At 70.4% G+C, this 57671-nt stretch carries 45 protein-coding genes and 1 pseudogene (1 of these 46 running past the window's edge); 23 read left to right on the top strand and 23 right to left on the bottom strand.

All coding sequences use genetic code 11. The features are described 5' to 3' along the window. The 3 genes in view from QSK32_RS43920 to QSK32_RS43910 are tightly spaced (each overlapping or abutting the next) and all read right to left on the bottom strand, a layout consistent with a single transcriptional unit that may run on beyond the window. On the bottom strand, window positions 1–585 hold the 5' portion of the coding sequence (locus tag QSK32_RS43920) for a carbohydrate ABC transporter permease (protein ID WP_285475387.1). 267 nt of this gene lie to the left of the window's left edge; 585 of the gene's 852 nt are visible here — the first part of the coding sequence; its start codon is at window positions 583–585; the stop codon falls past the left edge of the window. Next, window positions 582–1550 (bottom strand): carbohydrate ABC transporter permease, encoded by a 969-nt coding sequence (locus QSK32_RS43915; protein ID WP_285475386.1) that lies wholly within the window; start codon window positions 1548–1550, stop codon window positions 582–584. Before QSK32_RS43915 ends, QSK32_RS43920 begins: the two co-directional genes overlap by 4 nt. After that, window positions 1534–2847 (bottom strand): ABC transporter substrate-binding protein, encoded by a 1314-nt coding sequence (locus tag QSK32_RS43910; protein WP_285475385.1) that lies wholly within the window; start codon window positions 2845–2847, stop codon window positions 1534–1536. The genes QSK32_RS43915 and QSK32_RS43910 overlap by 17 nt, the downstream gene beginning before the upstream one ends. Window positions 2848–3056: 209 nt before the next feature. Here QSK32_RS43910 and QSK32_RS43905 point away from each other — a divergent pair, with 209 nt between their 5' ends. The 12 genes and pseudogenes from QSK32_RS43905 to QSK32_RS43850 all read left to right on the top strand — a co-directional run. Then, window positions 3057–4577, top strand: a complete 1521-nt coding sequence (locus QSK32_RS43905) for a glycoside hydrolase family 43 protein (RefSeq protein ID WP_285475384.1) — start codon at window positions 3057–3059, stop codon at window positions 4575–4577. A gap of 8 nt (window positions 4578–4585) precedes the next feature. Further along, a complete protein-coding gene (locus QSK32_RS43900) occupies window positions 4586–5215 on the top strand; it encodes a ThuA domain-containing protein (protein WP_285475401.1) in 630 nt (209 codons plus the stop codon). A gap of 127 nt (window positions 5216–5342) precedes the next feature. Further along, on the top strand, window positions 5343–6278 hold the full coding sequence (locus QSK32_RS43895) for a family 43 glycosylhydrolase (RefSeq protein WP_285475383.1): 936 nt from the start codon (window positions 5343–5345) through the stop codon (window positions 6276–6278). Next, a complete protein-coding gene (locus tag QSK32_RS43890; protein ID WP_285475382.1) occupies window positions 6275–8389 on the top strand; it encodes an alpha-galactosidase in 2115 nt (704 codons plus the stop codon). The genes QSK32_RS43895 and QSK32_RS43890 overlap by 4 nt, the downstream gene beginning before the upstream one ends. Further along, window positions 8386–9906, top strand: a complete 1521-nt coding sequence (locus tag QSK32_RS43885) for an alpha-N-arabinofuranosidase (RefSeq protein ID WP_285475381.1) — start codon at window positions 8386–8388, stop codon at window positions 9904–9906. The genes QSK32_RS43890 and QSK32_RS43885 overlap by 4 nt, the downstream gene beginning before the upstream one ends. Before the next feature lie 5 nt (window positions 9907–9911). Beyond that, a complete protein-coding gene (locus tag QSK32_RS43880; protein WP_285475380.1) occupies window positions 9912–12047 on the top strand; it encodes an alpha-L-arabinofuranosidase family protein in 2136 nt (711 codons plus the stop codon). Window positions 12048–12092: 45 nt separating this feature from the next. Next, window positions 12093–16268, top strand: coding sequence for a discoidin domain-containing protein (locus QSK32_RS43875; RefSeq protein WP_285475379.1), 4176 nt, complete (start codon window positions 12093–12095; stop codon window positions 16266–16268). Between the two features lie 92 nt (window positions 16269–16360). Further along, window positions 16361–17854 carry an alginate lyase family protein gene (locus QSK32_RS43870; RefSeq protein WP_285475378.1) on the top strand — a complete coding sequence of 498 codons (1494 nt, stop codon included), beginning with the start codon at window positions 16361–16363 and terminating at the stop codon, window positions 17852–17854. Window positions 17855–18054: 200 nt separating this feature from the next. Further along, window positions 18055–18810: an RNA polymerase sigma factor gene (locus QSK32_RS43865; RefSeq protein WP_285475377.1), complete on the top strand. Its 756-nt coding sequence runs from the start codon at window positions 18055–18057 to the stop codon at window positions 18808–18810. A 454-nt stretch (window positions 18811–19264) separates the two neighbouring features. Next, window positions 19265–20593: a TolB family protein gene (locus QSK32_RS43860; RefSeq protein WP_285475376.1), complete on the top strand. Its 1329-nt coding sequence runs from the start codon at window positions 19265–19267 to the stop codon at window positions 20591–20593. Between the two features lie 519 nt (window positions 20594–21112). Beyond that, complete coding sequence (locus QSK32_RS43855; protein WP_285475375.1) at window positions 21113–22813, top strand: RNA polymerase sigma factor; 1701 nt, start codon at window positions 21113–21115, stop codon at window positions 22811–22813. Window positions 22814–22842: 29 nt separating this feature from the next. Continuing rightward, window positions 22843–23986: pseudogene (locus tag QSK32_RS43850) on the top strand (ISL3 family transposase); the annotation flags it as partial. A 62-nt stretch (window positions 23987–24048) separates the two neighbouring features. Here the strand turns inward: QSK32_RS43850 and QSK32_RS43845 are convergent. Then, on the bottom strand, window positions 24049–24435 hold the full coding sequence (locus QSK32_RS43845) for a hypothetical protein (RefSeq protein ID WP_285475374.1): 387 nt from the start codon (window positions 24433–24435) through the stop codon (window positions 24049–24051). Window positions 24436–24506: 71 nt separating this feature from the next. On the opposite strand from QSK32_RS43845, the gene QSK32_RS43840 reads away from it, so the two are divergent. Beyond that, the gene (locus QSK32_RS43840) at window positions 24507–25580 is read left to right on the top strand and encodes an IS630 family transposase (RefSeq protein WP_285475373.1); all 1074 of its coding nucleotides are present in this window, start codon (window positions 24507–24509) and stop codon (window positions 25578–25580) included. Window positions 25581–25606: 26 nt separating this feature from the next. Here the strand turns inward: QSK32_RS43840 and QSK32_RS43835 are convergent, their stop codons facing one another. The 6 genes from QSK32_RS43835 to QSK32_RS43815 form a co-directional block, all read right to left on the bottom strand. Continuing rightward, window positions 25607–25993: a YdcF family protein gene (locus tag QSK32_RS43835; RefSeq protein WP_285475372.1), complete on the bottom strand. Its 387-nt coding sequence runs from the start codon at window positions 25991–25993 to the stop codon at window positions 25607–25609. A gap of 326 nt (window positions 25994–26319) precedes the next feature. Then, on the bottom strand, window positions 26320–26712 hold the full coding sequence (locus QSK32_RS43830; RefSeq protein WP_353051020.1) for a MazG-like family protein: 393 nt from the start codon (window positions 26710–26712) through the stop codon (window positions 26320–26322). Further along, window positions 26709–27074 carry a class I SAM-dependent methyltransferase gene (locus QSK32_RS43825; protein WP_285475371.1) on the bottom strand — a complete coding sequence of 122 codons (366 nt, stop codon included), beginning with the start codon at window positions 27072–27074 and terminating at the stop codon, window positions 26709–26711. Before QSK32_RS43825 ends, QSK32_RS43830 begins: the two co-directional genes overlap by 4 nt. Beyond that, on the bottom strand, window positions 27043–27834 hold the full coding sequence (locus QSK32_RS43820; RefSeq protein WP_285475370.1) for a methyltransferase domain-containing protein: 792 nt from the start codon (window positions 27832–27834) through the stop codon (window positions 27043–27045). Before QSK32_RS43820 ends, QSK32_RS43825 begins: the two co-directional genes overlap by 32 nt. Next, window positions 27752–28246, bottom strand: a complete 495-nt coding sequence (locus QSK32_RS45645; RefSeq protein WP_169792518.1) for a MarR family transcriptional regulator — start codon at window positions 28244–28246, stop codon at window positions 27752–27754. Before QSK32_RS45645 ends, QSK32_RS43820 begins: the two co-directional genes overlap by 83 nt. Before the next feature lie 81 nt (window positions 28247–28327). After that, on the bottom strand, window positions 28328–28684 hold the full coding sequence (locus QSK32_RS43815; RefSeq protein WP_045746105.1) for a hypothetical protein: 357 nt from the start codon (window positions 28682–28684) through the stop codon (window positions 28328–28330). A gap of 414 nt (window positions 28685–29098) precedes the next feature. On the opposite strand from QSK32_RS43815, the gene QSK32_RS43810 reads away from it, so the two are divergent. Next, window positions 29099–29587 (top strand): hypothetical protein, encoded by a 489-nt coding sequence (locus tag QSK32_RS43810; RefSeq protein ID WP_425394680.1) that lies wholly within the window; start codon window positions 29099–29101, stop codon window positions 29585–29587. A gap of 684 nt (window positions 29588–30271) precedes the next feature. Next, window positions 30272–30541: a hypothetical protein gene (locus QSK32_RS43805; protein WP_045746104.1), complete on the top strand. Its 270-nt coding sequence runs from the start codon at window positions 30272–30274 to the stop codon at window positions 30539–30541. A 343-nt stretch (window positions 30542–30884) separates the two neighbouring features. Here QSK32_RS43805 and QSK32_RS43800 read toward each other — a convergent pair whose 3' ends face one another. Next, complete coding sequence (locus tag QSK32_RS43800; RefSeq protein ID WP_285475369.1) at window positions 30885–31466, bottom strand: TetR/AcrR family transcriptional regulator; 582 nt, start codon at window positions 31464–31466, stop codon at window positions 30885–30887. A 78-nt stretch (window positions 31467–31544) separates the two neighbouring features. Between QSK32_RS43800 and QSK32_RS43795 the strand changes: the two genes are divergently transcribed. Further along, complete coding sequence (locus QSK32_RS43795) at window positions 31545–33032, top strand: FAD-dependent monooxygenase (protein WP_285475368.1); 1488 nt, start codon at window positions 31545–31547, stop codon at window positions 33030–33032. Here the strand turns inward: QSK32_RS43795 and QSK32_RS43790 are convergent. Together QSK32_RS43790 and QSK32_RS43785 are read right to left on the bottom strand one after the other, a co-directional pair. Next, a complete protein-coding gene (locus QSK32_RS43790) occupies window positions 33029–34294 on the bottom strand; it encodes a PA0049 family protein (RefSeq protein ID WP_052720989.1) in 1266 nt (421 codons plus the stop codon). The genes QSK32_RS43795 and QSK32_RS43790 overlap by 4 nt on opposite strands. Window positions 34295–34856: 562 nt before the next feature. Beyond that, window positions 34857–35204, bottom strand: a complete 348-nt coding sequence (locus QSK32_RS43785) for a histone-like nucleoid-structuring protein Lsr2 (RefSeq protein ID WP_045746101.1) — start codon at window positions 35202–35204, stop codon at window positions 34857–34859. A 781-nt stretch (window positions 35205–35985) separates the two neighbouring features. Here QSK32_RS43785 and QSK32_RS43780 point away from each other — a divergent pair. Next, entirely contained in the window at window positions 35986–36396 is a 411-nt protein-coding gene (locus QSK32_RS43780; RefSeq protein ID WP_285475367.1) for an ankyrin repeat domain-containing protein, read from the top strand. A gap of 58 nt (window positions 36397–36454) precedes the next feature. Here QSK32_RS43780 and QSK32_RS43775 read toward each other — a convergent pair whose 3' ends face one another. The 3 genes from QSK32_RS43775 to QSK32_RS43765 form a co-directional block, all read right to left on the bottom strand. Beyond that, window positions 36455–38410 carry an exonuclease domain-containing protein gene (locus QSK32_RS43775; protein WP_285475366.1) on the bottom strand — a complete coding sequence of 652 codons (1956 nt, stop codon included), beginning with the start codon at window positions 38408–38410 and terminating at the stop codon, window positions 36455–36457. A 100-nt stretch (window positions 38411–38510) separates the two neighbouring features. Beyond that, window positions 38511–40424: an ABC transporter ATP-binding protein gene (locus QSK32_RS43770; RefSeq protein ID WP_285475365.1), complete on the bottom strand. Its 1914-nt coding sequence runs from the start codon at window positions 40422–40424 to the stop codon at window positions 38511–38513. Between the two features lie 70 nt (window positions 40425–40494). Further along, a complete protein-coding gene (locus tag QSK32_RS43765) occupies window positions 40495–41103 on the bottom strand; it encodes an NAD(P)-dependent oxidoreductase (RefSeq protein ID WP_285475364.1) in 609 nt (202 codons plus the stop codon). A gap of 100 nt (window positions 41104–41203) precedes the next feature. Here QSK32_RS43765 and QSK32_RS43760 point away from each other — a divergent pair, with 100 nt between their 5' ends. Together QSK32_RS43760 and QSK32_RS43755 are read left to right on the top strand one after the other, a co-directional pair. Further along, window positions 41204–41560 (top strand): winged helix-turn-helix transcriptional regulator, encoded by a 357-nt coding sequence (locus QSK32_RS43760; protein WP_045746098.1) that lies wholly within the window; start codon window positions 41204–41206, stop codon window positions 41558–41560. 43 nt (window positions 41561–41603) lie between these two features. Further along, the gene (locus QSK32_RS43755) at window positions 41604–42116 is read left to right on the top strand and encodes a SatS C-terminal domain-containing protein (RefSeq protein WP_285475363.1); all 513 of its coding nucleotides are present in this window, start codon (window positions 41604–41606) and stop codon (window positions 42114–42116) included. 99 nt (window positions 42117–42215) lie between these two features. Here QSK32_RS43755 and QSK32_RS43750 read toward each other — a convergent pair whose 3' ends face one another. The 5 genes from QSK32_RS43750 to QSK32_RS43730 form a co-directional block, all read right to left on the bottom strand. Next, window positions 42216–43895, bottom strand: coding sequence for a DEAD/DEAH box helicase (locus tag QSK32_RS43750; RefSeq protein WP_045746118.1), 1680 nt, complete (start codon window positions 43893–43895; stop codon window positions 42216–42218). A gap of 223 nt (window positions 43896–44118) precedes the next feature. Next, the gene (locus QSK32_RS43745) at window positions 44119–44943 is read right to left on the bottom strand and encodes a TIGR03620 family F420-dependent LLM class oxidoreductase (protein ID WP_285475362.1); all 825 of its coding nucleotides are present in this window, start codon (window positions 44941–44943) and stop codon (window positions 44119–44121) included. A gap of 196 nt (window positions 44944–45139) precedes the next feature. Next, a complete protein-coding gene (locus QSK32_RS43740) occupies window positions 45140–46951 on the bottom strand; it encodes an AfsR/SARP family transcriptional regulator (RefSeq protein ID WP_285475361.1) in 1812 nt (603 codons plus the stop codon). Beyond that, window positions 46948–49737 (bottom strand): helix-turn-helix transcriptional regulator, encoded by a 2790-nt coding sequence (locus QSK32_RS43735; protein ID WP_285475360.1) that lies wholly within the window; start codon window positions 49735–49737, stop codon window positions 46948–46950. Before QSK32_RS43735 ends, QSK32_RS43740 begins: the two co-directional genes overlap by 4 nt. A gap of 2 nt (window positions 49738–49739) precedes the next feature. Beyond that, window positions 49740–52487, bottom strand: a complete 2748-nt coding sequence (locus tag QSK32_RS43730) for a helix-turn-helix transcriptional regulator (protein WP_285475359.1) — start codon at window positions 52485–52487, stop codon at window positions 49740–49742. Window positions 52488–52670: 183 nt separating this feature from the next. Between QSK32_RS43730 and QSK32_RS43725 the strand changes: the two genes are divergently transcribed. Both QSK32_RS43725 and QSK32_RS43720 read left to right on the top strand, forming a co-directional pair. Continuing rightward, on the top strand, window positions 52671–53177 hold the full coding sequence (locus QSK32_RS43725; protein ID WP_285475358.1) for a hypothetical protein: 507 nt from the start codon (window positions 52671–52673) through the stop codon (window positions 53175–53177). A gap of 440 nt (window positions 53178–53617) precedes the next feature. Further along, on the top strand, window positions 53618–54409 hold the full coding sequence (locus tag QSK32_RS43720; protein WP_285475357.1) for an aminotransferase class IV: 792 nt from the start codon (window positions 53618–53620) through the stop codon (window positions 54407–54409). A 111-nt stretch (window positions 54410–54520) separates the two neighbouring features. On the opposite strand, the gene QSK32_RS43715 is transcribed toward QSK32_RS43720, so the two are convergent. Beyond that, window positions 54521–54721, bottom strand: a complete 201-nt coding sequence (locus QSK32_RS43715) for a hypothetical protein (protein WP_285475356.1) — start codon at window positions 54719–54721, stop codon at window positions 54521–54523. Window positions 54722–54934: 213 nt separating this feature from the next. On the opposite strand from QSK32_RS43715, the gene QSK32_RS43710 reads away from it, so the two are divergent. Next, the gene (locus QSK32_RS43710) at window positions 54935–55240 is read left to right on the top strand and encodes a hypothetical protein (protein ID WP_285475355.1); all 306 of its coding nucleotides are present in this window, start codon (window positions 54935–54937) and stop codon (window positions 55238–55240) included. Window positions 55241–55259: 19 nt separating this feature from the next. Here the strand turns inward: QSK32_RS43710 and QSK32_RS43705 are convergent, their stop codons facing one another. Beyond that, complete coding sequence (locus tag QSK32_RS43705; RefSeq protein ID WP_157411374.1) at window positions 55260–56090, bottom strand: hypothetical protein; 831 nt, start codon at window positions 56088–56090, stop codon at window positions 55260–55262. Window positions 56091–56299: 209 nt separating this feature from the next. Here QSK32_RS43705 and QSK32_RS43700 point away from each other — a divergent pair. Further along, window positions 56300–57671 (top strand): Clp protease N-terminal domain-containing protein (locus QSK32_RS43700; protein WP_285475399.1); only part of this gene is annotated, 1372 nt, incomplete at its 3' end.

Raw genomic sequence — 57671 nt, 5'->3', positions numbered from 1 at the left:
CATCAGCCGCACGCCGATCTGGAAAAAGATCCGGTACTCGCCGGCGCCGTCGATACGGGCGGCTTCCAGCAGCTCCGGTGGGATGGCGCCCTCGGCGTACACCTTGGCCAGGTAGACCGAGAGTGGGGCGAAGAAGCCCGGCAGGATCACCGCCCACGGGGTGTCGACCAGGCCGAGGTCGGTGAAGAGCAGAAACGACGGGATGGTCAGCAGCGCGCCGGGGACCAGGAACGATCCGATGACACAGGCCATCAGCACACCGCGGCCGGGGAACCGGTACATGGCGAGGCCGTAACCGCAGGCGATGCAGATGATCGTCATTCCGACGGTGCTGGCCACGCCGTACCAGATGCTATTGGCCATCCACCGCAGGAAGATGCCGTCGTTGTAGGTGAACAGCATCTTCAGGTTCTCCCACAACCGAAAGTCGGCGAACCACAAGCCGTTGGTGTTGTAGAGGTCGTGCTGGGACTTCGTCGACGACACCAGCAGGAACCACATCGGCGCCAGCGAGTAGACGGTGAACAGCGTGAGCCCGGTCAGCACCAGGATCCTGGGCGTCCGGCGACGGGCGTTCTCGGTCATGTCGGTTTCCTGTTGGTGAGTTTGTAGAAGACCGCTGAGGCGATGCCGACGACGGCGGCCAGGATGATCGACAGGGCGGAGGCGTAGCTCAAGTCACCGACCGCGAACGCCTGGTCGTAGATCATCATGATCGGCGTGAAGTTGCGGTCCACGGTCTCCGGCGTCATCGACCGGAACAGCAACGGGTCACTGAAGATCTGCAGGGTTGCGATGATCGCCAGGACCGAGGTCAGGACCAGCGAGGTACGCACGAACGGGACCTTGATCGACCAGGCGATCCGCAACGTCGACGCGCCGTCCACCCGGGCACTGTCGAAGATCTCCCGAGGAATGTTCTGCAGAGCGCCGTAGACGACCAGGATGTTGAAGCCGATGCTGCTCCACGCCATGATGTTGCCGATGGACACCCAGATCAGGGCGCCGCTGTAGAAGTCGGCGTCGATGCCGAACAGGCTGAAGAACGGCGTGATCGGGCCGACCGCCGGGCTGTAGAGGTAGATCCAGATGAGGATCGCCACGATGCCGGGGACCATGTGCGGGATCAGCAGCGCCACCCGGAAACGGCCCGCGGCGCGCCTGCCGAGTTCGTCGAGCAGCAGGGCGGCCGCCAGACTGGCGATCTGGATGATCGGGATGACGACCAGGGCGAAGAGCGTGACCCGCAGCATCCCGCCCCAGAATGCCTCGTCGTTCAACCCCCGGGTGAAGTTGTCGAGGCCGCTGAAGGTGACGCTCTGCCCGCCGAAGCCGAGGCCTGAGGACTTCTTGGTGTAGAGGCTCTCGCTGAGGCCGACGATCACCGGAACGACGATGAACAGGGCGAACCCGAGGAAGTACGGCACGGTGAAGGACGCGCCCTGCCATGCCGTGCGGCGGCGGACCCTGGCGGACGGCTTTGCGGTGGTGGGTGGTGCGGCCGGCGGGGTCGCCGCCGGCCGCGCCAGCCGGTCAGTTGCCGGCGACATTGATTCCCTTGGTCTTCAGGTCTTCGACGGTGTAGGTCTGCATGTGCTCCAGCAGCTGCTGGAGCGAGATCTTCTTCGTGACCGCGAGGGCCCACTGGTCCTGCAGTTCCTTGAAGACGCCGGTGTAATTGGGGCCGACCACCCACGGGTCGATGCCGGCCTTGGTGGCTTTGAGGATGACCGGGACGGCCTCGGCACGCCGATCACCGAAGAGGTTCTTGGGGACCACCGACTCGACCCACGGCGACGGGTCGGGAATCGCGCCGGGCCAGGCGTAGGCTCCGGTGTCCGGCAGGTAGGAGGCGTCGATGGCGTCCTTGCTGCTGTTGAGCCAGACCGCGACCTCAGTGGCTTCGGCGAGGTGCGGGCAGCCCTTGGGGATCAAGGTCGCGGCACCGTGCGCCGGAGTGACGAAGGTGGCGGCGTCGGCGTACTGCGGCAGGTCGATGGGCTGCCAGTCGCCGAGGGACTTCTTGAAGTTGGTCTCGTAGTTGGACAGCTGCCAGGTCGCGGTGGGCAGGGAGACCATCTTGCCCTGGTCGAAGTACGAGATCAGGGCCGGCCGGTCGGTGTAGGTCTGGTTCGCGACGACGCCGTTGTCGACGAGCTGCTGCACGACCGCGGCGGCCTTCTGCGACTCCGGGGACAGGAAGCCGACCTTCCAGGCGTTGTCCTGCACCGAGTACCAGCTGCCGCCGGCCTGCTGGGTCAGGTTGACCAGGGTGCTGGGGTCCTCGCCGGCGAGGTTCATCACTTGGATGCCGTGCGGCTTGAGCTTGATCCCGGCGGCGATGATGTCGTCCCAGGTCTTGGGGACGGCGATACCGTGCTGGTCGTAGACAGCGCGGTTGATCATCATGAAGCTGGGGGCCGCGCCGGCCGGGACGCTGTAGTACTTGCCCTCGACGGTGACGGCCTTGACCGCGGTGTCAGTGAAGATCTTCTTCTCGATGTACGGAGTGAGCTGCTCGGTGACGTCGGCGAGCAGTCCTTCGGCCAGCAGGGACGGCACTTCGCCGAAGCTCTGCACGACACAGGGCACGTTCTGTCCGGCGGCGACGGCGTTGCGCAGGCCGCCGGCTGCGGTCGGGTTGTCGGCCTGCTTCACAAACTTGATCTTTGTGTCGGTGTGGGTCTCGTTGAACTTGGCGACCACCGGCTCGATGTTGGGCGACCAGGCCCAGTACTCCACCTCGACCGGGCCCGAGGCGGTCTCGTCCTCGCCGCACGCGGCGAGCGTGAAGGTCATGCCCACCGCCAGCGCGGCGGCCAGCCACCGCCTGCTCCTGCCGTCCATCCGTGTGCCTCCAAAAAGTGGCGAGCTGTAGAAATCGCTTTCTACGGAAAGTAGGCTTCCGGCTCAGTGTCGTCAATAGCTCATTTCCGCGAGGTTACCGGCGTAGAACGCCCCAGCTCGGAGAGTCCTGCCGCCTCCCAGCGCATCGACGGGACCGGGCAAGCATAGAGACCGTTACCAGGATTTCGGCACGAGGAGCACTCCCCTACATGATCATTAATCCGATTCTCCCAGGTTTCCACTCCGACCCGTCCGCCATCCGCGCCGACGGCCGATACGTCGTCGCGACCAGCACCTTCGAGTGGTTTCCGGGCGTCAGCCTGCACACGTCGGCAGACCTGCGCACGTGGCAGCCGATCGGCGCGGCATTGGACCGGCCGGAGCAACTCGACCTGCGCGGCGTACCCGACTCGGGAGGGGTCTGGGCACCCGCGCTCAGCTATCACGACGGCCTCTACTGGTTGGTGTACTCCATCGTTCGCACCATGACCGGCGCCTACAAGGATCTCGACAACTACCTGGTCACCGCCACGGATCCGGCCGGGCCGTGGAGCGACCCGGTCCACCTCAACTGCTCCGGTTTCGACCCGTCGCTGTTCCATGCCGCCGACGGGCGCCGCTACCTGGTCAACCTGAACTGGGACCACCGCGCGGACCGGTTCTCGTTCGGCGGCATCCTGCTACAGGAATACGACCACGAACGCCGTGAGCTGGTCGGTAACCCGGACCTGATCTATACCAGCGAGGAATTGATGGAGGGCTCGCACCTGTTCGAGCACGACGGCTGGTTCTACCTGATGCTGGCCGAAGGCGGGACCGGCTACCACCATGGGATCCGGCTGGCCCGATCCCGGAACCTGCACGGACCTTACGAAACCGACCCGAGTCCGTTGCTCACCTCACGCGACGATCCGAGAGCGGTGATCCACAAGGCCGGGCACGGACAGTTGGTCACCACTGCGGACGGCGAGCACTACCTCGTGCACCTGGGAGCGCGACCGGTGATGGGCCGGACGGGCCTGCGGTCGCCGCTCGGGCGCGAGACGTTCCTGCAGCGCGTGATCTGGGACGACGACGGCTGGCTGCGGCTGGCCGACGGCGGCCATCACCCGTACGCCGACGTGCCCGCACCCCGCGCCGCGCCGCAACCGGCGCCGCAGCCGCGGGATCAGGCCTTCCGTGGACCAGAATGGGTGAGCTTGCGCGGCCCGGCACAGGCGGACCTGAGCAGCCGGCCGGGGTGGCTGCGGCTGCGGGGCCGGGAGAGCCTCGACTCACTGTTCCACCAGTCGCTGCTGGCGTGCCGCCTGACCAGCCTGACCTGCATGGCCGAGGTGACCGTCGACGCGGATCCGCAGCGGTTCACCGAGATGGCCGGGCTGGTCGTCTACTACAACACCACCGGCTACCACTACCTCGCCGTCACCCACCACGAGGATCGAGGCCGTGTCGTCGGGGTGATCAGCAAGTCCCCCGCCGGCACCATCGAACACGTATGGCGACCGGCCGGCGCGGGGCCGTTACGACTGCACGCCGAAGTCGACGGATTGCGGCTGGTACTCAGCGTCGATGACGACCGGTGGGAGGTCGACCTCGACGCGCTGTCCGACGAGATCGGGCCACCGCTGCGCTTCACCGGCACCATGATCGGCGTCTGCGTGCAGGACCTGGCCCGCCGCCGGTTCACGGCGGACTTCACCGGTTTCTCGCTGACGGGCGCGCCACGATGAGGGCCTTGATGGTTCGCGGGGGCTGGACGGGCCACGAGCCGATCGCCTGCACCGAGCTGTTCCGCGACTTTCTGGAGGAACACGGCTTCGAGGTGCGCACCGCCGAGAACCTCGACGTCTACACCGACACCAGCCTGCTCGCCGGCATCGATCTGATCATTCAAAGCTGGAGCGGCGGCCGGCTCACACCGGAACAGGAGGACGGGCTGGTCACACGGATCCGCTCGGGCGCCGGGTTCGCCGGATGGCACGGCGGGGTGGTCGCCACCGGCTACGAAGCGCCGCGCTACCAGTTCATGGTCGGCGGCCGGTTCCTCTGCCATCCGGGCGGATTCGTCGAGCACACCGTCGACATCACCGGCGCCCACCCGATCACCGCCGGCCTGAGCAGCTTCGACGTCCGCACCGAGCAGTACCACTGCCATGTCGACCCCGCCCTGGAGGTGCTGGCCACCACCACGTTCGCCGGCCATCCGGAAGCACCCGAGACAGCCGGCACCGTCATGCCAGTGGTCTGGACCCGCCGCTTCGGCGCCGGCCGGGTGTTCGTCTCCACACTCGGGCACTCCCCCGCAGACCTGCTGATACCCCAGACCCGGACGCTGACCGAACGCGGCCTGCTCTGGGCCGCAGGCTGAGAACGCACCCGCAGCACTGATCGCCCACAGCGCGGATAACGATTTCTATGATCATCGGCTTTCAACTCCTTTTCACCACGGAAACACGTTGATAACGTTCTCTTCGCGTTCGTTCCAAGGAGGACACGTGTCCACGCTCGCGCCACCGGGAAAGATCGCCCCGGGATCCCTGTTCACCGACCAGGCCGGCCGTATCGCTCAACTGCACGGCATCGGCATCCAACACCTCGACGGCCTCTTCTGGGCCTGGGGAGAGGACAAGTCGGCCGGCCCCACCTTCGGCGGGGTGGCCTGCTACTCCTCACCCGACCTGGCCACCTGGACCTTCCACGGCCACGCCCTCACCCCCGACCCACACGTGCCCGACCTGGCACCCGGCCGGATCGTCGAACGCCCCAAGGTCCTGCGCCGGCCCGACGGCGCCTACGTGATGTTCCTGCACCTGGACTCCCCCGACTATCGCGACGCCCGGGTCGGCTGGGCGATCGCCGACCGACCCGAAGGCCCCTACCGCTACCTGTACGGCACCCGCCCACTCGGTCATGAGAGCCGCGACATCGGCGTGTTCACCGACACCAGCGGCGCCGGCTACCTGCTGTCCGAGGACCGCCGCAACGGCCTGCACATCTACCGCCTCAGCGCCGATCTACTGTCGGTCGAGGCCCTGGTGTCGACCACACTGACCCCGGCCGGCACCCACGGGTACGAGTCCCCGGCCCTGGTCGAGGCCGACGGCCTCTTCTACCTGTTCGGCTCGGACCTCACCGGCTGGTCCACCAATGACAACAAGTACGCCACCGCCACCAGCCTCGCCGGGCCGTGGAGCGCCTGGGCCGACTTCGCGCCGCCCGGCACCGCCACCCACGACTCGCAGACCTCCGTGATTGTCACCGTTCACGGCACACAGCGGACCAGCCACGTCTATGTCGGCGATCGCTGGCGCAAGGACGACCTGTTCCATTCGGCGCCGGTCTGGCTGCCCCTCGAGATCGGCGGCGGCACCGCTCAGGTCCGGTGGCGCGACCTGTGGACGATCGACCCGGTCACCGGGGTGATCTCGTGACGGTCACCCTGCCCGGCCTCGTCGATGGCGCCGAACAGCGACTCGCCTGGGGCAACGACGTGCTGCGCCTGGTCGTCGCGCACGGCCCGGACACCACTCCCCGGCTGGTCGCGCTGTGGCACACCGCCGAAACCCGCCCTGATCTGGCCGCGCTGCGCTGCTCCGCGCTGCCGGTGCTGGAGGTCGCGCTGGCCGGTGAGGGCCGGTCCGGCACGGCCGGTAAACGGCACGTCGACGGTGCCGCCGCGCAGCGGATGCGTCTGACCGGCACCGACGCGCAACGCCGCGACGGTATCGGTCGGCTACGGCTGCACCTGGCCGACGAGCAGTCGGGGCTACGCGCGACCGTGCACTACGAGGTCGCCGACGGCATTCCGGTGCTGCGCTCGTGGGCGGAACTGAGTGCGGAGAACGACCTGCAGGTCGAGCACGTGACCACCGCCGCCGTCGCCGGCCTCGGCCACGGCGGCCGCTGGGAGGACGAGCTGATGCTCTGGACGGCGGCGAACCCGTGGAGCGGTGAGTTCCGCTGGTCACGAGCCGCCCTCGCCGAGCGGGGCCTCTACGACGTCGGTATGACCCGCTTCCACCAGGTCGGCTCCAAGAACCGGATCAGTCTCACCTCCACCGGCGCCTGGTCCACCTCCGAGCACCTGGCGATGGGCATCGTCGAGGACCGTCGCAGCGGCCGGATGCTGGCCTGGCAGGTGGCGTCCAACACCACCTGGCACGCCGAGCTCGGCGACCGGTACGGCGACGTCTACCTGGCGGTGTTCGGCCCCACCCTGCTGGAACACCAGTGGACCGGCCGGCTCGGCAAGGACTACTCCCTGCGTACCCCAGCGATTGATCTCGCGGTGGTGCCCGGACCCGCGCATGGCGCGCTCGAAGCGGTTGGTGCCGCCCTGGCCGCGCACCGGCGCCGGATCCGGCGCCCGCACCCGGACCACCGAGCGCTGCCGGTCGTCTACAACGACTTCCTGAACGCGCTGATGTCGGACCCGACGACCGAGCGGGAGATCCCGCTGATCGAGGCCGCCGCGGACTTGGGCGTGGAGACGTTCGTGATCGACGCCGGCTGGTACGACGACGAGGGCGGCGGCTGGTGGGACTCGGTCGGCGCCTGGGAGCCGTCGATCACCCGGTTCCCCGACGGCGGCCTCGACGCGGTGATCGACCGCATCAAGGCCGCTGGGATGACACCCGGGCTGTGGTTGGAACCCGAGGTCGTCGGGGTGCGCAGCCCGATCGCCGGGCAACTGCCGCCGGAGGCGTTCTTCCAGCGCGACGGCGTGCGGATCGCCGAGTGGGGCCGCTATCAGCTCGATCTGCGGCACCCCGCCGCCCGCGCCCACCTCGACACCGTGGTCGACCGGCTGGTCACCCGGTTCGGGCTGGGATATCTCAAGCTGGACTACAACGTCGACACCGGGCCCGGCACCGACGGCGGCACCGGCGAACCGGCTGGCGCCGGGCTGGCCGGGCACGGACAGGCGCTGCTCGACTGGGTCACCGCGATCATGGACCGCCATCCCGGCCTGGTCGTGGAAGGCTGCGCCGCTGGGGGCTCGCGCACCGACCCGGCCAGCGGCGCGGTGTTCCCGATCCAGTCACTGACCGACCAGCAGGACTTCCGGGCGATGCCGCCGATCGCCGCCTCAGCGCCGCTGGCGATCCTGCCGGAACAGGCCGGGGTATGGGCCTCGACAGACGGTTCGATGAGCCGCGACGACCTGGCGTTCTCCCTGATCACCGCAATGCTGGGCCGGGTGCACCTGGCCGGGCGCATCGACACCCTGGACACCCGGCAACGCGGAACCGTCCGCGAGGCCCTGGCTGTGCACCGCCGCGTCCGGGCCGCGGTCGCCCGGTCGACGCCGGTGTGGCCGCTCGGGCTGCCCGGCTGGCGCGATCCGTGGATCGTCGCCGGAGCCCGTGACGGTGACGACCTCTATCTGGCCGTCTGGCGGCGCGACGGTGGCGACGACGTGCTGGACCTCGGAGTCGAGGGCGAGGTCCTCTTCCCGCCGTGGGCGCCGGCACGTGTCGGCCCGCAGATCCGCCTCGCCCCGCACTGCGCCCTGCTCCTGCACGTGAAAGGCACATCGTGACCATCGAAGCCATCCTCAACCTCGACATCGGCGGGCCGCGGATCAACCGGCACGTCTACGGGCACTTCGCCGAGCACCTAGGCCGGTGCATCTACGGCGGTTTCTACGTCGGTGCGGATTCCGATATCCCGAACGAGGGCGGCATCCGCCTCGACGTCGTCGACGCCTTGCGCGCCCTCGGCATCCCCAACCTGCGCTGGCCCGGTGGTTGCTTCGCCGACGAGTACCACTGGCGCGACGGCATCGGCCCCCAGGATCAGCGCCCGGTCATGGTCAACACGCATTGGGGTGGTGTCGAGGAGAACAACCACTTCGGCACCCACGAGTTCATGGCGCTGTGCGAACTGCTCGGCGCCGAGCCGTACATCAGCGGCAACGTCGGCTCCGGCACGGTCCGGGAGATGAGCGACTGGGTGGAGTACCTGACCCGCGACGGCGACTCCCCGATGGCCCGGCTGCGCAAGGCCAACGGCCGCGACCAGCCGTGGAACGTCCGGTTCTGGGGCCTGGGTAACGAGGCGTGGGGCTGCGGCGGCAACATGACCGCGCAGCATTACGCGCAGGAGGCTCGTCGTTACGGCACCTACTGCCGCGACTATGGCGACAACAAGCTCTACAAGATCGCCGCCGGTGCCAACGCCGAGGACTACGCCTGGACCGAGACCCTGATGAAACAGCTCGGGCACCTCGGCTGCCAGCACATCCGTAACACCGCCTACCACGCCCTGTCCCTGCACTACTACACGATTCCCGGCACCACCTGGACCAACAAGGGTTCGGCCACGCTGTTCGACACCGGCGAGTACTACACGACGATGGCCGAAGCAGCCCGCATCGAGCAGCTGATCGCCGGGCACGCCGCGGTGATGGACTGCTACGACCCGGCCAAGAGCGTCGGTCTCGTGCTGGACGAGTGGGGCACCTGGTTCGATGTGGAGCCCGGCACCAACCCCGGTTTCCTGTACCAGCAGAACACCTTGCGCGACGCCCTGGTCGCGAGCCTGCATTTCGACGTCTTCCACCGGCACGCCGATCGCCTCGTGATGGCGAACATCGCCCAGACCGTCAACGTGCTGCAGGCGATGATCCTCACCGACCCGGACTCCAAGGCCCTGGTCCTCACCCCCACCTATCACGTCTTCCAGATGAACCAGGGCCATCAGGACGCGACGTCGCTGCGCGTCGACTTCCGCGGTGAGCTACCGTCGCGCCCGGTCGGTGACGCGACGCTGACGACGGTGTCGGTCTCGGCGAGCCGTAAGGACGGCCGGCTGCTCGTGTCCCTGTCCAACCTCGACGCCACCGACGCCGCCGACATCACCATCGATTTGCGGGGCGGCGCGGTTCGGACCGTCGAAGCGCTGATCCTGACCTCGCAGGCGTTGCAGGACCACAACACCCCGCAGTCGCCGACAGCGGTGGTGCCGCGCGCCCACGAGGGTGTGTCACTGTCCGGCGGCACGCTGCGGGTCCACCTGCCCGCCCACTCGTTCGTCACCGTCAGCGGTGCACTGTGATCACCGTGCACATCGGGGACGCGGTCACCGAGACGGCGCCCGACCTGTGGGGGCTCTTCCTCGAAGACCTCAATGACGCATTCGACGGTGGCCTGAACGCCGAGCAGGTCCGCAACGGCGACTTCGAGTTCACCCCCTCCCACCTCTCCGGCTGGAGCTTCACGGGCACGGCCACGATCCGCACCGACCTGCCGATCCACGCCGCCAACCCCCATTTCGTACGGGTGACCGGCCCGGCCGTACTCGTCAACGAAGGCTGGGACGGCTTGCACGGCTCACGACTGCGGTTCACCTGCTTCGCCCGCACCCTGACCGGCCCGTCCCTTATCCATGTCGCCGGTGTGCCGGTGACGATCGACTCGCCCGGCTGGCAGCAGAACAGCGCCGACCTGTCCCTCGATACCCGCGGGCCGCTGCGCATCGAGGTGCCGTCGGGCAGTGTCGTCGACCTGGACTGCGTGTCGGTGCGGCCGACCGGACCCGGCGGCGAGCCGCTGACCTTCCGCCCCGACCTGCTGCAGGCGCTGCAGGACCTGTCACCGAGCTTCATCCGCTTCCCCGGCGGATGCCTCGCCCACGGGTTCGGGCTGGACAACATCTACCACTGGAAACAGACCATCGGCGCCCGCCACGGACGGGCGCAGGCACCCAACATCTGGGGCTACCACCAGTCCCGGCAGCTCGGCTACCTCGAGTTCTTTCAGCTGTGTGAGGCGACCGGCGCCACCGCCGTGCCGGTGGTCGCGGCCGGGGTCTGCTGCCCCAACTCCCCCGGCGGCGCCGAGGCGATCCCGGTCGGCGACATGGACGACTATGTGCAGGACGTCCTGGACCTGATCGAGTTCGCCAACGGCGCCGCCACCACGCCGTGGGGCGCGCGACGCTCCGAGCTCGGCCACCCCGCCCCCTTCGGGCTGCGCTACCTCGGAGTCGGCAACGAGGACCAGATCACCGACGACTTCCGTGACCGGTACGCGCGCATCGAGGACGCCGTCCGCGAACATCATCCGGAGATCACCGTGATCGGGACCTCCGGCCCGCAGACCCACGGCCCGGACTATGAGGCCGGGTGGGAGTACGCCCGCAAACGCGGCATCGCCATGGTCGACGAACACGGCTACCAGAGCCCGCGCTGGCTGCACCAGAACGTCGACCGTTACGCCGGCTACGACCCGGCCGGGCCCAAGGTCTACCTCGGCGAATGGGCCGGCAGCACCAGCCGGGTCCGGTCCGCGCTCGCCGAGGCGGCGTACATGATCGGTCTCGAGCGCAGTCCCGGTGTGGTGCGGATGGCCTCCTACGCGCCGCTGCTCGCCCGAGCCGGGCACACCCAGTGGACACCGGACCTGATCTACTTCACCGCCGACGAGGTCCGGCCGAGCGCCTCCTACTACGTGCAGCAGGCCTTCGCCGCCGAACGCGGCAGGCACGTCCACCCGGTCACCCTCGACGGTGTCCCGGACCGGCCGGACACGTCACCTCGCACCGGCACCGCCCGGCTCAGCGTGCGCGGAGAATCCATCGTGGCCTTCACCGGCCGGCTGCCACCGTTGATCGACACGGTCGACGCGGACCTGGAGTTCACCGCCGTCGCCCAGCGCGGCACCGACGGCTTCGAGCTTCGGCTCGGCCCCGACGCCCCGCATCGGTTCCTGCGAATCGTGTTCCGCGACGACGCCACGGTGATCATCCGCAGTGACGACGGCATCGACAACGTCGACCAGGGCCCTCTGCCGTGGGCCGGCCCGCGCATCGGCGAGCGGGTCCACGTCCGGGTCCGCCTTGACGGGCCCCGGGTGCGGGTGTGGGTCGACGGCGAGCTACGCCATGACCATCTGCAGGACATGCGGCCCGAACAGCGGATCGTCGCCGGGGCGGTGTCGCGTCCCGGTCCCGGCGGCCGGCCGCAGTACATCGTCCGGCTGGTCAACGCCCTACCGGACGCGCGAACCGCGCGCCTGATACTGCCCGGCGTCCCCGGTCCGTTCGCCGCGGATGTCACGGTGCTCGCCGGCGCCGGCCCGGACCAGGGCGCCTTCCACCAGGCGTCCCCGGTCACCCCGGTCCGTACCACGGTGACCGGCACCGACCTGCACCTGCCGCCATGGTCGCTGACCACGGCGGTCGTCACACCCCTCTGATCCGGCTGCTCCCTGGTTCGGCCGCTCCTTCCCGAAAGGACTCTGATGAGACAAGCCGGGCGCATCGCCGCCCTGATCACCGCTCTCTGCACCGGGCTCGCCGTGGTCGCCGCGCCGCAGCCCGTGTCGGCGGCCGTCCCCGCCGACCTGATCACCGGCAACGTCATCACCATCACCGAGACCGTCAGCGACGCCGGGTTCGTCCACCCCGGCATCGGCCTGTCCGCCACCGACCTGCGTAACGCCCAAGCCCAGGTCCGCGCCGGCCGGCAACCCTGGGCCTCCTACTTCGACGCGATGGCCGCCACCAGCTTCGCCGCCACCACCTACCGGGCCTCCAACTCCAAGTCCGCCGCCGAACCCGACGTTCCACTCGACCCCGCCTTCGTCCAGGTCGGCATGCGCAACCGGGAGACCAACGACTCCTTCGGGGCGCTCACCCAGTCCCTGATGTGGATTATCACCGGCAACGAGGTCTACCGCCGCAACGCCATCCAGGCCTTGCGGACCTGGGCCGGCATGAACCCGCAGAAGTACACGTACTTCCCGGACGCGCACATTCACACCGGGCATCCCCTGCACCAGTTCCTGATGGCCGCGGAGATCATCCGCGCCACCGAGCCGCTGGCCGACGACACCCCCGGAACCTACGACGGTTACAACGTCGTCTGGACCGCCACCGACGACCAGAAGCTGCTGACCAACTTCGCCAACCCGGTCGTCACCACGTTCCTGCACTCCAACACCCGCTGGATGAACCAGCACAACTTCGGGCTCTTCGGCCGCCTCTCGACGGCGATCTACGCCGACGACGCCGCCGGCTACGCCAAGGGCGTCGAGTGGTTCACCGTCAACTCGACCTACACCGGCTACGACAACGGCGCCATCGCCCCGCAGATCCCTCTCATCGAAGCCGGCAACCCCGCCAATCCGTACGGCTACGACTTCGTCCAGGTCCGGGAGATGGGCCGTGACCAGGCCCACGGTGAATGCAACATCGACAACTTCACCGGACTCGCCCGGATCCTCGACGTCCAGGGCACCAAGGTCGACCCGGTCGCCGGTACCGTCTCGACCGGCGCGAACGCGGTCAGCAGCTATGACTTCCTCGGCCGGCGGCTACTCGCCGGCGCGAACGCCTTCTACGGCTTCATGCTCGGCGCCTGGGTGCCGTGGGCCGACGAACGCGGTGAAGGCTGGGACGGCACCGTCTCCCAGGCCTACCGTGGGCGGCTGTTCAACCCGGTCAACGAGCTCTACTACGAGTACGCGCAACGCGGCGTCGATGTCGCCGCCGAGGCCCCATGGCTCGCGGAACTCTCCGAACGCCGCGACGGCCCCTACTTCTACAACGGCACCGGGGTGTCCAACTTCTGGTCGCCCGGTGACAAGAACCCCGAGTACTGGGTGGCGTTCCCGAACGCGCTGGCCGGCACCACCCCGCCCGCCCGGCCCGCGACCTCCGACCTCGCGTTCGCGCCGTGGAGCCTGCCCCTCGACGACCGCACCGAGATCGTCGACGGTGTCGCCCGCGCCCACGTCACCCCGCAGGGAACCACCAGTGTTCTGACCCGCGTCATGCACGACAACAACGGCAGCAACGGCCTGCTGGTCCGCGCCGACGGCCCGGCCACCCTTGAGGTGCTGAACAAGGAACCGGCCTCCCTCCTGAACCCGGACGAGATCTCACCCAAGGTGCTCGCCACGGTGTCCATCCCGGCAACCGGCGGCCGGTGGCGTTACGTCACCTATCCGGAAGCCGGAAGCAACGCCCACTACTACCGCCTCACCGGCCCCGCCGGCACCACCGTCGACCTCGATCACCTACGGCTGCAGGCACAGACGACCCTCACCCCGCCACAGTTCACGCAGTCCGGTGACAACGTCTATCTGACCGCCGGCGAGACGTCGGCGCTCTCGTTCGCCGCCACCGACAGCGGGGGATCGGTCACCTACACCGCGGCCGGGCTACCTGCCGGAGCCACCTTCGACGCCGGCACCGGCGTGCTGACCTGGAAACCCGGGCGGCATGACATCGGTCGTCACCGCGTGAGCATCGTCGCCGACGACGGGCAGAGCATCGCCACCCGCACCTTCGAACTGGTCGTCTCCAAGGACCGGAACAAGACCATCGACGCCGCGGTGGCCGACGGCACCGATCGCCGGGCGGTCTACACCACAGCCACCCGGGAGCCGTACGAGGCAGCGCTGAAAGCCGCCCGCAAGGCCACCCCGCAACAATTCGACGCCGCGTTCACCACCCTGCTGACCAGCATCAGGGCCCTGCGACTACTCAACCCGACGCTGGCCGACGGCACCCTGAACTACCTCGACGGCGTGGTCACCGCGACGGTCCTCGACGCCACCGGCATGCGCAACCTCACCGACGACGACTACGGCAGCGGCATCGCGGACCTGCGCGTCGCATCCTTCGTCTTCGACTTCGGGCCCCGCTACCGGATCACCCCGAGATCCTTCGCCCTGCAAGCCCGTTTCACCTTCGGCAACCGGCTTCAAGGCACCAACGTCTACGGCTCACCCGACGGCATCACCTGGGAACTGCTGACCGCACGCGAGACCGTCAACAGCAACGCGTGGCAGCACCTCCCCGTCACCACCGCGAAAAAGTACCGCTACCTCAAGTTCCAGGTGGACCACCCCGGGGTCGCCACCGACCCGGCCTACCCCGGCCTCTGGTCGTTCGCCGAACTCCGCATCAGCGGCCAGCGCACCGAGGTTCCCGGCACCGTCGACACCGTCACGGTCACCTCACCGGCCGCCCTCGCCGGCCGCGTCACCGCCGGTGACACCGTCAACGTCGCCTTCACCAGCCCCACCCCGATCAGCCGGGTCAAGGTCAAGGCCGGCGGGCACACGCTTCCCGCATCCAGCCCCGACGGGAAGACCTGGACCGCCACCGGCACGCTCGGCGGCCTGACCGGCAGCGGCCCGCTCGCCGTCACCATCGACCACACCACCGACCGCGGCGTACGGGCCGCGACAGTCCACGACGCCACCTCCCTGCACGGATCCGACGAACGCGATCTGATCGACCTGCGTACCGTCCAGGCGGCCCCGGCCGCCCACGCCGCGCTGATGCTCGACGCGAACCCCGCCACCTTCAGCGACGCCGAGAAGACCGTCACCTTCGACATCGGCGAAGGATCCGCATTCCGGCTCGACCGTATCGAGCTGCTCGCCCGACGCGACAACACCGGCATGGTCCGCATACCCGACCTGGTCTTCCAAGGCTCCACCGACGCCACCACTTGGACCACGCTCACCGGGCCTGCGTCCAAGACGCTCTCCTGGCAGACCCTGCCATCGCGCACCCGTACCGAGTTCCGGTACCTGCGCGCCGCCAACAGCACCTACATCAACATCGCCGAACTACGGATCCACGGCGACCTGCGCCTGGACCTCGACCCGGTCCTGGCCCGCGCCGACGCCGTCGACCTCGGCGGCTACACCCGCGCCTCGCGGATCCTGTTCCCCCGCGAGGTCCAGGCCGTCCGGAACGCGGCCACCCAGCCGGGCGCCGACGAGACCACGCTGGCCCGGCGGCTGCTCAAAGCCTGGGACCTGCTCGTGCCGGCGGCCGCCGCCGCACCCGCCGCCCTCGACAAGTCCTGGGTCACGATCGCCCCGGACGGCGCCGACGGATGGCTGATGTTCGACGGCGACACCGCCACCTACCCCAACACCACCACGAAGGCGTGCACCACCACCATCGCCCCGGCCAACGGCTCCGCCTTCACCGTACGATCTGTCCGATACCATCCCCGGCCGAACGCCGTCTCCCGCGCCACCGGCATGAACCTGCAAGGGTCGAACGACGGCGGCACGACCTGGACCACGTTCGCCACCACCGGCGCCCCGGTGGCGGGCTGGAACACGGTCGCCCTGACCACCCCGGTCCACTACCGGCAACTGCGGATCACCGGCGGTAACGGCTACTGCAACGTCGCCGAACTGCAGTTCATCGTCGACACCCTCGACACGAGCGCACTCCACCTCCAGCTGACCGAATCCGGCGCCCTGACCGAAGCCGCCTGGACGCCGGCATCCTGGTCGGCCCTCGTGACGGCTCGCACCGCCGCCCGGACGGTCGCCGACGACAAAGCCGCTACCCAGGACCAGGTGGACGCGGCGGCCGGCGCCCTCGCCACGGCGATCACTGCGTTGGTCGCGCCCGAGAAATCAGCGGGAATGGTTCTGTAATCCCGTCACGGTCGCCCGGGTCTCCGAGCTGTAAGCAAGATCCGGGCGAAAGTGAGAAGAGCATGATGGTCAGCCGACGCACCCTTCTCGGTATGACAGGGCTGGCGGTGGCCGCCACCGCCAGCCCCGCCGGGGCAGCACACGCGGCAGCCCCGCTGACGCATCCGGGAATGCTGCACACCGAGGCCGACTTCACCCGCATCCGCACCCGGCTCGCGGCCGACGATCCAGTGGTGACCGCCGGCTGGAAACGGCTGACCGACAACCCACGGTCGAACAGCACCTGGAAGCCGGCGCCGACCGCGACCGTGGTGCGCGGCGGCACCGGGCAGAACTACGTGTCGTTCTACCGCGACGTCCACGCCGCCTACCAGAACGCGCTGCGCTGGCGGATCAGCGGCGCCACCACGCACGGCGACACCGCCCGGGACATCCTCAACACCTGGTCACGAACACTGACCGAGGTCACCGGCAACGCCGACCGGTTCCTGGCCGCGGGCATCTACGGCCACCAGTTCGCCAACGCCGCCGAGCTGATGCGCGGCTACGACGGATTCGACCTCGCCGCGGCACGGACCATGCTGCGCCGCGCGTTCCTGCCCAGCAACGAACAGTTCCTGAACGGCCACAACGGGGCCTGCATCACCAATTACTGGGCCAACTGGGACCTGTGCACGCTCGCATCGGTCCTCGCCATCGGCATCCTCTGCGACGACCGGACGATCGTGAACCGGGCCGTCACCTACGCCAAGAACGGCGCCGGCAACGGTGCGATCCGCAACGCCGTCCCCTTCCTGCACGGCGACCTCGGGCAGTGGCAGGAGAGCGGCCGCGACCAGGCGCACTCGCTGATGGGCGTCGGCCTGATGGCGACCATCTGCGAAATGGCCTGGAACCAGGGCATCGACCTGTACGGCTACGACGACAACCGGTTCCTCAAAGGCGCCGAATACGTCGCCCGCTACAACCTGGGCCACCAGGTGCCGTACACGACCTACCGGTGGGGCCACCACACCACCTGCGCGCCCCGGGAGCAGACGGTCATCTCCGATGCCGGACGCGGCCAGATGCGGCCGGTGTGGGAGATGGTGCTGCACCACTACGTGTCCCGGCAAGGGCTGGCGGCGCCGAACGTCGCCGCGATCGCCGCGCGGGGCCGGGTCGAAGGTGGCGGCGGCGATTACGGGCCTAACAGCGGCGGGTATGACGCGCTCGGTTTCGGCACCCTGCTCTACACCCGGCAACGCGCGGTCACACGCACCGAGGCGGCATCGTCGGGCCAGTCGCCGCAACCCCCGGCGCCGGCACCAGCCGCCCCGGCTCCCGTCTCGTCCTCAAGCACACCCTCCCAAGGACCCACGGAGACGGCTGCCGCGCCGGCGCCCACAGCGACGGCCAACGCCCTGGATCTGACCGCGCAAACCACTGGAGACAGCAGCGCCGGATCCGTTCACCCGGCCGGAACCGCCTGGGCCGCAACCGCTGCCGTGACCGCCGCCCTTGCAAGCGGGATGGCGCTGCTGCGCCGACGGCAACGACCGTCGCGCCACGCGCCGGGAAGCCGCCGCTACGACGACCAGCGATGAACCCGATCCTCCACGAACCGGACAGAGACGGGCCGACCATCGTGTGCGGACCACACATGGGTCGGGACATGCGACCAGACCAGCGAGGCACCGCCGGGATGGGGCCGTACCGAGCAGATACAGCTGGGCGGTCTTGTTATCTCGCGCCGCCCGTTCGGGTCTCCCACACGGATCGGGCCCCGGAACGAAGCGAGATGGTCATGGTCGGACTCGACCGAGAGCAGCTCGAGGCGAAGGTGCTCGCCGCCCGGACCGGTGACCGTCAGGCGCTGGGTGACATCGTGTCGGCGCATCTTCCGATGCTGTACACCGTGGTGGGGCGGTCGGTCGGCACACCGGCCGACATCGACGACGTGGTGCAGGAGACCCTCACGCGCGTTCTGCGATATCTGCCCGGCCTGCGCGAGCCCGCCCGGTTCTCCGGGTGGCTCCTCGCCATCGCCGGTCGCCAGGCCGCCGGGTTTCTCAAGGACCAGGCCGTTGCCCGCCGCCGATCACATCCGTTGTCGGCAGCCCTGGACATCGCCGACCCGGATGCCGATGTCGCCGATCTCGCCATCTCCCGACTGCACCACGCAGCGCGGCACCGCCGGGACACGGCTGCCGCCCGCTGGCTCGATCCGCGTGATCGGCGCGTGCTGGCGCTGTGGTGGCTGGAGACGGAAGGTGTGATCTCGCGTGGCGTTCTCGCCGAGACGCTCGCCATCACCACCGGCGGCGCCGCGGTGCGCGTCCAGCGGGCGCGCTCCCGGTTCGGCGCCGCGCGGGAGTGCCTGATAGCCCTGGAGGCCCGCCCGCGGTGTCCGGGTCTGGCCGACATGGTCCGGACCTGGAACGGCCGGCCCGACGGCGTCTGGCGGAAACGGATCGGACGCCATGTCCGCGGTTGCCCACGATGCGCGGTGTCGTCCCGCAACACGGAAACCGACGGAAACAGCCGCTCAGACGCCGCCTGATTCGCGCGGTCTTCCTCATCCAGGTACTCAGGCGAAAGGTGACATGAGCCGCATAGCTTCACCTGGCACACGAGCGCCTCTCCTACCAAGACATCGCGAGCGCGCCACCGATATCACAAATCCATGTAACGCTTTCTCCTTGTCACACCGCAGAAACCGAAAACGAGTGACACCATCGAATTACCTCGATAACTATCGAGGCTGGCCTGAAGATTCGCCGAAAAGACCTCCACCCGAAGCCCTCCACGCCAGCCGCAAATGTTTCATACGAAGGCGTTTGACGAGCGATCGGGCCATCCATACGGTGAAAGAGCGGGCCGTGATCAAGCCATTACCGGACCGCCATTCTTCAAGGCGTGACCCGGCGACGATGCCGTAACGCCGACCGCATTCGCACTGGAGCCTCCGAAGTCCGTCAGGCGCTTCGCGACGCTCCAGGAAACGGAGAAGCGCCATGCGCACCCCCGCATTCCTCCCGCCCCGCCGGTCATTCACCGTCGTCGCGGCACTGACCACACTGCTGGCGATCCCGGCACTCTCACCGCCGGCCTATGCCAGCGGCGCCGAGATCAGCAAGGTGAGCACGCCGGTCACCGGCACGTCCACCGACGGCGACAGCACCACACCCGTCGTCAGTGACGACGGCAGGTACGTCGCCTTCGCCTCCGGTGCCACCAATCTGGTGAACGGTGACACCAACAACTCCTACGACATCTTCCTGACCGACCGCCGCGACGGCACAACCCGCCGTTTGAGCATCGCCGCGAACGGCGCACAAGCCGACTCCGCAAGCTACGGGCCGTCCATCACGGCCGACGGCCACTTCATACTCTTCTACTCCTACGCGGCCAACCTGGTGCCCGGCGACACCAACGGCGTCAACGACCTCTTCCTCTACGACACCCGGCTGCAATCGCTACGCCGTATCGACGCCCTCGCCGGGGACGGAACCAACCCCTTCCACGACCTGTCCAGCGCCCGGATCAGCGCCGACGGCAGCACCGTCGTCCTCAGCCCGACAGCCGCTCTCGTTCCGGGCGACACCAACGGCAGCAATGACGTCTACGCGCACGATCTCGCGACCAGCCGCACCGATCTGATCAGCCACACCGCGGCAGGTACCACGGGCAACGGTGCGAGCTTTGCGGCGGCGGTCAGTGCTGGCGGCCGTTACGTCGCGTTCCTGTCGTACGCCACCGATCTGGTGGCCGGCGACACCAACGCGACCGCAGACGTATTCCTGCGTGACCGCAGCACCGGCACCGTCACCCGGGTGAATCTCACTCATGACGGGCGCCAGTTCACCCGCTCCACGGACATGAGTCTGGCCGTGAGCGCCGACGGCCGCTACGTCACCTTCGCCTCGGCCGAACCCACAGCGGTTCCCGGCGACACCAACGCGAACACCGACGTCTTCGTCCGTGATGTGACGGCGGGCCGCACGAGCGTGGTGAGCGCGATCCCGGGCGGGACACCGGGCAGTACTTACTCCGCCGACCCGGTCATCTCTGCGAACGGCCGGTACATCGCCTTCCGGTCGCTGGCCGCGAATCTCGTTCCCGGCGACACCAATGGTGACTACGACGTGTTCGTCCGGGATCTGCGGACGCAGCGGACGACGCTGGTGAGCCTGTCCGCCAGTGGGCAGCAGGGCAACGGTTCCAGCTATCAGGTACAGATCAGCGCCAACGGGCGGCGCCTGGCGTTCGTCTCCTCCGCGACGAACCTCGTGCCCGGCGACGCCGAGGACGACACCCAGGACGTCTTCGTGCGTAACCGCTGACCGCTGCACGGTGGCCGGGCAGTCGCACAAACCGACCGCCCGGCCACCATCGCCTCATCCTGAGGTCTCCCGCTGAGACATCAGTCAGGAGATACGGGCCGTTCTGTTATCCGGCCAACCCCTCCGAGGTCTCCGCTCACGTAACGGTTTCCCGGTGGAGCGGAGCACGGTGATAACAGATGTGAGCCGACGGGGTTTCCTGACGGCAACAGGTCTGGCCGGGCCGACGGCGAGTGCCTCGGCGGCGGCCCGACACCCCCGAATGTTGCACACCGAGGCGCATCTCGTCCGGATCAGGAGTCACCCTCTCGCGGCACAGCCGTCCGCCACCGGCGGCGCCGTTGCCACCGGGCTGACCGGGACCGCCACGCCGGCGTTCGCCCGGGGCAACGGATCGATCCCGCGCCGGGCACGACGCCGGGACGGGCAACAGCGATGATCCGGCCGGAATACCCGATCACGGGCGGGCCGGTCGGTCCCCCGCCGAGAATCAGGGCAGAACGCGACGAGGGACGGGGCATGCGGCGTGACGAGGCGGACACGGAGCTGGTCGTCGCCGCCTGCACCGGCGACCAGCGTGCCCTCGACGAGCTGATCGGCGCGTACCTGCCGCTGGTTTACAACGTCGTCGGCCGGGCGCTGTCCGGGCACGCCGACGTCGACGACGTCGTCCAAGAGACGATGATCCGGATGGTCCGGGGGCTGCCGGGACTGCGCGATCCGCACCGGTTCCGGTCGTGGCTGATCGCGATCGCGGTCCGCGAGGTCCGCGACGCCGCCTCAGCCCGGCAGACCGCCGCCAGCCGGGCCGCACCACTGGACGACGCACGGGACGCCGCCGATCCGGGCGCGGACTTCGCCGATCTGACCATTCTGCGGCTCGGCCTGTCCGGGGAGCGGCGCCGGGTGGCCGAGGCGACGCGCTGGCTGGACCAGGGCGACCGCGAACTGCTGGCCCTGTGGTGGCTGGAAGCCGCCGGCGAGATCGACCGCGCCGAACTGGCGGCGGCGGTCGACCTGTCGCCAGCGCACACCGCGGTACGGGTGCAGCGGATGCGCGCGCAACTGGACGCCGCCCGGGCGGTGGTTGGTGCCCTGGACGCGCAGCCACGCTGCCCCGACCTGGCGCAGGAGATCCGGGATTGGGACGGGATCCCGGCCGGCCGGTGGCGCAAGCGGATCGCCCGGCACACCCGCGATTGTGTACGGTGCAACGGTTCCTGGGCGGGGCTGGTGCCCGCCGAGCGGTTGCTGGCCGGACTGGCTCTGGTGCCGGCCCCGCATCTGCTCGGCGCCGGGCTGTCCACCGCAGCGGTGGCCGGTGCCGGATCGGCGATCGGTGGCCTCGCGGCCGCGGCCGGCACATCCACGGTGGTCAAGGTGCTCGCGGGCGCCACGGCAGCAGTTGCTGTCGCGGCGGGCGGATTCGCCGCCGTACAGTCGGCGCAGCCCCGAGCCCAAGCCCCCGCCCCGGCCGTGACCGGCACCGTGCCGGTCACCGCAACGGCCGCCGCCTCCCCGGGCCCGGGTCCGAGCCAGGCCGGTCCGGCTCCCGCGACGTCATCGCCGGTGGCCGGGTACGGGCAGGTCGTGGACACCGTCGACACCGCCCCGCCGAAGAACCGCCGACCCGCCGCGCTGCCCCGGCGGCCGGAGGGAACCCTGACTATCGCCGACAGCACCGACAACGATCCCCGCCCGGAAGTGGTCAGCCTGATCCACCGCGGCGAACGGGTCACCCTGACCGGCCGCGGATACATACATCTGGGCTGGCAGGTGCCGTTCCACGTGCGGGCCGGCGGAATCGTGCCACCGGCCTGGAGCGGGCTGCGCGGCAAACTGTTCCACGTCGCGTCCGGCGGCGGGCACCGCATGGACGACCGGATCCCCGGCGAAGCCGCCGACCACACCTTCCTCGGCAACCCGGGGCAGGGTGTGTCCTCGCTGCCGGACGGCGTTCAGCAGATGTGGGCGAGCGAATACTTCCACCTCGACGGCGAGGTGACCCTCACCCAGCGAGAGTCCGGCGGCGACTACAACATCTACCTGCATCTCGTCGACTGGCAGACGGCCCGCGACGACATCACCACCGCCCCGGCCGACGGCGGCCCGGTGCGGTACGGGCTGACCCGCGACACCGGCACCGACAGCTGCCCGGTCCCGCAATACCTGACCCGCAGCGACGACCCCGCTGACGCCCGGCAGCAATCCCAGGTCTGACCGTACCTCGGGAGTGTGCGGATTCTCCTCGGACTGCCCCGCCGGTCCGGCCGGTTCCCCGGGTGCTGGGTGTGGACGACTTCGCGCTGCGCCGTAGTCGTCAGTACGCGACGGTTCTGATCGATGCCGAGACACATGAACGCGTCGATGTTCTGCTCGATCGGCGGGCCGATACCCTGGAGACGTGGCTGCGCGAGCATCCCGGCGTGCAGATCATCTGCCGGGACTTCTCGGCCACCTACGCCATTATTTAGAGGCGATCCGCCGCGCCCTTCCCGATGCGGTCCAGGTCGCCGACCGCCGGCGCCTGTGGAACAACCCCGCCGAAAGCCATCGGCAAAGAGGTCGCCGCCCACAGCCTCTGCTGGGCCCAGACTGGCACGCTATTAGCAGACGGGATCCGAGCTACCACCACCCGCGACCGCTGGCACCAAGTCCACGCCCTACTCGACAAGGGTGTCGGCCTGCTCGAATGCGCTCGCCGGCTCAGCCTGTCACCGAACACGATCAAACGCTACGCACGAGTCACCGAACCCGACAGACTGATCCGGGCGCCGAAATACCGGCCCATCCTCGTCGACCCCTACCGCGATCACCTACGCGCGCGTCGCGAGCAGAACCCCGCCACCCCGGCCCTGCTCCTGCTCCTGCTCCTGCTCCTGCTCCTGCTCCTGCTCCTGCTCCTGCTCCTGCTCCTGCTCCTGCTCCAGGAGATCAAAAACCTGGGCTACACCGACAGCCTCAACCTGCTGCACAAATACATCAACCAAGGCCGCGTCGAAGCCGACCGTCCCGCCGTCTCACCCCGCCGCCCGGTCGGCTATCTGCTGACCCATCCCGATCACCACAGCCAGCGGCAACAGGAGATGTTCGAATCCCTCACGATAGAGATGACCACTCTCACCAGCCTCGTGCACTCCTTCGCCGTCCTGCTGACACTCGCCGACAACAACACCGACCAGTTCTCACAGTGGATCACCGCCGCATGTCAGGAAAGACCTGCCCCACCTGCACGCCTTCGCCCGGGGGCTCGATCGGGACCGCGCCGCCGTCACCCTGCCCCACCACAACGGAAAGACCGAAGGCGTCAAAACCAAAACTAAGCTGCTCAAACGACAGATGTGCGGACGCGCAGGCCTCGCTCTACTCCGCCACCGCATCCTGCTCGGCTGACACCTCACCCAACTAGTGCAGCGCCGCATAAGTCCTTGATGGTTGTACGGGTGGGTGGGTTCTCAGTCGTCTTCGTCGTCGAGGGGTTTGTCGGCGATGCCGGTGAGGTGTAGCCGTACAGCGCAGTCGAGGGCGTCCTGTGGGCTGCCTTCGGGGTGCCCGTCGGGTAGCAGGGTGTCGGTGTAGGTGTCGGTGGCGGGGTCGTAGAGCGCGAAGCCCCAGACGTCGTGGAAGCCGAGGTATTCCAGGCGGCAGACGGGTACGCCGTCGTCTTCGCTGGTCCAGGCGGTGACGTGGCCGTAGCCGCCGCGCCAGCGGATGGTGACTTCTTCCAGGCCGGGCCAGACCTGTGAGGCGTGGTGGTCGAGGTCGGCGGCGAGGTCGTCCTTGACGCTTTTAGCGGGTACGGGCACGGCGTTCAGTGTGATCAGGTCCGGGTGTGTCGTCACGTGCCGACACACCCGCGGACCGGCATCTTCGGTGATCGTCACCATCGTCGATCGTGGAAGGGGTCACGGCCGTGCCCGCACAGCCTGTCAGTACCGATCGGGTCCGGCTGACCCGGCGCCGCCGCAAGACCCTGACCCGGATCAGCCGGCAGACCAGTGGACAGTTCCGGCAGGTCCAACGGGCCAGGATCCTGCTCGCCGCCGCCCAGCGGATCCCCAGTGTGCAGATCGCCCGGCAGGTCGGCTGCACTGCGGCCACGGTGCGTAAGACCCGCCGCGACTACCGTGCCCGCGGGATGCGGGCGCTGACCGACCGGCCCCGCCCGGGACGCCCACCGGTCTACGACATCGACGTGCATCTGCTGATCATCGCGACCGCGACCAGCGAACCACCCGAGACCGACGCCCAGTGGACCCACACCCTGATCGCCGGACACCTGCGCCGGCACCACGCCATCGGGATATCGCCGAGCCAGATCGGGCGGATCCTCGCCGCCGTGGACATCAGACCCCACCGGGTGAAGGGCTGGCTCAACCGCCCCGACAACCCCGATTTCTTCCACCGCGCCGAACAGATCTGCGCCCTCTACCAGCGGATTCCCGCCGGTACGGTCCTGCTCAGCGTGGACGAGAAGACCGGGATCCAGGCGAGATCCCGTAAACACCGGACCCGCCGGGCCGGGCACCGCCGTCCGGAACGCCGCGAGTTCGAGTACCGCCGGCACGGCACCGTCTCCCTGATGGCCGCCCTCGACGTCGCCGACGGCACCGTCCGCCCGGCGATCATCGGCCGTAACACCTCGCAGACCTTCCAGACATTCCTGACCGAGATCGACCTGGAGACCCCTGCCCACCTGAACATTCACCTGATCCTGGACAACGGGGCGAGTCACACCGCGAAAGCCACCCGGGCCTGGCTCGCCGCGCATCCCCGGTTCAGCGTGACCTACACCCCGAAACACGCGTCCTGGCTGAACATGATCGAACTGGTCTTCTCGATCCTGACCCGCCGACTGCTGCGCCGCGGGGAATTCACCTCCCGCGAACACCTCGCCAACAAGATCCTCAAGTTCTTCACCCACTACAACCGGACCGCGAAACCCTTCCGCTGGACCTACGACGGCCACCCACTCAAGGCAGCCTGACCATCAAGGACTTATGCGGCGCTGCACTAGGGCACGGATGAACACAAACACTTGACAGGGAAGGTGACGGCAATGATCGTCCGGATGGGGCCGAGGCGTTCTTCGAGGAGCGGGCGGGCGAACTGGACGTTCTCCCGTGAGGTCTGGGACTCCCGCTCGATGAGGAGCTTGTCCGGGGTGATGCCGTGCGCTTGCAGCAGCCGGGCGTGCGCGTCGCTCTCGACGTGAGCAGGGTTGCGGCGGTTGGGGCCGCCGGTCAGGACGATCAGAGGGGCGAGCCCTGATCGGAACACCTGCACCGCCGGCTGGACGGCATCCGGCAGGGTAGAGCCGAACACGAAGATCACGTCGGCGGGCCCGAGCCCGAGAGCGGACGCGTCGACGAAGTCCGCGATGTCGTCAGTCACCGGCATGTCGAACACCGTGGCCTCGCGCCGGCTGGCGGCCGTCTGGCCGTGAGGTCTCCCGCCCGTGCACCGCTCTGCATGATCATCGCGGTGCCATATTGTCGGCACCTGCCTGATCTCGCGGCCCGGTCGGTGACCACCAGCTGGTCCACCCGCATACGATCTCCATGCTGGTGCTGGCGCCCACGCGTTTGTGGGGCCGGGTCGCGGTGAAGCCGGTCAACGTGATCTCCCAGATGGTGAGGGCCGGCGGGGTGGCGAGCTGGACGGGTGGATGGGGATGAACCCGGCCTGCCTGGTGGTTGCAGGCGGCGTGGGTGGGGTTGTGCCGCTCACGGCCCCTGGATGGTGTCGGCCTCGGCCGGGTCGAGCCGGCTGGCGACCTTGGCCGCGACGTCGGCCAGCACCTTTCGGGGATCTGCCCCGAGGCTGGCCGCGGCGACCAGGGCGGTGAAGGCGACATCACCGAGCTCGGCAACCACGTCCTGCTGCGTGTGCGTGATGCCCTTGCGGGGATTCTGGCCGGTGGAGCCGACCCAGGCCGCAGCCACTTCGCCGTACTCTTCGGCGATCTTGACGATCCGCATCGACATCTCGGCCCGGTCGGTGCCGTTGGCGTCGTCGAGCCAGCGCCTGGCGCGGTCGATCGTCTCCCAGATCTCGGCGCCAGCGCGGGTGCCGTTGGCCGGATCCCTCGGGTGCTTGCCGTTCGGTGTGCTGGTCACTGCGGGTCCTTGCTGTCGTGGATGGGGGCGGGCCACGTGATGGCGATGGTGGTGTGCCGGCGGGGAACGAGCAGCTGGGGCCGGTCGGTGGCGGGTACGGGTGTGCCGGTGGGGTGCACTGTGATCGCCGGACCGGGTCCATGCCGGTAGTCACGATCCCAGGTGAGGATGAGGTCGGTGAGTTCGGCGACGAGGCGGTCGGCATCAGGGCCGAACCCGTGGTCGCCGAACTCGTACACGCCGCGCCGGGGTTGGCGCAGGGTCAGGTGTGCGAAGCTGTCGGGCCCGAGCAGGGTCGGGCAGGTGAACTTGTTGTCGGGGTCGAGCAGATCACCGACCTTGTGGCGGTCGACGGTGAGCACCCCCGTACCGGCGGGGCTGGGAGGCGAGCCACAGGTGGATGGACTCGAAGACGCCATGCTCGTCGACGGTGGCGGTGATCTGCGTCCATGCCTCGACGCGCGGCCCGTCGAGGGCAGCCGCCAGTCGTTCGGGATCGGCGCGGGTGGTGGGGTCGTCGAGGGCCAGGACGATGTCGTCGCCGTGCAGCCGGATCCGGGTGACCGGGTCGGCGCCCTCGCCCTGCATCGCCACGAAGCCGCACTGCACGGCGGCGGTTGCGGTCAGGTGGTCGCCGTCGTGCCGGAGGGTCAGGCAGCGGGTGTTGCCGCGCATCCGCAGCGGGACGATCAGCCGGCCTGCGGGTGCGAGCTGGTGGCGCCAGGCCGGGGGTACGTCACTGGATTCGACGGTGACCAGGATGACGTCGAACAACCCCGCGTCGGGGTGGCCGTGGGCGGCGTCGGCCTGCACCACCTGGACGTGCGGGTATCCGGCGCGGTCGAGGGCGGCGCGGGCGTTGGCGGTCACGTCCGGGTCGATGTCGATGCTGACCACCGTGCCGGTCGCTCCGACGAGCTCGGCGATCAGGGCCGCGTTGTAGCCGCCGGATCCCACCTCGAGGACACGGTCACCGGATCGCAGGTCAGCCGCGGCCAGCATTTGAGCCTGGAGCCACGGCGCACTGATACTGGACTGGCTATGACGGTCCGAAATGGCTCCACCAGGACGGCTTGATTTGGACCCACCTTGCTCGCCCCTGACGGCCCCAACTGGCCCCACTTGGCGATCTTCTCGACGACTTGCTGCTGGTGGGAGGCGGGGCCAGTTTCAACCGTCGCGGTGGGGATCTTGGTGAGGGTGGAGCCACTTGAAGCCGCCCTGGTGGGGCCAAATGCAACCGTCGTAGCCACCGCACCAGCCCGCGCCGGCTGAGGGCGTCGGCCACCATGGTGACGGTGGATTTGGAGACACCCGCTATCTCGGCGATCGTGCGGGTATCGATCGGCCGGTGACTCACCGCCAACTGCAGAACGTCGTAACTGCTCCACGTCAGGCCGGCGTCGCGCAGGACAGCGCGCTCCAGATGCCGGCGGATCCTATTGCCCCTCCGGCACAGGACCGCGGTCCGATGCAGCAGATCATCCTCAGTTGCCCGAGCGTCGGGTGTCGATACCGGCTGGTCGGTTTTCATGGTCGGTCTCCGATGAATGTCGGCATACATGGACAGGTCGAGGTAAGGGGGCAGTGACAGGTGAGATGACCACCGCGCCCGTCAGATGGCGGGCGCCGAGCGGTTCCGCCGCGACGGGGCCGCTCTGTCAAGCTCGGGAGTCAGCAGAGCGCCAGCAGCGACCTCGGCGGTGGCGGATTCAAACCATGACAGGGCTGTCGTGATGGCGGATCGGGCCTGCCACAACAGCCACTCTCGGGCCTGCGGATCGTCGGTCGCGTCGGCCTGGCGTTCGAGGTCGGCCGCTTCTTGCGCCGCGAGGTGCGCTTCCTGGAGAAACTCCGCTGCGATCTCGTCGAGCCGAGCCGGCGGTGTCGCGGAGGCCGGGCGCAGTTCGCTCGCCCGCTGGATCGGCCTCTCATCGCGTTCGGCAGCGGAGCTTTCGTGGTCAGGATTCATCTGACTGCTCCCCGCACTGGGGGACGCACCCGCATCGTGTTGCCACGACCGGCGACGGTGGCTTCCCAGGACGCGGTCATCTGTGGGTTCTCATCTGAGTTGGCGGCGTCCTGCGAGTTGACCTGCGCGGGTGGCTGCCGTTTCTCGGCGGAATGGCGGCGTGTCCGTCTCAGCGAGATGGCGCTTTCTCCTGGTGCTTCCCGGGTTCGGTTGGCCAGCGCGGCCCGGCTTGCATGTCGACTGTTCATGGATCGTGTGGCCGAAATGCCAGGTGGGTGTTGTTGCCGTAGCAGGTGAGCAGTGCGCGGACGTGGGGCCGGGATCGTGGTCCCTGGTGCTTGACCCTCGACCTGGTTGAGGGTCGAAGCTCTGTCCTGGGTTGGACGACGTGCGGCTCTGCGCGTCGCGGGACCGCTGACCGGAGGACGAGCCGTGACCGATGTCGTGATGGAAGAGATCCGCAAGGCCCAGGAGCTGAATGTCGCAGGTGACAAGCCCGGTGCCCGTGCTGTCCTGGAACGCCTGTGGGGGACCACTGAGGATTCCCTTCACCGGTGCACCATCGCCCATTACCTCGCTGACCTGCAGGACTCGGTGGAAGATGAGCTGCGGTGGGACGAGCTCGCGCTGGCGGCGTTCCCGGATCTCACCGACGAGCGAACCCGTGCTTTTGACGACTCGTGGCGGGCGCGGGCTTTCCTGCCTTCTTTGCACCTCAATCTGGCCGACGTTCACCGCCGGGCCGGACACGAGAAGGAGGCGCGGCACTTCTTGAGCGAGGCCACCGGTGCGCTCGACGAACTCCCGGCGGATGACTATGGCGCCATGATCCGTGACGCCCTCAACAAGGTCCGCGAGGCAATCGAGGTTGGCTCGACCGCGCCCTTGGTGCCGACGACGTAAGACGCCCGACCGACGATGATCACTTCGCTGTAGGAAGGTAGCCGAGTTCTGAATCGGCAGTCGGTGTGCTTGCTGTTGCATCGCGCCTCCTTTCGTGGAGGTGAGGTCGTTCTTGTTTCGATTGCTCGTCTGCTTCGGTGCCGGGTGGTGCCGGTTCGGCTGGTGCGTAGCGGTCGAGGAGTCTCCGGATGCTTGGCCGGCGGAGCTGATCGAGCAGTCCGGTGACGAACCCGGCAGCAGCCTGGCGAGGCGTGACCCGGCGACCGGCCGGCGAACGAGTCGATGATCAGGTCGATGGTTCGTCGCCATCGGCCAGGCTCTACGCTGTGGCTCTCGGCCACCGCAAGGTTGAATGTTGTGTCCACAACGCACAGACGATCATGCGGTGGCCGTCCTCGTTCCCGCGGGATCCGAGGTCACCTCACGAATGGCGGCTGCCGTACTTGAGACCCGTCATCGACGGTTCGGCCGTATCGTCGGCGGGTGCCCGCACATGTCACGGTTCGCGGTTGCCGCCGGTGGACAACAGGCCGCCGAGTACGGTCGCCGGCCCGTGCCGTGCGCCGCCGGGAGCCGGGCCGGCCGCGGCCGATCAGGTCGTGGGCGGCTCCCGTGCCTGGTCGTGGACGTGCGCGGCACTGCTAGGGTGCGGCTCAAGCGAGTGGATGATGTTGAGGTGAGTTCATGGAGTTCCAGTACTGGTACCTGGCAGTGGTCGCCGCCTTCCTCGGCCTGATCGTCTGGGGCCTGGTCGCGGCGCGGCGCAAGAGCATGTTCGGGCTGGCGGCCGCACTGATCGCGATCAGTGGTTTCCTGCTCTGGACGCTGGTCCTCGAGGAGACGAACATCGAGTACGACATGAACAGCATCATCGACACCGTGGCGATGGTCGGCATCCCGGCTGTTCTGGGCATCGGCCTCGGCGTGTTCGCCCTGAAGTCTCGCCGGGTCTAATCCACACCCCGGACGGCAGGCGGTTGGTCAGCGCTCGAATCCCACGACAGCCGAGGTCGTGGACCTCCGCACGTAACCGTAGGAGAGTTCCTCCGGACGCGCGGGCAGCACGGCAGGCGCTCACACGATTACCGCCGCCGCTCCGGCAACGCGCCTGAACCCGCGCGGACCATCCCGCGCTCCTTCCCGGAGAGCACTTCCCGGAGAGCACTTCCCGCCACGATCTCGAAACGGGCGCCCGAGACGTCGGCTGGGACACGTGGACCGACCAGTCCCGATCGCTTCGTGAGCAGCGGAGACGCGGAAACACGGAAACATGGAGACGCGGACCGAGCGGTCCCGGTCACCTCGTGAGCAGCGGCAGCCAGGCCTCGTCGACGATCGCGACGAGCTTCTCGTCGGGGATCACCCGCATCGTCATGATCAGGTCGTGGCGGAGCAGGTCGAACGGCATGGTCACCACGACCGCGGACCGGGGCACGTCCGGGAGTTCGCCGCGTGCGACGGCCCGCGCGACCAGCACCTCGAACGGCTGGGGTTCGTCCGGGCCGATCAGGCTTGCGCGGAGGTCGTTCATGCTGGTCCCGGCGCCCCGGAAGAAGCCCATCAGCTGTACGCCCGCCACCGTCACCATCTGGATGCGGTCCGCGTTGAGGGCCCGCAGCAGGCCCAGCGCATCCTCCCGCAGGCTCCCGGTGTCCGGCACGTCGACGCGGTGCCGTCTCCGGTAGGCCGCGATGGCCGCCACCACCAGGTCGTCGCGTTGTGGCCAGCGCCGGGACAGGACCGGGCGGCTGGTGCCGGCACGGGCGGCGACCGCGTCGTACGTGAAACCGGGGTAGCCGTTGTCGATCAGCACGTCCCAGGCGGCTTCGAGGATCGCGTCCTCCAGTGCCGCCCCACGCCGCCGCGATTTAAGAGTCACTTGCGCATCTTAAAGCATCGACCTACTCTCGCCTCCATAAGATGCAGCACCGCATCTTAAGAGGGAGGATCACTCGACATGATCGATGTCCTGATCGTCGGCGCCGGACCCAACGGGCTGATGCTCGCCGCCGAACTCGCGCTGGCCGGCGTACGCCCACTGGTCGTGGAACGCCTCGCCGGGATCTCGCCGGAACGCAAGGCGAGCGGCATGGTCGGCCAGGTCGTCCGGATGCTCGACCGGCGCGGACTCTACGAACGACTGAGCGGCGACACCATCCCGGAACCCGCCCCGGAGTACGACTTCGGCGCCTTCCCCGTCGACTTCAGCGCGGTGCCGGACAACCCCGTCTACGTGCTGGGCGCCCACCAGCAGAAGATCGAGGAGATGCTCGGCCGGCGGGTGACCGAACTCGGTGTCGAGGTCCGTCGCGGGGTCGAGGTCACCGGCCTGGTCCAGCACGACGACGCGGCGACCGTGACGCTGTCCACCGGGGAGGAGCTGACCGCCCGCTGGGTGGTCGGCGCGGACGGCGGCCACAGCATCGTACGCAAGCTGTCCGGCATCGGGTTCCCGGGCGTCACCAGCGACGACACCGTCGGCCGGATGGCGAGCGTCAGCGTCCCGCCGGAGTCGGTCGACGCGGACGGCGGGCTGATCGTCGACGGTTTCGGCACGCTGCCCGCCAACAGGCATCTGCGGTACGAGAACGGCATGGTCGCCTGGATGAACCAGCCCGGCCGCCCCCACATGATCGGCACGAGCGAGCGGATCGGCGCCCTCGACAACCCGGTCACGCTCGACGAGGTCCTGGAGAGCGTCGCCCGGATCCTGGGGAGGCCGGTGCCGGCCGGACCGCCGCCCGCCGACGGCCCGCGACTGCTGCGCCGGATGGTCTTCGGCAACACCCGGCTGGCCGACCGTTACCGGCAGGGCCGCGTGCTGCTGGTCGGCGACGCCGCGCACGTGCATTCCAGCATGGGCGGTCCGGGGCTCAACCTGGGCCTGCAGGACGCGACGAATCTGGGCTGGAAGCTGGCCACGGTACTGTCCGGCCGGATGCCGGCGAGCCTGCTCGACACGTACGAGAAGGAACGCCGTCCCGTCGCCCAGCGGGTGATGACGTCCACGCAGGCGCAGGCCGTGCTCGCCGGACCCGGCCCGGAGATCACCGCGCTGCGGGTGCTGGTGGGTGAGCTGCTGGCGATGCCGGCCAACGCCCGGCACGTCGCCCGGATGCTGGCCGGTGCCGATGTGCGGTACGACCTCGGCGAAAGCGGCGACGACGCGGTCGGCTGGTTCGCCCCGGACACGATCGGCGGGCGGCGCGTGGCGGAGCTGACCAGGACGGCCCGCCCGCTGCTGTTCGACACCACCGGGACGCTGGCCGACGTCGCGAGCCCGTGGAAGGACCGCGTCGACGCGGTCGCCACCGGCAACGGCGGCGACCACACGGCGGTGCTGCTGCGCCCGGACACCTACGTGGCGTGGGCGTCCCGGGACGAACGACCGGACGAGGAGTCCCTGCGTGCGGCCCTCGCCCGGTGGTTCGGCCCGGCGGACTAACGAACCGCGTCCCCGGCGGCGCCGACCAGCGCCACCGTCTGCTCGATCGTCGCGGCCCGGTCGGCGGCGAACGCCGGATCCAGCAACGCGGTCGGGTCCGCCAGTGCGAGCAGCGCCGAGATGTGCAGGTGGCCGCCCGGAACGTCGGTCGCGCCCAGGGCCAGGCGCAGCCGGTTCGACCGGTACATGCTCTCATTGGACAGGTAATTGCCGCCGCCACCGGAGAGCGCCTGACCGGTGGGCTCACCGGTGTGGCAGGTGGTCGTCCCGGTCGGCCGGTCTCCCGCCGCCCACTCGCAGAGCTGCCGGTTCAGTTGCGTGGGCCACGGACCGGTCCCGGCGTCGACCATCGCCTGATACGGCAACGACGTCTCGATCCACTCCGGAGTCGGGTCGGGCTGCGGCCACCGGGGCGCCAGGGGAACCAGCTCCGGCGTACCCGCGTTGTTGTTGTCGATCGTGCCGCCGCGCCACGCGCCGGCCCAGCGTTCGATGTTCATCACGCCGCGCAGGCCCTGACTGATCGTCATGATCAGGTCGGCGCGTTGCGGGGACCGGCCGGTGAGGTGCGGCCCGAAGGCGTCCTCGACGATCCCGGCGTTGAAGCCGCTCCAGGTCACCGGCAGGGCGACCGCCTGCACCTCGACGGTCCGGCCGCCCTCGGTCCGGCGGGTGCCGTCGAGCTGCAGGGCGGCGGCACCGGACGGGTTGGACCGGCGGATCTCCTGGTCCAGGTAGTACGGGTCGAATCCGCTGACCAGCACCCGGGTGGTTCCGGGACGGAAGGTCGTCGACGTGACGCCGCGCGCCGCGTACTCGAAAGTCCTGATCAGTTTCTGCCGTTGATCGTCGGAGAGGCCGAACCGGGGCGCCCACTGCCGGATGTCGCGGATGCCGGTCAGCCGGGTCCAGTAGAGCGGGCGGTCGTCGTAGCGTTCGATGGTGCCCATCGTGATCCGGCCCTGGGCGCGGTCGACGGCCGTCCGCCACAGCGTCGCGCCCTGCACGGCGAGAGCGCGTTGTGCGGCACCGACCGAGCGGGCCGAGCAGAGGGCTTTGCGCAACGCGACCGGGAAGTCGGTGAACCCGCCCGCCTCGATCAGGGCGCCCGGGACGGGCCGGTCGACGCGGGCCTCCTCCACCGTCACCGGCAGTCCGGTGTCGAAGCAGTCAGCCGACGGAGAGGCGGAGGCGGCGGCGGGCGAGGCGATGGCGGCGCTCAGTGTGAGGGTGGTCAGGAGTCCAGCGGCGATACGTGCCAAGGAAGCGGCCTTCCTAGAGTTGAGCATCGGCACATATACATATATCAGGCAACAAGGTCCGAAACCACCACGGACAGTAGTGCAATGGTGGCCGCGGTCGCGCACGCGGCCCGCCTCGAACGAATTCCGAACCGGGCGGGCGCATCCACGCCGGCGCCGCCGGCCGGCAGACCACCGCGACCAGGACCGCCGATCTGCGGCACGGCACATTCCCGGGCGATCCGCCGAGATAAGAGCGTCAATTCCTCGGACAATGCGACGCCGCCCCAGCCGCCGTCGCCGCGATCATTGCAGGTAGCGCGACGGCCCGCGCCGCGATCATTGCGGGTAGCACGACGGCCCGCGCCGCACGGGGCCGGGCTTTGGAAGATCGCGGTGGGCGCGCCGGGCGTCCACGGGCGGCCGGTGGGCGGCTGCGGTTCGTGACGATTCTTTGCGTACGCGGAAAGGACGTCGACAACCGCAACCCGTTGCCGCGACCCGGATCGCCGGAGGATTCCCGCCGTTCCGCCGTACACCGACGGCGCCGTTGCGGAAACGGCGCCGAGCGGTCAGGGTGACGTCAGTGCGCGGCGTCGAACGCCTCGACGACACCGGACGGGATGCGACCCCGTTCGGCGAGCTGGTGGCCGTTCTTGGCCGCCCACTCGCGGATCGCCTGATTGCGGTCCCGGGTCGAGCCGCCGCCGGACGAACTCGACGCGACCGGGCTGCGCCGGTTGATCGCGGCAGTGCGACCCAGACGGGTGCCGGCACCAAGATAGGGCTCGAGCGCCTTACGCAGCTTGCCGGCATTGCTGTCGGACAGGTCGATCGTGTAATTCACACCGTCCAGAGAGAACTCGACGGTCCGATCGGCGGTGCTGCCGTCCAGGTCATCCGTGAGGAGGGTGATTGTCTTCTTCGCCATGGGGGTGGGCTCCAATTCTGCACGGAAGTGCGCTGGCGAAATTCTAACCGCCTCCGGCCGATCAGTCTAATTTCTTCCACGGTGGCTTGTTTCCAGCAGGTGAATCACCCGCCAAAATCCTGGAATGACGTCCCTGGAATTGCTCCGGACCAATCCCGGCGGCGGTTAACCGGCCGCGCCCGCAGCTTGCGATCACCCGGAATGCCGCGCGGTGCCCTGTTCTGTGACGCCCTTGTTCTGTGACGCGCTGCCCACCGGCATTCCCAGCGCCCCCGTTGCTCCGTCGTTGCCGATGCTCCGTCGTTGCCGGCGGGCCGTCGTTCCCGGCGGGCCGTCGTTGCCAGCGGGCCGTCGTTCCCAGCGCCCCGATGTTCCCGGCGACTCGAAACAGCCGTGGAGCACGGCCAACACGCCCGAGCCGTCTTCCACGGCCCATCGCCGAGCCGAAAACAGCCACTGGCAACGGCCGACCACCCCCGGCCGTCGAACACGGCTCACCCACGAACACAAAACAGCCATGGGGAACGGCCGGCACACCCGAGCCGTCGACCATGGCCCACCCCACGAACCCGGAACAACCAAGAAGAACGGCTGGCGATCCGGAGCCGTCGGCCACGGACGGGACCACGGAAGGACGGGACCACGAACGGACAGGACTGCGAACGGACAGGACTGCGAACGGACAGACGGCACCGCAGACGAACGGCACTGCAGACGAACGGGACTGCGAACGAACGGCACTGCGAACGAACGGACGGGGAGCGGCCACGATAATGGGCGGGTGAACAGACGCCGGCGCAAGAAGCTGCAGCGGCTCCTCGTGGAGACGGCCGGCTGGGGGTCCGCGAAACGCATCGGGGAGTTGCTGCGGGCGGGCGCCGACCCGGACCTGCCGGATCTCGACGGGACCACGCCGCTTTATCGGGCGAGTGTGCAGGACCGGGCGGAGAACGTTCGCGTGCTTGCGGCGGGCGGGGCCGACCCGAACCGGGAGAGCGGATCCGGCGACGAGGGCCTGCCGTTGTGTGGTGCCGCCTGCTGGGGGCACGACGCCACGGTCCGGGCGCTGCTGGCCGCCGGTGCCGACCCGCTGCGGCGTGAGGACGGCGGGCGGGGGCGTACCGCGAGGGAATGGGCCGAAGTGGGCGGACACCACATCGCTCTCGCCGCGATGGACGACGCCGGCCGCTGACGTACGCCCCGATCTCACCAGAAACTACCCGCCGAAACGGGCGTCGACGATCGCTGCGCTACGGCGACTGGTCGCCGCCCGAGCGGGACGCCGCCGACCGCCGGGCGTCGACGATCACGAGTGCCAGGCCGGCCAGTACGCAGGCCGCGGCCCAGACCGGGTGCACGATCACACCGACCAGGACCGCCACGATCAGGACGGCCGCCGCCAGCATGACGGTCCGCCTGCCGACCGGGAACGGCGACCGCGACGGCACCGCCGCGGGGGCAGGCTTCGGTTCGGCCGCTTCGCGGGCCGCCCATTCGGCCTCCTTGCGGGCCTGCCGGTCCGCCTCGCGCTGGGCCTTCCGCGCGGCCTCTTCGCGTTTGGCCGCCTCGCGGGCTTCGAGCCGGGCCTGCCGTTCGGCGTCCAGCTGGGCCCGCTGTTCGGTCTCCTCGCGCTCGGCCTGCCGTTTCGCGGCCCGTTCCGCACGGCGGCGGGCGAACTCCTCGCGTTCGCGTTCGTGCCTCTCGCGTTCCTCGGGCGGGAGGTGGGCGACGGCCGCGGCGGCGGCCCGTTTCGCCTCGTAGTCCGGGTCGATGATCCACCGCCAGTCCGGCGCCAGCTCAGGCTCGATCAGCACGAAAGGCGGCGCCAGCTCAGGCTCGATCAGCGCCGAAGGCGACGACTGCTCGGGGCCGATCAGCGCCGAAGGCGACGAAGCGTCTGACAGCGGGATCCCCGCCGTCGCCGGATGCCGGTCCCGCAACGCGTCGGCGTGTGCCAGCAGACGTTCGTGCGCCTCGACGGTGGCCAGGCGCAGCCGGTCGGCGAAGAACGCGTCCAGGTCGTGGTCCTCGTCGCCGCGGTGCAGCCGGTCCCCGTCGATCCACGCGTCCACCGCGGTCCGCCGGGTCTTCAGCACGTGTACGCCGCGCAGCTTCAACGCCGCGACCAGCTCGTCCCGGCCGGGGTGGTCCGCCGGGACCTGCCAGCGTTCGCCGAGGTGGATCCGCCCGGTCACCCGGTCCGGGCCGACGTGGTCGCGGATGCCGGCGGCGACGGTCTGCGCGAACTCCCGCGACCCCATCACGTCGACCAGCCGGTCCAGCGTCTCCTCGAGGGTGTCGTCCCAGGGGAGAGGCTCGGCGAGCAGCGCGACGATCGTGGCGGCCAGCGTGCGGCAGAACTGGTCCGCGCCGAGGCCGCTCGCGCCCATCAGCGCGACGAGTGCCTCCCGGCGTTGCGGGTCGTCGGCCGCGGCGAGCAGCTCGCGGGCACCGACCCGGAAGGCGACCTCGTCGTACGGGAATTCCAGGCTGCTGAGCGGCAGGCTGTTCCACTGGACGGCCTGTTCGACGATCGGTCGCGCGTACATCCGCTTGGGTCCGCCGATGGCGGGAAGCTCGACCGGCGCGGGTCCGGCGTAGCGCAGACCCGGCACGCGGCGCAGCAGGGACGCGACGATCACGGACAGGTTGCGCACATCGCCCAGCGCCGTGTGCGCGTCGTGCGGGGACGTGCCGGTCAGCGTACGGAAGACGGCGTCCTGTTTGTAGGAAGGCTGATCGAAATGCGACCAGGACGCCACCATGGTGCACACCCCGGGGATGGTCCCGGCCAGGTCGACGCCGGCGCGGCGCAGTTCCTGGCGCAGGAACCCGTCCTCGAAGGCCAGGTTGTGCGCGACCACGACGGCGCCGGACATCAGCCGGGACAGGCCGGGCCAGACGTCGCCGAAGACGGGCGCGCCCCCGACGGAGGCGTCGGTGAGCCCGTGCACGGCGGCGGTCGACGCCACCGAGGCCGTCACCGGGTCGACGCGGCTGGCGTACTCGTCGAGGATCGTGCCGTCGGCGGTGAACCGGCAGGCCGCGACCTCCACGATCCGGTCCCGGCCGGAGTCCAGCCCGGTGGTCTCGAAGTCGACCGCCACGAACTCCAGTGTGTCCAGCTCACGGCCATCTTCGCGATCCTCGTCGCGGGTCAGATAGCCGGGCCGGAACCAGTGCAGTGGATGGTCCACGCTTTCCACGACTGTTGTACCGTCCTCACCCGCTCGTCCGGCCCTGCATCATGGCCTTCTCAAGATCACGAGCGCAAGGCGGGGTCGGTGGGACGGTCCCGGACCGGGATCAGACAGCCGGATCCGGCACGTCGTCGATCCGGGTCCGGTAGCCCGCGGCCTGCAGGGTGAACAACTGCGCGTAGAGGCCGCCGGCCGCCATCAGCTCGTCGTGAGTACCGGTTTCGATCAGCTGCCCCTGCTCCAGCACGAGGATCCGGTCGGCGTGGATGACGTTGGCGAGCCGGTGCGTGATCAGGATCGTGGTCCGCCGCCCCTGCCGGGCCCGCAACGCCTGGAACAGCGCATCCTCGGCCCGCGGATCGAGCGCCGACGACGGCTCGTCCATGATCAGCAGGTCGGCCTCGCGGAGGAACGCGCGCGCCGCCCCGATCCGCTGCCACTGGCCGCCGGACAGATCCTGACCCTCCTTGAAGGTACGGTCCAGCAGCGTCTCGTACCCGTGCGGCAGATCCCCGATCATCTCGTGGGCCGCCGCCTGTCGCGCCGCCGCCTCGATCCGGCCCTGATCGGCGGAGGCGTCGATGTCACCCATCGCGATGTTGGTGGCCGCGCTGAACGGCCAGCGATGATGGTCCTGGCTGGCGACCGCGATCCGGCGGGCCAGCCCGGGACGGTCCCACTCCCGATAGGGCCGGCCGTTCCAGCGCAGCTCACCGCGGTCCGGCTCGCGCAGCCCGGCGATCATCGCGGCGAGGGTGGACTTGCCCGACCCGTTCTCCCCGACCAGCGCGACCGTCTCCCCCACCCGGATCGTCAGGGACACCCCGTCGACCGCCGGCCGGTTCCGCTCCGGATAGCTCAGGCTCACCTCGTGCACGCTCACCTCGGACAGCGGTCCCGGCCCGCCACCGGCCGGGGCCGGGGCGGGCAGGTATCCGGCGGCCTTCGCCAGGAACCGGACGTACTCGTTGAAGAACTGGCCGGACGCGTAGACCCGGTCGACCTGGAACGTCACCATCGCCAGCGCCCGCTGCGCCGCCTGCACCGCGATCACGCAGGTCGCCGCGGCCGCGAGCGGGATCTCCCCGTCGAGCAGCAGCACCCCCAGCAGCACGTAGACGCCGGCCAGGGCGACACCGCCGATCGCCGCACCGACGCTGGTGGTGGCGGTGACCCGCTGCGCCACCCGCAACTCCTCGCCGATCTGGGCGCCCATCACCTGGTCGTACAGGCGCAGCAGGAAGCCCCGCAGACCGTAGGAGCGCAACTCGGCCGCGGAGGTCCGCTCCGCCATCAGCCGCTGCAGCACCCACTGCCGGCGGCGCCGGGTCGAACTGGCCGGGTAGGACTGGAACTTCACGTGGCCGGCGCGCAGGGCGGCGTACCCGGTCGGCACGGTCGCCACCAGCAACGCCAGCAGCAGCAACGGGTGCACGGTGACCACCGCGACGGTGACCGCGAGCAGGCTCACCACCCCGGCGAACAGGTTCATCGTGTTCTGCACCAGTTCGATCGCCGCCTCGGTGCCGCGGGTCGCCCGTTCCATCCCCTCGGCGAACCCGTCGTCGTCGAAGGCCCGCAGCTCCACCGCCGTGGTCTGCTCGAACAGTTGCCGCTCCACCGCCAGGTGCACCCGCGGCGTCAGCCCGTTCAGCGCCCACCCGACGACCATGCCGAGCCCGCCGCGGACCGCGGTCGCCGCGGCCAGCCACACCAGCGCGGGGAGCGCCGCGCGTACCCGGTCGGCGGTCGGACCACCGGCGAACAATTCGATCAGAACCTGCTGGGTGGCGAGCAGACCGAAGGCGGCGAGCGCCCCGGAGACCAGCGTCGCCGCCCCGACCAGCCCGGTCCGCAGCCGGTCCGCCCGCCACGCGACCCGGACCGCCCGGCCCACCAACGCCGGCAGCTCGGTGAAGACGCCGACGATGCCGGCCGAGGCGCGCGCCCGCAGACCGGTCTCCCACCAGCTCTCCCGGAACTCCGGGAGCACCAACTGATCGTCCTGTGCTGAGTCCATCCCCCACCGCTACCGTGCCGCGCCGGACCGGACTGTCGGCCACCCGACGATCCGCGCCCTTCCACCCGGATCAGCGGGCGACCGCCACCAGCTCCCGGTGGTGACGGGGCGTCTCCGCCTCGTCGACGAGGGCGGCGGCCAGATCCCCGTACGAGAACGCGGTCCCCGGCAGCACCGACGAACCGCCCGTCACGTAATCGCCGGCGGCCGGTTCGTCGGCAAGGACCACCGGCGGCGGGGCCAGCACCACCCAGTCGACGTCCGCCGGCGCGGCCCGGAACGCGTCGAGCTGGGCCACGTGCCCCAGCGAGAACGCCCGGTGCTCGGCCGGGAAACCCGGACTGTCGTGCACCGCGAGACCCGGCTCGACCTCGAGCGTCGTGCCGATGCCGACCGCGACCAGACGCCGCGGGCGCGCCGCGACCAGTGCCCGCGCGGCCGCCGGGAAGAACGTGACCGACGGGACGTCCAGGCGCACCGCTGTCATGATCACGGCGTCGTGCCCGGCCACCAGGCTCCGCACCGCCGCCGCGTCGGTGACGTCGCCCTCGACCGCGCCGCTGCCGGGATACCGCGACCGGTCCCGGACCACCGGGGTCACCTCGTGCCCGCGCCCGGCCGCGAGCGCCACCACACGCCGGCCGGCACGCCCACCGGCCCCGAACACCACGATCCGCATGCCCACTCCCCCACTCGATCCTTTTCGGACGGAGCGGACCATACGGCCACAGGCCTCGGTACCCGCAACGGTACCGGCCGTGACGTGCCTATCCTTGCTCATGCGCGAGCCACTCGACCCGGCCCGATTCGACGACTGCGCCGACCCCTCGACCGTGCCGATCCGTGTCGGTGACAAGTGGACGGCACACATCCTGGTCTGCCTCGAGGACTCCCCGCGACGCTTCACCGAACTGCGGGCGCCCCTGCACCGGCTCACCCCGAAGGTCCTCAGCGAATCGCTGCGCTCCCTGGTACGCAACGGCTTCGTCACCCGGACGGCGTACGACGAACAGCCGCCCCGGGTCGAGTACGCCCTCACCGCCCTCGGCCGTTCCCTGCTGGAGCCGATGGCCGCCGGATGCGCCTGGAGCCGGGCACACGCCGCCGAACTCGCCGAGGCCCGCGCGCGACTCTGAGGACTCGCCGACGAACCGGGCCGCGCAGGTACCATCCGTAGCCGTGGTCTTCTACCCGGTGCGACTGGTCCTGCCGCGACGTGCGGGCGTGACGTTGTGGGGCGGCAACGTCGACGGCGAGTTCGACTACTTCCTGACCGGCGACGACAGCCGGGTGGTCCTCGCCGATTCGGTGAAGGAACTGGCCGTTCAGGCGCCGGCCGCGGGCACCGGCCTGCTGGCGGCGCTGCCCGGCTATCCCGAGGCGGTGCGGTCCCTGACCGACGGCGAACCGGACGTCGACGAGATCGACTTCGCGCACGTGGCGGACGTGCTGGCCCGCGGCCTGGCCGTGGCCCGGATGGTGAGCGGCGACATCGTGTCCTGCCTCGACGCCGCCCGCGACCTGGCCATCCAGGTACGCGACGACACGACGCTCGACCGGCTGCAGGGCGACGGCGCACCCCTGCGTGACCTGTACCACCACCTGTTCGGCGAGCAGGACGACATCGACGAGACGGCGGCCGCCGCGGCGTTCGGCGACGTCACCCGCTGGTTCGAGAGCCACGTGGGATAACCGGCGGCACATGAACCATCGGCGGGGGTGAGCGCGCTTCACGCGTACCCGATGAAGGAGCGCGACCGGAGGATCCCGCCGCGCCCCTCGCTGATTCTGCTACCTGCCGGAACGCTCGCGGCGCACCGTGGGGCGACGACCGCGGATGGTGCTCTGCTGCAGGGCGCTGATCACCCGCTCGGCGTCGCTCTCCGGGATCTCGACCAGGGAGAAACGGTCGGTGATCTGGATCGCGCCGACATCGCGGGCGGGCAGTCCGGCCTCGCCGGTGATCGCACCGACCAGGTCCTGCGGGCGCAGACCGGCCCGGCGGCCCAGGCCGACGAAGACGCGGGTCAGGTCGGCGTCGGAGTTGCGGCCGCGGGAGTGACGCGGGCCACGGTCGTCGTCGGAACGGGGGCGCTTGTTGTCACGCTCGCGCGGCGGCGAGACCGACGGGATCTCCGGCTCGTCGACGTCGCCGCCGTTCGCCTCGTGCAGCAGCTTCAGCCCGGCCAGGGCGACCGTCTCCAGGTCGCCGTCCTGGACCAGCGACTCCAGGATCGGCCGGAACCGCTCCAGGTCGTCGGCGTCCAGCGCCTCCCGGATGGTCGTGCGGGTCAGTTCCATCCGGCGGGCACGCAGGTCGGTGACCGTGGGCAGCTTCTCGGTGGCGATCCGCTGGCCGGTCAGCCGCTCGATCGCCTTGATCATGCGGCCTTCGCGGGGCTCGGCCAGGGTGATCGCGGCACCCTCCCGGCCGGCGCGGCCGACCCGGCCGATCCGGTGCACGTAGGCCTCCGGGGCCGCCGGCACGTTGTAGTTGATGACGTGCGTCAACTGCTCCACGTCCAGGCCGCGGGCCGCGACGTCGGTGGCGACCAGCAACTCGGTGGCGCCCGACCGCAGCCGGCTCATCACCCGGTCACGCTGGTCCTGGCTCATGCCGCCGTGCAGGGCCTCCGCCCGGTAGCCCCGGCCGTTGAGGCTCTGGGTGACCTCGTCGGTCTCCTCCCGGGTGCGGCAGAACACGATCGCCGCGGTGGGCGCCTCGACATCCAGGATGCGGCCCAGCGCGGCCGTCTTGTGGGCGCGGGTCACCAGGTAGGCGCTCTGCCGCACGCGGGGCAGGCTGTCCGGGGAGGTCTTCTCCCGGGCCATCTGGATGCGCATCGGCTCACGCAGGTGCCGGCGGGCGATCGCGTCGATCCGCGGTGGCATCGTCGCCGAGAACAGCACCGTCTGCCGGGTGTCCGGCGTCTCGGACAGGATCGCCTCGATGTCCTCGGCGAACCCCATGTCCAGCATCTCGTCGGCCTCGTCGAGGACCACCGACTTCAACTCGCCGAGCTTCAGGGTGCCGCGTTCGATGTGGTCGAGGACCCGGCCGGGCGTGCCGACGACGATGTCCACGCCGCGGCGCAGTTCCTGCAGCTGACGGCTGATCGGCTGCCCGCCGTACACCGGGAGGACGCGAACGCCCAGGTCACGGCCGTAGCGGTGGACCGCCTGCGACACCTGCTCGGCGAGCTCGCGGGTCGGCACCAGCACCAGGGCGGCCGGGCCCGCCTGGCTGCCGGGGGTGAGCTTCTGCAGCAGCGGCAGGGCGAAAGCGGCGGTCTTGCCGGTGCCGGTCGCCGCCTGACCGACCAGGTCGTGGCCGGCGATCAGCGGGGGGATGGCCTCACGTTGGATCGGGGTGGGTTCCTCGTAGCCCAGGCCGCTCAGGGCGCGCAGCAACTCCGGACGCAGCCCGAGCGCAACGAAGGCCGCGTCGGTCTCCAGCAGGTCTTCGTTCATGACCACAGGATACGAAGCCGTTCCGCGACCGCCGCAAAAGGGCCGACCCCCACTCTGTCAACCGGGTGTGCATGCGGCGTTTCACGATCAAACCCGTGCGGGGGTACGCCGGAAAGCACTCCCCGCATCCCCCGCACTCCGGTGAGTCACCACCCCGGTCCCCGCGGAGAGGTACCGGCCGCCGACGCGCCGGCCCTGCCGAGTCCGCTGAACCCGGGTGCGGCTACCCGAGTTCCTCCGCCAGTGCCGTCAGGTCACCGATCGGGTTCTCGCCCAGCGCCTGGATGACGACCTGGTCCGCGCCCGCCTTGAGATGCGCGCGGAGCCGTTCGGCGACGGCCGCCGCCGAACCCTGGGCGACGAGACCGTCCACCAGGGCGTCGCTGCCGCCGCCGGCCAGGTCGGACTCGGTGAAGCCCTGCCGCAGCCAGCTGTTCCGGTAGTTGGTCAGCTTCAGGTAGAAGGTCAGCGCCTCCCGGCCGGCCCGGCGGTTCTCCGCCGGGTCGTCACCCAGCTTCACGTGCTGTTCGGTGACGACGAGCCGGTCCGGGCCGACGATCTCCCGCGCGGCCCGGGTGTGTTCGGGTGTCGTCAGGTAGGGGTGGGTGCCGCCGGCCTCGTCCCGGGACAGTTTCAGCGCCCGCGGGCCGAGCGCCGCGATCACGATCCGGTCGGCCGGGACGCCCGCGCTGCGCAGCTCGCCGACGTAGGCGACCAGCGCCTGGTAGGGCGTGGCCGCCTGGTCGCCCTGAGCCTCCCGGTGACCGGTGCCGATGCCCAGAACGACCCTTCCGGGGTACGCCGCGTGCGATCGGTGGAACCAGGCCGCCGCCACGTCCGGCCGGATCGTCCAGATGTTGACGATGCCGGTGGCCACGATCAGCCCCGTGGTCGCCGCCAGCAGTTCGTGGCTGCGGTCGAGGTCGTCGACGGTCACCGCCCCGAGCCACAGGCTGCGATAGCCGAGTCCCTCCACCGCCGCCGCGAACTGCGGGTCGGCGTCGACTCCGCGCCGCCACACCCCGTACTGCCCGCCCAGATCCGTCATCGCCCCACACCTTCGTCGATGGACTGCTCTCCCCTAGGCATATCCCACTCGGCCGAGGAACGGGGTGCGTTCTGTGTCTCAGCCGATCGCGGAATACCGGGGGCCGGACGCGCCGGACCACCGCGAACTGGCTGACAGGCACAGGACTTCCCACCACCTGGCAGGGGCTCGACCACGGATTCGTGCGCGTCGCGCATCACCCCGCTGAGGACAATCGGCGCACCGCCACCGACCGCCGTGACCGGGCGTACCGCTGGACGATCCGTTCGGCGTGGTAATGCCCCGGCTCGCCGGACCGCAGCAGCGACCGGTCGGTCAGCGCGTCGAGCGCCACGGCCACGTGCCGTTCGGAACAGCCCAGAACGGCCGCGAGCCGCGCCGCGGTCACCCCGCCCGGCGCCCTGACGGCTTCCGCGAAAACGCGGGACTCGTGGGCGTCGAGGGCGTCCCGGAGAGCGTCGAGGCGCTGGTGGAACCCGGCCGCGTCGTCGTCGGCGTCCAGCCACTGTTCGGCGTCCGCCAGCCGCCAGGCCGGCCGGGCCGCGAGCCGGCCGGCGAGTATCCGCAGGGTGACCGGCAGGTTCCCGCGTGCCTCGGCGAGCCGTTGCACGGCGGCGGGTTCGGCCGTGACCCGGCCGGCACCGATCCGGCGGCTCAGATAGTCCGCGCTCTCCCGCTGGGTGAACGGGCCCAGCCGATGCCATTCCGAGCCCGGCAGATCGCCCAGGTGCCGGGTGGAGGTGATCAGTGCCGCGCAGCCGGCGGCCGCGGGCAGCAGCGGCCGGGCCTGGACGCTGCTCGCGACGTCGTCGAGCACGACGAGCACCCGCCGGCCGGCGAGGGCGGTGCGCCAGTAGGCCACCAACTCGGCGGGATCGGCGGGAATGCCCGGTCCGGAGTGCCCGAGCGCCCGCAGCCATCCGGCCAGCACGTCGCCCGGTGTGCCGGTCGCGCCGAGTTCGGCGTACAGCACACCGTCCGGGAAGCTGTCGCTGACCTGCTGTGCGACGGCGGCTGCGAGTGCGCTCTTGCCGGTGCCCGGCAGGCCGGTGAGGGCGGCCACCGGCATCGCATCCGTGCCGTGCAGGGCCGCGGTGAGCTGGACCAGCAGGTCGGCGCGGCCGGTGAGGTCCGCCGGCGGGGCGGGCGTCTGCGCCGGGATCATCACGGCCGGGCGGGCGGGCCGGACAGCCACGGACCGTTCCCCACCACCGGCGAGGAGTCGCTGGTGCAGCCGCTGGAGCCCGGCACCCGGGTCGATGCCGAGTTCGGTGGCGAGCACGATTCTGGCCCGCTGGTATGCCGCGAGCGCGTCGGCGGGCCGGCCGGTACGCCACAGGGCCAGCATCTGCAGCTCCCGGAGTCGTTCACGCAGCGGTTCCGCCGCGATCAGCGGGCCGAGGTCGGCGAGGACCTGCGCGTTGCGTCCCAGTTCCAGTTCGGCGACGAGCCGTTCCTCCTCCGCGGCGACGCGCATCCCTTCCAGCCGGTCGCGTTGCGTCGCCGCGTACGGGCCGGGCAGACCGGCGAGGGCGGTGCCGCCGAACAGGGCGAGCCCCGACGCGAGCCGGGCCACCGCCTCACCGTGACGGCGTTCGGCGGCCACGGCGGCGGCCTCGGCGACCAGCGCACGGAACCGGTCGACGTCGAGGTCGGACTGCTCCGGCCGCAGCAGGTAACCGCCGTCGGTGGTGACGATGGGCCCGTTCGCCGGGTCGGCGTCGAGCCGGCGGCGCAACCGGGAGATGTAGGTGCGCAGGACGCCGACCGCACCCGGGGGCGGCTGCTCACCCCACAGACCGTCCACCAGGTCGGCCGGGGCGGCCCAGGCCCCGCGGCGCAGCAGCAGCATCGCCAGGACCGCGCGCTGCTGGGGCGGGCCCAGGTCCAGCTCATGGCCGGCATGCCACGCACGCACCGGGCCCAGGACCGAGAACCGCCACTGGGCGGCGCTGGGATCCGGAACGCGGCGTAGCCGGGGCCGCCCCTCGGCGACAGAAGACGTCATGCGCTGAAGGTATGGCCACCGGCGTGTTCCTCGCGTACGTCATTTGACCCTGTCCACTGCCGGCCCTGCTGCCCGAGCGCCTCCGCGAGTTCCCCGCGGGAGGACACTCCCAGCCTCGGGAAGATGCGGTAGAGGTTGTTACGGACCGTCCGGTGTGACACGAACAGGCGCTCGCCGATCTCCCGGTTGGTCATCCCCTGCGCCGCCAGCGAGGCGATCTGCAGCTCCTGCCGGCTCAGAGCGCTCGCGGCCCGGGGCGACCTGCTGCCCATGCTCTCACCGGAGGCTCTCAGCTCGGCGGCGGCCCGCTCGGCCCAGGCCGGGGCTCCGATCACCTCGTACAGCGCGTACGCCGAACGCAGGGCCTCCCGCGACTCGGTCTTACGGCGCTGCACCCGCAGCCAGCGGCCGTACGACAGCAACAGTGATCCGCGCTGCCACGGCCACTGCTCGATGCCCGCCGCGAAGGCCGCGTCGAACGCCGCCCCCGCCCGCCCGGGCTCGGCCAGCAGCGGCGCGGACGCCGCGGTCGCCACGAGCAGCTGCGGCGAACCGCTGCGCCGGGCCAGGTCGGTCAAGGACGCGTGCAGCGACCGGACCTCGTCGAGGCGTCCGCAGAGCGACGCCGCGTCCATCAGGTCGGTCAGCGCCCACACCCGGGCGTTCTGCTGGTAAGCCCGGGCGCCCGGATCACAGACTTCGAGCAGCGCCGCGAAGGCCCGCTCCGGGTCGCCGTCGGCCAGGGCCGCCGTGCCGCGTACGAGCTGTACCATGGACAGCAGCGGGAACGCCCCGGCATGGGCCAGCCCGGCTTCGGCACGCGCCGCGACCTCCCCCGCCGCCCGGGTCTCACCGCGACGGGCGGCGACCATCGCGGCGGCGAGCATGACGGTGATGGCCGTCCGGGGGAAGGCGACCTCACCGGCGATCCGCAGGGCCTCGTCGGCCGCGTTCGTCGCCATGTCGTGCCGGGCCATCAGGACGGCCGCCCAGGCCTGGGGTGTCAGCGCCGAGAGGAGTTCGGCGAACTGTCCGGTGTGGCGCAACCCGGTGACGGCCTTGCTGAGGTGTGTCAGTGCCGCCGGTAGTGCCCCGACGCAGATCGCGGCGTCGCCGAGCTTCATCTGGTCGAGGCCGCCGAGTTCCGCCGGCGATCGCGCCGACAGCAGACCACGAACCCGGTCACCCCTCGCGAACGGATGGCTGACGGCCTCCCCCAACAGCCGCAGGGGAGCGTCGTCGGCCATGAGCAGCGAGTCCACGGCCCGCACCATGAACTCGCGGGCGCCGTCGTCGAAGTTGCCCCACCAGGACAGCAGGGCGTTGGAACTGAGCAGCTCCATCGCCCGGGCCGGGTCGTCGCGCCCGTGCCGCAGCATCAGCTCCGCCTGCAGGACCCGGTTCTGCGGCCCCGCCCAGCGGTCCACCGCGGTGGTGGCCACCAGGGCCGACACGAGCGCGCCCTCCAGCGGCCCGAGGAGGTCCAGGTCTATCCGGTCGGCCACCCGCCGGATCGACGTGCCCGGTCCGGTGAACGAGTAGACGCTGACGGCGGCGGCGAGGCGGCGGGCCGCGGACACCGGGTCCGGGCTCAGCCGGGCGGCATGTTCCAGGGCGACCGCGGCCGTGCTGTCGCCGCCGTGCTGTGCCCGGCGCCGGGCCATGTGTTCGAGGGCGACCGCGATCGCCTCGTCGGGTTCCGCGGTCGCCAGGGCGGTGTGCCACAGCCGCCGGTCGTCGTCCGTGGTGATCGACTGCGCGAGCGCGGCGTGGATGGCGCGCCGCCGCTCCGCCGGTATCGCCCGGTCGACGGCGGCGCGCATCAGCGGGTGCCGGAAGCCCGCGTGGCCGGCGGTGACCCACATCAGCCCGGCGTGTTCGGCCGCCGACAGGTCGTCGAGGGCCACCGGCCGTCCAGTGATCGCACCGGCGGCGGCGAGCGCCTCGGACACCGCGTCGGCGTCGTTGAGTGCCACGATCGCCGCCATCGACGCGGCCGGTTCCGGAAGGCGCCGTGCTTTCGCGCCGAAGACCCGGTCCAGCCGGTCGGTCAGCGGCAGCGCCGGCCCGGCCGGATCGTCGCCGACGCGATCGGCGACCGTCGCCAGTTCGGTGAGTGCCAGCGGATTGCCGACGGCGGCGGCCAGCAGCCGTTCCCGGACGGCGGGCGGCAGGCCCGTCACCCGGCTGTCGACAAGGGCCTCGGCGGCTCGCCGGTCGAGCGGGTTGACCGGCAGGTCCGGCAGGTCCGCCTCGGCGAGCGGGTTGTCGTCGGTCTCGCCGAGGCGGCCGGCGGCCAGCAGCAGCACGGCGTCGTCCGCGAGCCGCCGGGCCACGAAGGCCAGCACCCGGGAGGTGGCCCGGTCGAGCCAGTGGATGTCGTCGACGGTGACCACGACCGGCATCTGCTGGCCGGCGTCCGACAGCAGTTGCAGCACGGCCAGCGCCACCCGTTGGATCGGGACACCGTCGGCGTCGGCTTCGCCCAGTGCCGTCAGCAGTGCCTCGCGGGTGGCGGGCAGCAGAGCGTCCACACCGTCCAGAACGGGATCCAGCAGCTGCCGCAGGCCGGCGAACGCCCAGCCCGCGGACGCGGGAACGCCGACGCAGACGAGAACCCGCATCCCGGTGTCACGGGCCCGGCCAGCCACCTCCGCCAGCAGCGCCGACTTGCCGACCCCGGCCTCGCCGAGCAGCAGGAACGCGCCGCCGCGCCCCTCCGCGGCACGCCCGAGCGCCTCGGTCAGGACAGCGATCTCAGACTCTCGACCGATCAGGTGCGCCACGGTCAGGCATCGTACGTGCTGGGCGATCTGCCGCTTTCGCCCAGCGCCCGGCCCAACTCGCTCCGGGACGTCACGTCGAGTTTCGGGAAGATCCGGTACAGATGGGTACGGACGGTGCGGTGCGAGATGAACAGCCGTTCCCCGATCTCGCGGTTCGTCAGACCGGTGGCCGCCATCCGGGCGATCTGCAGTTCCTGCGGGGTGAGCGCCTCCCGGTCGGTCACCGTGCGCGCCCGGAGCCGTTCGCCGGAGGCCACCAGCTCCGCGTCGGCGCGGGCCGCCCACGGCACCGCGCCCAGATCCCGGAACAACCGGCGGGCGGCCCGCAGCGACTCCCGTGACGCAACGATCCGGCGCTTGCGCCGCAACCACACACCGTGGGCGAGCAGCAACCGGGCCCGGTGCCACGGCCAGCCGCCGAGGTCGTACGCGGTGGCGGCGGCGAACGCCGGGGCCGGGTCCGCGGCGATCAGCGGGGCGGTGCACAGCACGGCGATCCGCAGCAGCGGCCACCCGGCCCGTTCGGCGAGCGAGGTCATCTCCGCGTGCACCTGCCGCACCTGGTCGACACGCCCGCTGTAGACGGCCGCCTCCACCAGGTCGGGCAGCGCCCACGCGCGTACCGACGGCTGGTGCGCCGCCGCCGAAGGGTCGAAGATCATCCACAGACGGTCGAAGGCGGTGGCGAACTCACCAGCCCCGAGAGCCGCCGTGCCCCGCGCGAACTCGACCATCGCCAGCAGCGGGCGCACACCGGAACGCAGCAGCGCGGCCTCCGCCTCCGCAGCGGTGGCGTCGGCGGCAGGCCGGTCACCGCGTCGCCCGGCGACGACGGCCTCGGCGAGCCGGGCCATCACCGCCCACCGGGGCTGACCGGTCTCCTCGGCGAGCCGCAGACTCTCCGCGGCGGTGGTGACCGTCAATTCCGGACGGCCGAGCCGCAGCCCGGCCCAGGCCTGGGCCGCGAGTGCCTGGGCCAGCAACCCGAGCCGGCCCTGCCGCCGCAAGCCGTCCGTCGCCCGGTCGAACAGGTCGACGACGGCCGACATGTCACCGGCGGCGGACGCCGCGAACCCCAGCCGCATCAGGTCCGGCGGCTCCCGGACCTCGTCACCGGACTCGGCGAGCCGGCTGAGGAACTCGGCCGCGTACGTCTCCGGCTCGACCTGCACCAACAGCGACGCCCGCATCAGCTCCACGGTCAACAGCCCGGAGTCGCGCACCGCGGCGATCACCCGCTGCCGTACCGGCGGCGCCGGGCTGATCCACCAACAGCGCACCGCCGCCGTGGTGATCACGTCGACGGCCTGTTCCGGATGGCCCGCGGCGTGCAGCCTCAGGGCCATCTCGGCAGTGGCGATCACCGCCTCCTCCGTACTCCAGTCCTGCCGGAGCAGCTCCTGCTGCCAGAACTCGAGGCGGGCCCGGCTGACCGGGTCGACGACCAGGGCGTCCAGTTCGGTGACCAGCCTGGCGAATCGGGGGCCGCCGGCGCCGAAGCCGATGTCGGCCGCCGCGATCAGGCGCCGGACCCGGTCGTCACGGTCCGGGCTGAGCCTGGCGGCGCGTTCGAGCGCGGCGCAGGCGGCGTCCGGTGCGCCCCGCCGCACGGCCCGGGTGGCGGCCCGCTCCAGCGCGGCGGCCACGGTCTCGTCCGGGCCGGCACACGCCGCGGCCAGGTGCCAGACCTGCCGGTCCTGATCCCCGGCGAGCACCTCGGCGAGCCCGGCGTGGGTACGCTGCCGCTGTGCCGCGGTGGCGGAGTGCCGGACCGCCGACCGGATCAGCGGATGCCGGAACCGCAGCCCGCCGCCCGGCTCCAGCAGGCCGGCGGCCGCCGCGGGAGTCAGGTCGTCCGCGGTGACGGGGAGCCCGCCGGCCCGGACGGCCGCCACCACGATGCCGGTCTCGTCCTCACGATCGTGCAGGGCCGCCGCCAGCAGCAGCATCCGCGTGCCGGGCGGCAGGTCACGGACCCGCATACCGAAGACACGTTCCAGCCGGTCGGTGAGCGGCAGCTCGGCCGGCGTGAAGTCCCCCGAGCGTGCCAGCGCCGTCGCGAGCTCGACCAGGGCCAGCGGGTTGCCGTGGGCCATCGCCAGGACCCGGTCCCGCCACGGCGCGGGCGGGCCGGGGACATGCGCCCGCAGCAGAATGGCGGCGGCCTCGGCGTCCAGGCCGCCGAGGACGATCCGACCGTCCGCCGCGGCCTCCCGCAGGCCCCCGGCCGGGCCGGCGTCGCGGGTGGAGGCCAGCAGCACGACCCGCTCGTCGGCGATGCGCCGGGCGACGAAGGCGAGGACACCGGTGGTCTCCCGGTCCAGCCACTGCACGTCGTCGGCGAGAAGAAGCACCGGCGCCTCGTGATCGGTCAACAGTTCCAGCACGGCCATCGCGACCTGATGCAGGCCCGGAATGTCGCCGTCACGGAGGCCGAGGGCGACCCCCAGGGCGTCGCCGGCGGCCCCGGACAGGACGGGACGCAGCAGTTGATGCAGGCCCGAGTACGGCAGATCCGACTCGATCAGCACACCGGCACAGGCCAGAACCCGGAACCCGCGGGCAGCGGCGAGTTCACGGGCCGCGGTGAGCAGCACCGACTTGCCGACACCGGGCTCGCCGCAGACGACGACGGCGGCACCGCGCGGAGCCGTCGTCGCGGGCGCGATGGCGTCGAGAAGTTCACCGATGCGCGCCAACTCGGCGGCACGCCCGACGAGTGGGTACTGCGGATGTCGTAGCTGTCGCACGCGACCGGATGCTACGGGCACCGTTTCCTCAAGGTTCCGGGCCGCCCACCTTCCCCGCCCGATTACTTAAAGTAATCGCGGAGGCGTACCCCGTAGAGGATGAGGTCGGTGAAACGTGAGCCCGGACGCATTCTGGCGGCCGGTGTGCGCTGAGGCCGACCGGACAAGCGCATACTCTCCGTCATGATCGCGGGGGAAGAGCACGTGGAATGGCCGGCCGACATGGACGAGTCGCTGACAGCGGACCTGACCGGCCGGCTGGTGAAGATCCGCCGGGCGCGGCTGTTGCTCGCGCTCGCCGAGCATGGCCCGGGCTACGAGCGGGTCGAGGCCGGTGGCGCACTGCGGTACGTCACCGAGTTGGCCGGCGCCGACGGCACCGACCGGCAGTGGCTGTCCGGGTGGCTGGACACGAACGGGATGCCGGCCGAGGTGGACCGGGACGCCGCCGCCTGGTCACAGGTTCGGCGGGAGAGCGGCGCGACAGCGAACGCCGCCGCATCCCGGGCGATGGCCGCCGCCGACTTCGACAAGGCTCGCGGCCACCTCGACGACGCGTTCGCGTGCGGGTCGCTGACCAGCGCCGAATGGATGGCTCTGCACCAGTTCGTCCTGCGCCGCCACGCCGAGCACACGCCGGAGACGGCAGCGGCGGTCCGCGCGGCGGCGACCGCCGTACAGCCCGCGTGATCCAGCAGGAGGTCCGTTCTGAGTCGCGGTGACAGCCCCCGGTCCCGTGGCCGGGAGCGGCACGCCACGGCACCGTCCGGCTGATCGTCATGGGAACCGGCGTCGCGGCCGCGCCCAGACGCCGTCTCGTGGCCGGGGGCGCGAAGCCCGTCCGCGTGGTGAATACGGGCGTGCTGAGCGCCCCAAATCAACACACCCGTCGTGGAGCGTGGTGAATACGGGCGCGCTGAGCGCCCCAAATCACCACACCCGTCGTGGAGCGTGGTGAATACGGGCGCGCTCAGCGCCCCAAATCACCACACCCGTCGTGGAGCGTGGTGAATACGGGCGCGCTCAGCGCCCCAAATCAACACACGGAGGCTGACCGCGAAACGTGTCCAGCCGGCCCGACGCGATGCTGATGATCTCCACCGCCGCGGACACCGCCTACGCTGAACGGCGTGCTGAACATCGAGTTGAACGGGCGGGTACCGTCGGACGTCGCCGAGATCCAGCGACTGGCGACTGTGAACTACGGGCACTACACCTCGATGCAGGTACGCGGCCGCGCGGTTCGCGGTCTGGCACTGCACCTGGCCCGGCTGTCCGACGGCAACGAGGAGTTCTTCGACTACCGGATGGGCATCGACGACGAGCAGCGGCTGCTCGGGCTCATCCGGCACGCGCTCGGAACCGAGACCGACGCCTCGGTACGGGTCGGTTTCGTCGCGCCACTCGCTCGCGGGGCGGCGCCGGACGTCCTGATCTCGGTGAGCGATCCGGTGGACGACACCGCCGGCCGGCCTCTCCACGTCCGGACCGACCACTATCAGCGGGACTGGCCGGCGCAGAAGAACGCGGCGACGATGGGATCCATGTACGCCGTTCGGCGCGCGCGCCTGGCCGGCTACGACGACGCGCTCTTCGTCGGCCCGGACAACCGGATCAGCGAGGGCACCACCTGGAACGTGGCGTTCTACGACGGCGACCGGGTGATCTGGCCGGAGGCGCCGATGCTCAAGGGCGTGACCATGGTGCTGTTGCAGCTGGCGCTGACCATGAACGGGACACCGTGGAGCATTCGCCCGGTCGACGCGGTCGAGTTGCCGCTGATGACCGGTGCGGCCGCCGTCAACTCGATCTGCCCGGCCCAGCCCGTCGCCGGCATCGACGGCGTCCCCTTCCCCGCCACCGACAAACTGGTGGCACTGCTGCGGGACGCCGGGGAGTCGATCCCGTTCGACGACCTCTGACTCCCTGGTCATACCGGCCCGATCCGACACCGAGGACGGTCGCCGACCCGGGGTCCACCTGTCCGGCCGCCCGCCGCCGCGGCGTACGCCGGCTCGACGGCCCGGGCCCGGTCAGCGGCGGCGGGCCAGGTAGGGCTGGGCGAACAGGTACATGCCGGAGACCAGTAGCAGGGCCAGGGGCAGCAGGGGAAGGTAGGAGACCCAGACGACGGGCTCCTCGCGGGTCAAGGCGACGACCGTGGCGACCACGGTCACCGTGAAAGTGATCGACAGCCAGCGGTGGCTCTGCCGGATCCAGTTCTTCCCCGTCATCGTCGTTCTCCCCATCATCGTGTCTCTCCCCGGCTTCGTGGGGCGATGAGGTCACGCTAGGGCTGGGGAGCCCGGTCCGGCTTCTCCGTTCCTGATCGATCAGTTCCCCGCCGGAGCCGGGCGCGTATCAGGGGCGTCAACAATCGGCCCGGCGCCGTCGACGATCCGTCATCGGTGGCATCGGCCGGGCGGCACCGGCGGCACGGTTGACCCGTGTACTTCTCCGCCCTCGGCGTCGGCGCCCTCGTTCTGGTCCTGCAACTCGTGCTGGCCCACCGATGCCGGAGCTCCCCGCACCGGATTCTGCGGACGGCGGCCGCCTCGATCGCCGTTCTGATCAGTGTGCTGCTCCTGGAGAGCGGCCACCAGGCGCAGCGGCTGCGCCCACCGAAACACGAGTCGTTCGAGGCCCGGTCGCTGCGGGACCGGCCGGGAGCGACGACGCCGGCCGCGGGAACGGCGCTGCGCTGGCGCCTCATCACCGCCGCGAACGTCCACGCCCCGGACGGTAGAAGATGAAAGCGCGGTCACCCGACCATCAGGGGTAGGGCAGGACCGTCGTCGCCGTCTCGCCGTCGACGCGGACCTGATAGCCGGTGGGCGGGCCGGCCTGTCCCCACCGCACCCCGACCACCGTCGCCGAACCGGACCCCGCCGGCACCCGGCTGCCCGGCGGCAACGCCTCGAACACCTCGACCAGCACCGCGTCGAGGGTCTGCCGGGCGCCGTCGAGGGAGCCGCGCAGGCTCGTGGACCGCAGTTCCCGGCCGAGAGTGATCGCCGCGTCGCGGACCTGCCGGTCCGGGCGGGACTCCCCGGCGGTCAGGGCCGCGTCGATCCTCGGCCACAGCCGCCAGCGTTCCTCGTCGAGCAGGTGCCGGGCCGCCCGGTCGACCGCGGCGCAGGTGACGTCGACGGCGGTCTCCTCCCCCAGCTCGGCGGCCCAGGCCAACTCGTCGGCGGGCGGGAGCAGACTCGGCGTCTCGTGGACGACCGTCGCGTACAGCATCGCGAGGACCGTCTCGCGGCCGTCACCGTGATAGAGCGCACCGATCCCACCGGTGGCCCGCAGCGGCGGGAACCGCCGGGTGAGGTGGGCCGCACGGCCCAGCGGGAGGCCCGTCGCCAGCTGGGTGTCACTGACCCGTGCCCGGAACGTGCGTTGTTCGCGCGCAGCGAACATCCACGCCCGGTGCTCATCCTCGCCGATGGGAAAGGCCGGGCGCCGCGGGGCGGGCAATACCGGCTTCTCGGCCGTGAGCAGGCGCGCAGCGACCGAATAGGCCACGCCCAGCTCGGCCGCGAGGGCCCTGATCGCGCGCTTGCGAGCGCGGTCCGGCACAGCCTGCCGGTCACGGACTCCGCTCATGGTGTTCCTCCCGGCCTCATCCTAGGCCGGATCCGTTGTAATCTCGGGGAGCAGCGCGCCTGCACGAGCGTTGCGGGATCCCCCACGCGGTTCCCGCGCCAACGCCAAGAGGCTCCGACTCAGCGCACGCGACACCTGTCCGTTTCCGCACGTCCGTGTGCGTTTCCTGGTCGGGGGGCGTGGGGCTCCGCAGCGAGGACGTGAGTGTCGTGTTCGAACGGTTCACTGACCGTGCCCGCCGTGTTGTCGTCCTGGCTCAGGAAGAAGCCCGGATGCTCAACCACAACTACATCGGGACAGAGCACATCCTGCTCGGTCTGATCCACGAGGGTGAGGGCGTCGCTGCGAAGGCTCTGGAGAGCCTCGGCATCTCCCTGGAGAGCGTCCGGCAGCAGGTCGAGGAGATCATCGGTCAGGGGCAGCAGGCGCCGAGCGGGCACATCCCGTTCACGCCGCGCGCCAAGAAGGTGCTGGAGCTCTCCCTGCGGGAGGCCCTGCAGCTCGGCCACAACTACATCGGCACGGAGCACATCCTGCTCGGCCTGATCCGTGAGGGCGAGGGCGTCGCCGCCCAGGTGCTCGTCAAGCTCAGTGCCAACCTCGATCGGGTCCGCCAGCAGGTCATCCAGTTGCTGTCCGGCGCCGGCAAGGAGCCGACGGCACCCGGCGAGGCGTCCGCCGCTCCGGCGTCCTCGACGATCCTGGACCAGTTCGGCACGAACCTGACGCAGGCCGCCCGCGACGGCAAGCTCGACCCGGTCATCGGCCGGCAGAAGGAGATCGAGCGGGTCATGGTGGTGCTGTCGCGCCGCATGAAGAACAACCCGGTCCTGATCGGTGAGCCGGGCGTCGGCAAGACCGCGGCGGTGGAGGGCCTGGCCCAGGCGATCGTCAAGGGTGACGTGCCCGAGACGCTGAAGGACAAGCAGCTCTACACCCTCGACCTCGGTTCCCTGGTGGCCGGTTCGCGTTACCGCGGTGACTTCGAGGAGCGCCTCAAGAAGGTGCTCAAGGAGGTCGGTTCGCGGGGCGACATCGTCCTGTTCATCGACGAGATCCACACCCTGGTCGGTGCGGGTGCCGCCGAGGGTGCGATCGACGCGGCGTCCATGCTCAAGCCGATGCTGGCCCGTGGTGAGCTGCAGCTGATCGGCGCGACCACCGTCGACGAGTACCGCAAGTTCGTCGAGAAGGACAAGGCCCTCGAGCGCCGGTTGCAGCCGGTGCAGGTGGGTGAGCCGTCTCTGGCGCACACCATCGAGATCTTGAAGGGTCTGCGGCACGCGTACGAGGCGCATCACCGGATCAGCATCACCGACGCGGCGCTGGTCGCGGCGGCGACCCTGTCCGACCGGTACATCTCGGACCGGTTCCTGCCGGACAAGGCGATCGACCTGATCGACGAGGCCGGGGCGAGGATGCGGATCCGCCGGATGACCGCGCCGCCGGACCTGCGTGACTTCGACGAGCGCATCGCCCAGGTCCGCCGGGACAAGGAGTCCGCGATCGACGCGCAGGACTTCGAGCGGGCCGCGCAGCTGCGTGACAAGGAGAAGCAGCTGCTGGGCCAGAAGGCGCAGC

Source organism: Actinoplanes sp. NBRC 101535, from assembly GCF_030269225.1.
Taxonomy (GTDB): domain Bacteria; phylum Actinomycetota; class Actinomycetes; order Mycobacteriales; family Micromonosporaceae; genus Actinoplanes; species Actinoplanes rectilineatus.
The sequence above is the reverse complement of the archived record's forward strand: the minus strand, read 5'-3'. Positions and strand labels throughout refer to the sequence as shown.

What these genes read in the sequence shown, in the direction of transcription:
- QSK32_RS43915 (WP_285475386.1), bottom strand. Translation starts at nt 1,550, where the DNA reads ATGTCGCCGGCAACTGACCGGCTGGCGCGGCCGGCGGCGACCCCGCCG.
- QSK32_RS43910 (WP_285475385.1), bottom strand. Translation starts at nt 2,847, where the DNA reads ATGGACGGCAGGAGCAGGCGGTGGCTGGCCGCCGCGCTGGCGGTGGGC.
- QSK32_RS43905 (WP_285475384.1), top strand. Translation starts at nt 3,057, where the DNA reads ATGATCATTAATCCGATTCTCCCAGGTTTCCACTCCGACCCGTCCGCC.
- QSK32_RS43900 (WP_285475401.1), top strand. Translation starts at nt 4,586, where the DNA reads ATGGTTCGCGGGGGCTGGACGGGCCACGAGCCGATCGCCTGCACCGAG.
- QSK32_RS43875 (WP_285475379.1), top strand. Translation starts at nt 12,093, where the DNA reads ATGAGACAAGCCGGGCGCATCGCCGCCCTGATCACCGCTCTCTGCACC.
- QSK32_RS43870 (WP_285475378.1), top strand. Translation starts at nt 16,361, where the DNA reads ATGACAGGGCTGGCGGTGGCCGCCACCGCCAGCCCCGCCGGGGCAGCA.
- QSK32_RS43865 (WP_285475377.1), top strand. Translation starts at nt 18,055, where the DNA reads ATGGTCGGACTCGACCGAGAGCAGCTCGAGGCGAAGGTGCTCGCCGCC.
- QSK32_RS43860 (WP_285475376.1), top strand. Translation starts at nt 19,265, where the DNA reads ATGCGCACCCCCGCATTCCTCCCGCCCCGCCGGTCATTCACCGTCGTC.
- QSK32_RS43855 (WP_285475375.1), top strand. Translation starts at nt 21,113, where the DNA reads ATGCGGCGTGACGAGGCGGACACGGAGCTGGTCGTCGCCGCCTGCACC.
- QSK32_RS43835 (WP_285475372.1), bottom strand. Translation starts at nt 25,993, where the DNA reads ATGCCGGTGACTGACGACATCGCGGACTTCGTCGACGCGTCCGCTCTC.
- QSK32_RS45645 (WP_169792518.1), bottom strand. Translation starts at nt 28,246, where the DNA reads ATGAAAACCGACCAGCCGGTATCGACACCCGACGCTCGGGCAACTGAG.
- QSK32_RS43815 (WP_045746105.1), bottom strand. Translation starts at nt 28,684, where the DNA reads ATGAATCCTGACCACGAAAGCTCCGCTGCCGAACGCGATGAGAGGCCG.
- QSK32_RS43805 (WP_045746104.1), top strand. Translation starts at nt 30,272, where the DNA reads ATGGAGTTCCAGTACTGGTACCTGGCAGTGGTCGCCGCCTTCCTCGGC.
- QSK32_RS43795 (WP_285475368.1), top strand. Translation starts at nt 31,545, where the DNA reads ATGATCGATGTCCTGATCGTCGGCGCCGGACCCAACGGGCTGATGCTC.
- QSK32_RS43785 (WP_045746101.1), bottom strand. Translation starts at nt 35,204, where the DNA reads ATGGCGAAGAAGACAATCACCCTCCTCACGGATGACCTGGACGGCAGC.
- QSK32_RS43770 (WP_285475365.1), bottom strand. Translation starts at nt 40,424, where the DNA reads ATGGACTCAGCACAGGACGATCAGTTGGTGCTCCCGGAGTTCCGGGAG.
- QSK32_RS43765 (WP_285475364.1), bottom strand. Translation starts at nt 41,103, where the DNA reads ATGCGGATCGTGGTGTTCGGGGCCGGTGGGCGTGCCGGCCGGCGTGTG.
- QSK32_RS43760 (WP_045746098.1), top strand. Translation starts at nt 41,204, where the DNA reads ATGCGCGAGCCACTCGACCCGGCCCGATTCGACGACTGCGCCGACCCC.
- QSK32_RS43750 (WP_045746118.1), bottom strand. Translation starts at nt 43,895, where the DNA reads ATGAACGAAGACCTGCTGGAGACCGACGCGGCCTTCGTTGCGCTCGGG.
- QSK32_RS43745 (WP_285475362.1), bottom strand. Translation starts at nt 44,943, where the DNA reads ATGACGGATCTGGGCGGGCAGTACGGGGTGTGGCGGCGCGGAGTCGAC.
- QSK32_RS43740 (WP_285475361.1), bottom strand. Translation starts at nt 46,951, where the DNA reads ATGACGTCTTCTGTCGCCGAGGGGCGGCCCCGGCTACGCCGCGTTCCG.
- QSK32_RS43725 (WP_285475358.1), top strand. Translation starts at nt 52,671, where the DNA reads ATGATCGCGGGGGAAGAGCACGTGGAATGGCCGGCCGACATGGACGAG.
- QSK32_RS43715 (WP_285475356.1), bottom strand. Translation starts at nt 54,721, where the DNA reads ATGACGGGGAAGAACTGGATCCGGCAGAGCCACCGCTGGCTGTCGATC.
- QSK32_RS43705 (WP_157411374.1), bottom strand. Translation starts at nt 56,090, where the DNA reads ATGAGCGGAGTCCGTGACCGGCAGGCTGTGCCGGACCGCGCTCGCAAG.